Annotated in this window: 55 protein-coding genes (1 of these 55 only partly in view); 27 read left to right on the top strand and 28 right to left on the bottom strand. The window is 73.1% G+C overall.

The window, feature by feature from the left end:
* A protein-coding gene (fabD, locus tag ACFVX6_RS12690; protein WP_389690614.1) for an ACP S-malonyltransferase crosses the window boundary here: on the bottom strand, nt 1–3 show its 5' portion. 969 nt of this gene lie to the left of the window's left edge; 3 of the gene's 972 nt are visible here — the first part of the coding sequence; the start codon lies at nt 1–3; its stop codon lies off the left edge, out of view.
* Nucleotides 4–160: 157 nt separating this feature from the next.
* A complete protein-coding gene (locus tag ACFVX6_RS12685) occupies nt 161–1393 on the bottom strand; it encodes an FAD-dependent monooxygenase (protein ID WP_389690612.1) in 1233 nt (410 codons plus the stop codon).
* Nucleotides 1394–1589: 196 nt separating this feature from the next.
* Here ACFVX6_RS12685 and ACFVX6_RS12680 point away from each other — a divergent pair, with 196 nt between their 5' ends.
* Together ACFVX6_RS12680 and ACFVX6_RS12675 are read left to right on the top strand one after the other, a co-directional pair.
* Nucleotides 1590–2063, top strand: coding sequence for a DUF1772 domain-containing protein (locus ACFVX6_RS12680; protein ID WP_389690610.1), 474 nt, complete (start codon nt 1590–1592; stop codon nt 2061–2063).
* A gap of 265 nt (nt 2064–2328) precedes the next feature.
* Nucleotides 2329–3072: a class I SAM-dependent methyltransferase gene (locus ACFVX6_RS12675; protein ID WP_389690608.1), complete on the top strand. Its 744-nt coding sequence runs from the start codon at nt 2329–2331 to the stop codon at nt 3070–3072.
* A 119-nt stretch (nt 3073–3191) separates the two neighbouring features.
* Here the strand turns inward: ACFVX6_RS12675 and ACFVX6_RS12670 are convergent, their stop codons facing one another.
* Together ACFVX6_RS12670 and ACFVX6_RS12665 are read right to left on the bottom strand one after the other, a co-directional pair.
* On the bottom strand, nt 3192–5468 hold the full coding sequence (locus tag ACFVX6_RS12670) for a DPP IV N-terminal domain-containing protein (protein WP_389690606.1): 2277 nt from the start codon (nt 5466–5468) through the stop codon (nt 3192–3194).
* Nucleotides 5469–5559: 91 nt separating this feature from the next.
* Complete coding sequence (locus ACFVX6_RS12665) at nt 5560–6231, bottom strand: DUF4097 family beta strand repeat-containing protein (RefSeq protein WP_389690604.1); 672 nt, start codon at nt 6229–6231, stop codon at nt 5560–5562.
* Between the two features lie 235 nt (nt 6232–6466).
* Here ACFVX6_RS12665 and ACFVX6_RS12660 point away from each other — a divergent pair, with 235 nt between their 5' ends.
* The 7 genes from ACFVX6_RS12660 to ACFVX6_RS12630 all read left to right on the top strand — a co-directional run bounded on the left by ACFVX6_RS12660 (nt 6467) and on the right by ACFVX6_RS12630 (nt 12291).
* The gene (locus tag ACFVX6_RS12660) at nt 6467–7204 is read left to right on the top strand and encodes a helix-turn-helix domain-containing protein (RefSeq protein ID WP_389690602.1); all 738 of its coding nucleotides are present in this window, start codon (nt 6467–6469) and stop codon (nt 7202–7204) included.
* A gap of 190 nt (nt 7205–7394) precedes the next feature.
* Entirely contained in the window at nt 7395–8447 is a 1053-nt protein-coding gene (locus ACFVX6_RS12655) for an FAD-dependent monooxygenase (RefSeq protein ID WP_389690600.1), read from the top strand.
* A 266-nt stretch (nt 8448–8713) separates the two neighbouring features.
* Entirely contained in the window at nt 8714–9082 is a 369-nt protein-coding gene (locus ACFVX6_RS12650; RefSeq protein WP_389690598.1) for an acyl carrier protein, read from the top strand.
* On the top strand, nt 9079–9891 hold the full coding sequence (locus tag ACFVX6_RS12645; protein WP_389690596.1) for a 4'-phosphopantetheinyl transferase family protein: 813 nt from the start codon (nt 9079–9081) through the stop codon (nt 9889–9891). The genes ACFVX6_RS12650 and ACFVX6_RS12645 overlap by 4 nt, the downstream gene beginning before the upstream one ends.
* Before the next feature lie 36 nt (nt 9892–9927).
* Entirely contained in the window at nt 9928–11508 is a 1581-nt protein-coding gene (locus tag ACFVX6_RS12640; protein WP_389690594.1) for an acyl-CoA carboxylase subunit beta, read from the top strand.
* Between the two features lie 13 nt (nt 11509–11521).
* Complete coding sequence (locus tag ACFVX6_RS12635; protein ID WP_389690592.1) at nt 11522–11773, top strand: acyl-CoA carboxylase subunit epsilon; 252 nt, start codon at nt 11522–11524, stop codon at nt 11771–11773.
* Between the two features lie 35 nt (nt 11774–11808).
* Entirely contained in the window at nt 11809–12291 is a 483-nt protein-coding gene (locus ACFVX6_RS12630; protein WP_389690590.1) for a nuclear transport factor 2 family protein, read from the top strand.
* Here ACFVX6_RS12630 and ACFVX6_RS12625 read toward each other — a convergent pair.
* The 4 genes from ACFVX6_RS12625 to ACFVX6_RS12610 all read right to left on the bottom strand — a co-directional run bounded on the left by ACFVX6_RS12625 (nt 12237) and on the right by ACFVX6_RS12610 (nt 16576).
* On the bottom strand, nt 12237–13007 hold the full coding sequence (locus ACFVX6_RS12625; protein WP_389690588.1) for a sensor histidine kinase: 771 nt from the start codon (nt 13005–13007) through the stop codon (nt 12237–12239). The genes ACFVX6_RS12630 and ACFVX6_RS12625 overlap by 55 nt on opposite strands.
* Nucleotides 13008–13012: 5 nt before the next feature.
* Entirely contained in the window at nt 13013–13846 is an 834-nt protein-coding gene (locus ACFVX6_RS12620) for a response regulator transcription factor (protein ID WP_389690586.1), read from the bottom strand.
* A 160-nt stretch (nt 13847–14006) separates the two neighbouring features.
* On the bottom strand, nt 14007–15392 hold the full coding sequence (locus tag ACFVX6_RS12615; RefSeq protein WP_389690584.1) for a TfuA-like protein: 1386 nt from the start codon (nt 15390–15392) through the stop codon (nt 14007–14009).
* Entirely contained in the window at nt 15389–16576 is a 1188-nt protein-coding gene (locus ACFVX6_RS12610) for a YcaO-like family protein (RefSeq protein ID WP_389690582.1), read from the bottom strand. Before ACFVX6_RS12610 ends, ACFVX6_RS12615 begins: the two co-directional genes overlap by 4 nt.
* Before the next feature lie 269 nt (nt 16577–16845).
* Here ACFVX6_RS12610 and ACFVX6_RS12605 point away from each other — a divergent pair, with 269 nt between their 5' ends.
* On the top strand, nt 16846–17478 hold the full coding sequence (locus ACFVX6_RS12605; RefSeq protein ID WP_389690580.1) for a hypothetical protein: 633 nt from the start codon (nt 16846–16848) through the stop codon (nt 17476–17478).
* 22 nt (nt 17479–17500) lie between these two features.
* Here the strand turns inward: ACFVX6_RS12605 and ACFVX6_RS12600 are convergent, their stop codons facing one another.
* From ACFVX6_RS12600 to ACFVX6_RS12585, 4 genes are all read right to left on the bottom strand, one after another.
* Nucleotides 17501–18109 (bottom strand): DNA-binding response regulator, encoded by a 609-nt coding sequence (locus tag ACFVX6_RS12600; RefSeq protein WP_250745316.1) that lies wholly within the window; start codon nt 18107–18109, stop codon nt 17501–17503.
* A gap of 45 nt (nt 18110–18154) precedes the next feature.
* Nucleotides 18155–19390, bottom strand: coding sequence for a sensor histidine kinase (locus ACFVX6_RS12595; RefSeq protein ID WP_389690578.1), 1236 nt, complete (start codon nt 19388–19390; stop codon nt 18155–18157).
* Nucleotides 19391–19592: 202 nt separating this feature from the next.
* A complete protein-coding gene (locus tag ACFVX6_RS12590) occupies nt 19593–21860 on the bottom strand; it encodes a TOMM precursor leader peptide-binding protein (protein WP_389690576.1) in 2268 nt (755 codons plus the stop codon).
* Nucleotides 21857–22126, bottom strand: coding sequence for a hypothetical protein (locus tag ACFVX6_RS12585; RefSeq protein ID WP_389690574.1), 270 nt, complete (start codon nt 22124–22126; stop codon nt 21857–21859). Before ACFVX6_RS12585 ends, ACFVX6_RS12590 begins: the two co-directional genes overlap by 4 nt.
* Before the next feature lie 238 nt (nt 22127–22364).
* On the opposite strand from ACFVX6_RS12585, the gene ACFVX6_RS12580 reads away from it, so the two are divergent.
* Nucleotides 22365–23192: an AfsR/SARP family transcriptional regulator gene (locus tag ACFVX6_RS12580; RefSeq protein ID WP_250745320.1), complete on the top strand. Its 828-nt coding sequence runs from the start codon at nt 22365–22367 to the stop codon at nt 23190–23192.
* A gap of 212 nt (nt 23193–23404) precedes the next feature.
* On the opposite strand, the gene ACFVX6_RS12575 is transcribed toward ACFVX6_RS12580, so the two are convergent.
* Nucleotides 23405–24322, bottom strand: a complete 918-nt coding sequence (locus tag ACFVX6_RS12575) for an aminotransferase class IV (RefSeq protein ID WP_389690572.1) — start codon at nt 24320–24322, stop codon at nt 23405–23407.
* Complete coding sequence (gene pabB / locus ACFVX6_RS12570; protein WP_389690684.1) at nt 24319–26499, bottom strand: aminodeoxychorismate synthase component I; 2181 nt, start codon at nt 26497–26499, stop codon at nt 24319–24321. Before pabB ends, ACFVX6_RS12575 begins: the two co-directional genes overlap by 4 nt.
* 457 nt (nt 26500–26956) lie before the next feature.
* On the opposite strand from pabB, the gene ACFVX6_RS12565 reads away from it, so the two are divergent.
* Nucleotides 26957–28393, top strand: coding sequence for a class I adenylate-forming enzyme family protein (locus tag ACFVX6_RS12565; protein WP_389690570.1), 1437 nt, complete (start codon nt 26957–26959; stop codon nt 28391–28393).
* Between the two features lie 44 nt (nt 28394–28437).
* Here ACFVX6_RS12565 and ACFVX6_RS12560 read toward each other — a convergent pair whose 3' ends face one another.
* Nucleotides 28438–29085, bottom strand: coding sequence for a 4'-phosphopantetheinyl transferase family protein (locus ACFVX6_RS12560; protein ID WP_389690568.1), 648 nt, complete (start codon nt 29083–29085; stop codon nt 28438–28440).
* Nucleotides 29086–29166: 81 nt separating this feature from the next.
* On the opposite strand from ACFVX6_RS12560, the gene ACFVX6_RS12555 reads away from it, so the two are divergent.
* The 13 genes from ACFVX6_RS12555 (at nt 29167) to ACFVX6_RS12495 (ending at nt 39755) form a co-directional block, all read left to right on the top strand.
* The gene (locus tag ACFVX6_RS12555) at nt 29167–29439 is read left to right on the top strand and encodes an acyl carrier protein (RefSeq protein WP_389690566.1); all 273 of its coding nucleotides are present in this window, start codon (nt 29167–29169) and stop codon (nt 29437–29439) included.
* Nucleotides 29436–29693, top strand: coding sequence for an acyl carrier protein (locus tag ACFVX6_RS12550; protein WP_250745326.1), 258 nt, complete (start codon nt 29436–29438; stop codon nt 29691–29693). The genes ACFVX6_RS12555 and ACFVX6_RS12550 overlap by 4 nt, the downstream gene beginning before the upstream one ends.
* Complete coding sequence (locus ACFVX6_RS12545) at nt 29690–30844, top strand: beta-ketoacyl-[acyl-carrier-protein] synthase family protein (protein ID WP_389690564.1); 1155 nt, start codon at nt 29690–29692, stop codon at nt 30842–30844. The genes ACFVX6_RS12550 and ACFVX6_RS12545 overlap by 4 nt, the downstream gene beginning before the upstream one ends.
* Nucleotides 30841–31470, top strand: coding sequence for a hypothetical protein (locus ACFVX6_RS12540; RefSeq protein WP_389690562.1), 630 nt, complete (start codon nt 30841–30843; stop codon nt 31468–31470). The genes ACFVX6_RS12545 and ACFVX6_RS12540 overlap by 4 nt, the downstream gene beginning before the upstream one ends.
* Nucleotides 31467–32732 carry a beta-ketoacyl-[acyl-carrier-protein] synthase family protein gene (locus ACFVX6_RS12535; protein ID WP_389690560.1) on the top strand — a complete coding sequence of 422 codons (1266 nt, stop codon included), beginning with the start codon at nt 31467–31469 and terminating at the stop codon, nt 32730–32732. Before ACFVX6_RS12540 ends, ACFVX6_RS12535 begins: the two co-directional genes overlap by 4 nt.
* A 90-nt stretch (nt 32733–32822) precedes the next feature.
* Nucleotides 32823–33428, top strand: a complete 606-nt coding sequence (locus tag ACFVX6_RS12530; RefSeq protein ID WP_389690558.1) for an L-2-amino-thiazoline-4-carboxylic acid hydrolase — start codon at nt 32823–32825, stop codon at nt 33426–33428.
* Nucleotides 33425–35032 carry an AMP-binding protein gene (locus ACFVX6_RS12525; protein ID WP_389690556.1) on the top strand — a complete coding sequence of 536 codons (1608 nt, stop codon included), beginning with the start codon at nt 33425–33427 and terminating at the stop codon, nt 35030–35032. Before ACFVX6_RS12530 ends, ACFVX6_RS12525 begins: the two co-directional genes overlap by 4 nt.
* Entirely contained in the window at nt 35029–36120 is a 1092-nt protein-coding gene (locus ACFVX6_RS12520) for a hypothetical protein (RefSeq protein WP_389690554.1), read from the top strand. Before ACFVX6_RS12525 ends, ACFVX6_RS12520 begins: the two co-directional genes overlap by 4 nt.
* A 17-nt stretch (nt 36121–36137) precedes the next feature.
* The gene (locus tag ACFVX6_RS12515) at nt 36138–37028 is read left to right on the top strand and encodes a diiron oxygenase (RefSeq protein ID WP_389690552.1); all 891 of its coding nucleotides are present in this window, start codon (nt 36138–36140) and stop codon (nt 37026–37028) included.
* Complete coding sequence (locus ACFVX6_RS12510) at nt 37025–37270, top strand: acyl carrier protein (RefSeq protein WP_389690550.1); 246 nt, start codon at nt 37025–37027, stop codon at nt 37268–37270. Before ACFVX6_RS12515 ends, ACFVX6_RS12510 begins: the two co-directional genes overlap by 4 nt.
* A gap of 13 nt (nt 37271–37283) precedes the next feature.
* Nucleotides 37284–38147: an aminoacyl--tRNA ligase-related protein gene (locus ACFVX6_RS12505; protein WP_389690548.1), complete on the top strand. Its 864-nt coding sequence runs from the start codon at nt 37284–37286 to the stop codon at nt 38145–38147.
* Nucleotides 38144–38974: a 4'-phosphopantetheinyl transferase family protein gene (locus ACFVX6_RS12500; RefSeq protein ID WP_389690546.1), complete on the top strand. Its 831-nt coding sequence runs from the start codon at nt 38144–38146 to the stop codon at nt 38972–38974. Before ACFVX6_RS12505 ends, ACFVX6_RS12500 begins: the two co-directional genes overlap by 4 nt.
* Nucleotides 38967–39755, top strand: a complete 789-nt coding sequence (locus tag ACFVX6_RS12495) for an MBL fold metallo-hydrolase (RefSeq protein WP_389690544.1) — start codon at nt 38967–38969, stop codon at nt 39753–39755. Before ACFVX6_RS12500 ends, ACFVX6_RS12495 begins: the two co-directional genes overlap by 8 nt.
* Before the next feature lie 81 nt (nt 39756–39836).
* Here ACFVX6_RS12495 and fabI read toward each other — a convergent pair whose 3' ends face one another.
* The 5 genes from fabI to ACFVX6_RS12470 form a co-directional block, all read right to left on the bottom strand.
* On the bottom strand, nt 39837–40652 hold the full coding sequence (fabI, locus tag ACFVX6_RS12490) for an enoyl-ACP reductase FabI (RefSeq protein ID WP_389690542.1): 816 nt from the start codon (nt 40650–40652) through the stop codon (nt 39837–39839).
* A gap of 4 nt (nt 40653–40656) precedes the next feature.
* Nucleotides 40657–41361 carry a 3-oxoacyl-ACP reductase FabG gene (gene fabG / locus ACFVX6_RS12485; RefSeq protein WP_274553570.1) on the bottom strand — a complete coding sequence of 235 codons (705 nt, stop codon included), beginning with the start codon at nt 41359–41361 and terminating at the stop codon, nt 40657–40659.
* Between the two features lie 48 nt (nt 41362–41409).
* On the bottom strand, nt 41410–41832 hold the full coding sequence (locus ACFVX6_RS12480) for an SgcJ/EcaC family oxidoreductase (protein ID WP_389690540.1): 423 nt from the start codon (nt 41830–41832) through the stop codon (nt 41410–41412).
* Nucleotides 41833–42058: 226 nt separating this feature from the next.
* A complete protein-coding gene (locus tag ACFVX6_RS12475; protein WP_389690682.1) occupies nt 42059–44290 on the bottom strand; it encodes a molybdopterin-dependent oxidoreductase in 2232 nt (743 codons plus the stop codon).
* A 120-nt stretch (nt 44291–44410) separates the two neighbouring features.
* The gene (locus ACFVX6_RS12470) at nt 44411–45211 is read right to left on the bottom strand and encodes an alpha/beta fold hydrolase (RefSeq protein WP_389690538.1); all 801 of its coding nucleotides are present in this window, start codon (nt 45209–45211) and stop codon (nt 44411–44413) included.
* Nucleotides 45212–45373: 162 nt separating this feature from the next.
* Between ACFVX6_RS12470 and ACFVX6_RS12465 the strand changes: the two genes are divergently transcribed.
* Nucleotides 45374–46057: a GNAT family N-acetyltransferase gene (locus ACFVX6_RS12465; RefSeq protein ID WP_389690536.1), complete on the top strand. Its 684-nt coding sequence runs from the start codon at nt 45374–45376 to the stop codon at nt 46055–46057.
* A gap of 46 nt (nt 46058–46103) precedes the next feature.
* On the opposite strand, the gene ACFVX6_RS12460 is transcribed toward ACFVX6_RS12465, so the two are convergent.
* Nucleotides 46104–46892, bottom strand: coding sequence for an aminoglycoside N(3)-acetyltransferase (locus ACFVX6_RS12460; protein WP_389690534.1), 789 nt, complete (start codon nt 46890–46892; stop codon nt 46104–46106).
* 208 nt (nt 46893–47100) lie between these two features.
* On the opposite strand from ACFVX6_RS12460, the gene ACFVX6_RS12455 reads away from it, so the two are divergent.
* Nucleotides 47101–48867 (top strand): trypsin-like serine peptidase, encoded by a 1767-nt coding sequence (locus ACFVX6_RS12455; protein ID WP_389690532.1) that lies wholly within the window; start codon nt 47101–47103, stop codon nt 48865–48867.
* A 74-nt stretch (nt 48868–48941) separates the two neighbouring features.
* Here the strand turns inward: ACFVX6_RS12455 and ACFVX6_RS12450 are convergent, their stop codons facing one another.
* The 7 genes from ACFVX6_RS12450 to ACFVX6_RS12420 form a co-directional block, all read right to left on the bottom strand.
* Nucleotides 48942–49190 carry a hypothetical protein gene (locus ACFVX6_RS12450; RefSeq protein WP_389690530.1) on the bottom strand — a complete coding sequence of 83 codons (249 nt, stop codon included), beginning with the start codon at nt 49188–49190 and terminating at the stop codon, nt 48942–48944.
* 30 nt (nt 49191–49220) lie between these two features.
* On the bottom strand, nt 49221–51698 hold the full coding sequence (gene lanKC, locus ACFVX6_RS12445; protein WP_389690528.1) for a class III lanthionine synthetase LanKC: 2478 nt from the start codon (nt 51696–51698) through the stop codon (nt 49221–49223).
* Nucleotides 51699–51730: 32 nt separating this feature from the next.
* Nucleotides 51731–53374 carry a daptide biosynthesis intramembrane metalloprotease gene (mpaP, locus tag ACFVX6_RS12440; RefSeq protein ID WP_389690526.1) on the bottom strand — a complete coding sequence of 548 codons (1644 nt, stop codon included), beginning with the start codon at nt 53372–53374 and terminating at the stop codon, nt 51731–51733.
* A gap of 102 nt (nt 53375–53476) precedes the next feature.
* Nucleotides 53477–54217: an ABC transporter permease gene (locus tag ACFVX6_RS12435; RefSeq protein ID WP_389690524.1), complete on the bottom strand. Its 741-nt coding sequence runs from the start codon at nt 54215–54217 to the stop codon at nt 53477–53479.
* Entirely contained in the window at nt 54210–55007 is a 798-nt protein-coding gene (locus ACFVX6_RS12430) for an ABC transporter ATP-binding protein (RefSeq protein ID WP_389690522.1), read from the bottom strand. The genes ACFVX6_RS12435 and ACFVX6_RS12430 overlap by 8 nt, the downstream gene beginning before the upstream one ends.
* Nucleotides 55008–55199: 192 nt before the next feature.
* Nucleotides 55200–55349, bottom strand: a complete 150-nt coding sequence (locus ACFVX6_RS12425; RefSeq protein ID WP_250744242.1) for a daptide-type RiPP — start codon at nt 55347–55349, stop codon at nt 55200–55202.
* A gap of 65 nt (nt 55350–55414) precedes the next feature.
* Entirely contained in the window at nt 55415–55504 is a 90-nt protein-coding gene (locus ACFVX6_RS12420) for a daptide-type RiPP (protein WP_389690680.1), read from the bottom strand.
* Between the last annotated feature and the right edge of the window lie 24 nt (nt 55505–55528).

The raw sequence follows: 55528 nt of genomic DNA, 5'->3' as shown, positions 1-55528 counted from the left end.
CATCCCCGTTCCTACCTCACTGAGTTGTGGGTGACAGGTCGTCGAGCCATCGGTCCGTTGAGCCACTTGGTCCGTTGAGCCAAAGCGCCGTCGGCGACCGGTCCTCGACCCCGTGAAATCTGGCATCACGTTCTGGCGCATTCCTCGAATGCGCCTCGATTCACTCGGCGGCGGCGCCTGGCGCGGCGGCCGGCTGCGTGACGGCCCGGCCGGGGGCCTTGGCCCAGCGGGTGCCGTAGGCGACCTGGCCCTTCTCGGCCGCGCCGAAGGCCTTGGTGTTCCAGTTCTTGCGCATGAAGGCCTCCCGCGCCTTGATCAGCAGCGGGTTCTCGACCGAGCCCATCTGGCCAATGCGCCAGGCGATGCGCTGCAGGGGCGCCGTGCGCTCGCGGCGCTCGGTCTCGTAGCCGCGCAGGGCCGAGACCGGGTCGCTTCCCGCCTTCTCCAGGTGCTCGGCCAGGACCAGGGCGTCTTCCAGGGCCTGGCAGGCGCCCTGGCCGATGTTGAAGGTGATGGGGTGGGCGGCGTCTCCGAGCAGGGTGACGCGGCCCTTGCCCCAGTGGCGTTCGGGCTTGCGGCCCTCGACGTCGCCGCGCAGGATCCACTCCTCGGGGGTGGCGCGCAGGATGTCCGCGACGGGGCCGCCCCAGCCCTCGTGGCGGCGCAGCAGCATGTCCCGTACGCCGGGCTCGTCGCGCCCGCCGGGCGCTCCGTTGGCCACGCTCATCCAGTGCACCAGGCCGGGTGCGACGTCGTAGTAGGTGAAGCGGGTGCCCGGCCCGAACATCGCGTTGAAGGTGCCCGCCGGGATGTCGGCGTGCTCCATCGGGGCCCGGCCGCGCCAGGCGATGTAGCCGCTGAAACGGTTCTTGGCGGGGCCGAACATGGCGTCGCGCACGGCTCCGTGGATGCCGTCGGCGCCGATCAGCAGGTCGCCGCGCTCGCTGCCGCCGTCGGCGAAGCGGACCGTGACGCCCTCGGCGTCCTGGTCGAAGCCGATCACCTGGGCGCCCGTGCGCACCACGGGGCCCTGGAGGGCGTCGCGCAGGATGCCGTGCAGCACGGAGCGTTCGACGGCGATGGTGGGTTGTCCGTACCGGGTGACGAAGTCGCCCACCGGCCAGGCGCCGAGCACCTCGCCGCGCCAGGTGCTGAAGTGCGCCGTCTGCTGGGCCGGGGCGATCTCCAGGACCTTCTCGGCCAGGCCGAGGTAGTCCAGCGCGAGCACGCCGTTGGTCCAGATGTGCAGTCCCGCGCCGCCGTCGCGCAGCTCCTCGGCGCGCTCGAAGACGACGACCTCGAAGCCCTTGCGCTGGAGTGCGAGGGCTGCGGCGAGACCGCCGATCCCTCCGCCGGCGATGAGTACGCGACGGGGACGTCGTCCTATGGCCATTTCGAGCTCTCCTCAAGGCTGTCCGGGCGGCCGGGCCGCTCCCATCGGGTACGAGATCCCTGACGGACTCCGGTAGTTGTCAACGCTAGCATTACGAGCGCCGATGTTGATAGTGTCGGCAGGACATCTAGCATCGCTATATCCCCCGTGGCACGACGGCCACGCGGCAACCGGCAGAACGACAGAGGTGGTTGTGATGGAAGCGCTCCTGCTCACGCTGGCCGTGGTGGCCACCATGGCCAACGCGGTGGTCTACGGCACCGACGTGTTCTCGGCACTCGTCCAGCGGCCCGCCATGGCCCACGTCGACGACGCGGCCCTGACCAGCGCCATGGGCCAGATCCACCGCTTCGGCGACCGCAGGATGCCCGTACCGGGCGTCTTCGGCCTGGTGGCCACGGTCGGCACCGCCGCCGTGGCCGGCTTCGAGGGCAAGACCACCCCGTCCGTGGCCTCGGGCGTGGCCGCCCTGGCGCTGGTGGTGTGGCTGGCCATCTACAACAAGGTGAGCGCGCCCGTGAACAAGGAGCTGACCGGAGCCGCACTGGACTGCCGCGTCGCACCCGACGCCCGCGGGCTGCAGCGCACCTGGGACAGCGTCATCAACGTCCGGGTCCTGCTGCAGGCGGTGGCGCTCGGCGGGATGTGCGTCGCGCTCGCGGCCTCCTGAGCCGGCAGCTCGCAGCCGCCCGAGCCTTCGAAGGGGACCCACCGGCCGGTGGGTCCCCTTCGGCGTGCGCCCCCGCCGCCGGGTGGCGGCTGTGCGGGAGGCCGGGACGGATGGCCGGGACGGGTGGCCGGTTTTCGTGGTTTTCGCCAAGGCTGATGGCCTGTCGGTTTGGGAGAGACTGCCGGTCAGAGGGCTTGATCCGCCGCGTTCACGGGCGGGGGCAGGCCCTCTTGCACGGTGAAAAACCAACGGGGAGGACGGCACGATGAGTGCACAGGAGCAGTACGACGAGATCGGTGAGGCCTACGAGGGGTTCAAGGCCCTTCCGCTGGAGCAGTGGGCGATCGTGCCCGGATTCCTGGCCCTGGTCGGGGACGTGACGGGCAAGTCGGTGCTCGACCTGGCTTCGGGCACCGGCTTCTACAGCCGGGAGCTCAAGCGGCGCGGCGCGGCCGACGTGCTCGGGATCGACATCTCCGGCGAGATGGTCGCCGTGGCGCAGGCGATCGAGGAGCGCGACGCCCTGGGCGTGCGCTACGAGGTGGGCGACGCGGCCGAGCTGCGGTCCTTCGAGGAGCCCTTCGACATCGGGCTGGCCGTCCAGCTGCTCAACTACGCCTCGGACATCGCCACCACGGAGCGGATGTGCCGCAACATCCACCGGAGCCTGAAGCCGGGCGCCGAGCTCTTCCTGATCAACCAGTCGCCCGACTACCGCTTCGACGGGCCGACCCCGGAGAAGTACGGCTTCCGCACCGAGCTCACCGGTGAAGAGGTCGAGACCGGGTTCAAGGTGCGGACCACGGCGCTGCTCGACCCGCCGGTCTCGTTCGTCGCGAACTTCCCGCGCCGCGAGGTGTACGAGACCTCCCTGAAGGCGGCCGGATTCAGCGAGCTCACCTGGATCCCGGTGACGGTGTCGGAGGCCGGCGTGCAGGAGTTCGGTGCGGAGCACTGGGCGAACCTCGCCGACAACCCCCCGCTGGAGATGCTGCGCTGCCGCGCCTGACGGCGTACATCCTGACGGCGGACGGCTTGACGCCGCGTCCGATGCGATGACGGCCCGGCCCCGGGGGTTTCCCGGGGTCGGGCCGTCGGTGGTTCACCCGGTCCCCCGGTCTCCCCGGCTCAGGCGAACAGGTCCGCCAGGAGCTCGGGGCCCAGGGGGATCGGGGCCGGGCGGTAGGCCGGAGGCCGGGTGTCCTGGAGCTCGCGGACCAGGAAGTCCCAGCAGCGCTTGCGGACGTAGGCCAGGTGGTCGATGAAGGTGTGGTCGGCGCCGGGGACGACGAGCAGTTCGAAGTCCTTGTCGGCGGCGACGAGGCGGTCGGCGAGCCGGAGGGTGTGGGCCGGGTGGACCTGGTCGTCCATCTCTCCGTGGACGAGCAGCAGTTTGCCCGCGAGCCGGTCCGCGAGGTGCAGGTTGGAGGTGCGGGCCCAGGCCTCGGGGTTGTCCGCGCCGTCGTAGGACTCCACGAAGCCGAGGTTGAAGCAGCGGGCGTCGTGCGAGCCGGACAGGGCCACCCCCGCCGTGAACACCCCGGGGTGGTCCAGCATCGCGCGGGCCGCGGCGAATCCGCCTCCGGAATGGCCGAACGCGCCCACCCGGTCCAGGTCCATCCACGGCCGGGTGGCGGCCAGTTGGCGCAGCGCCGCGACGTGGTCGTCCAGGCAGCCGGCGTCGGACAGCCGGCCCTGGGAGGCGTCGTGGAAGGCCTTTCCGCGGCCGGGGGTGCCCCGTCCGTCCACGGCCATCACCACGAATCCGAGCGCCGCGAGGGGCTCGGCGTCCAGGCCCAGGCCGCCGGGGTCGAAGCCCGGGGCGACGCGGTTGACCTGCGGTCCGGGGTAGAGGCTGTCGATCACGGGGTAGCGCCGGGCGGGGTCGAAGTCCCGCGGCCGGTAGAGGACCCCGTAGATGTCGGTCTCGCCGTCGGCCGCCTTGACGCAGAACCGCTCCGGCGCGGTCCAGCCGGTCTCGGTGAGCTTGCCGGTGTCGGCACGCTCCAACTCGGCCAGGACCCGGCCGGTCCAGTCGCGGACCCGGGTGACGGGCGGGGTGTCGACGGTGGACGCGGAGTCGATGAAGTAGTCCTGGGCGGGGGACGTGGTGACGGTGTGGTCCTGGTCGTCCGGGGTGATCCGGGTGAAGGCCGAGCCGTCCAGGGACGCGCTGCACACCGTGCGCCGGTACGGATCCTCCTCCACCAGGCCCGAGGCGGTGAAGTAGACCGTCCGCGCCGCCTCGTCCACGCGCAGGATCTGCCGCACCTCCCACGGGCCGGAGGTGACCTGCCCGAGCAGGGCTCCGGTGTGCAGGTCGTAGCGGTACAGGTGACCGCGGCCGTCGCGCTGCGAGTACCAGAGCACCTCGTCGGCCAGGACCCGGACGATCGGCGGCTCGAACGCCCACGGGTTGGGCTCCACCCGGGTGGGCCCGGTCTCGCCGAGCACCGTGGTGACCTCGCCGGTGGCCGGGTCGAGCCGGTGCAGGGTGAGGGTGCGCAGGTCGCGGGGGCGGTCCAGGTAGTGGACCGCGGAGCCGTCCGGGGCCCACCAGGCCCACTGGGCCGTGATCGGGGACAGCTGCGGCATGAGCAGCGGCTCGGCCTGCGCGCGGACCACGGCGCCCTCGGCGAGGTCCAGTACGACCAACTCGGCGCGCGGCACGTGCGCGTCGCCGGGGTGGGCGTAGCGCTGGGTGCGGGTGAGGGGCGGGCCGCCGTCGGCGGGGGCGGCCTGTACGAGGTGGGTGAGGCGGACCTCGCGCTCGTCGGTGCGGTGCGCCAGCACCTTCGTCGAGTCGGGCGACCAGGCCACGGCGGGCGGCAGGTGCGGGAGGCCGATCTTTCCGAGCAGGGTGGCGTTGGCCGTGCAGTCCGGGCCGGCGCCGTAGGCGTGGCCGGGTGCGCCGTCGGTGGTCAGGGCCCAGGTACGGCCGTCGGACAGCGAGCGCGCCCACAGGTCGTGCCCCTGCCGGAACACGGCGAACTTCCCGTCGGGCGAGGGGACCTCCAGCGGGCTGCCCGGCGGGGTGGACTCGGCCCGCTCGCAGGTGTAGCCGTCCAGGTCGCAGCGCCAGTGCTCGCCGAAGGCATCGAACTCCACGGCGCTGCCCGCCGGTTCGATCACCGCGAACGGCAGCGCCTCGGGGTCGGCCGACTGCCCGGAGGCGGCGGCCAGGGCGGCGGCGAGCCGGGGGTGGTCGAAGGCCGGCTCACGGGTGCCCGCCGCCGGGTCGACCAGGACGAACCGCCGGCCGGCGCCCGTGTGCACCGCGTACCAGAACCGGGCGCCGGCGTCGGTCCACTGCGGCCTGACCTTGTCGCCGGTGACGAGCTCGCCGGGGCGGGCGGGGCGGTGCAGGAGCCGCTCCGCGGCCCGGTACTGCTCGGTGGTGCTCATTGCTCTGCTCCTTCGACGGTGCGGGTGCGGGTGCGGTGCCGGTTCGGGCGGGTGGTGCTGCGGTGCGGTGCTGCGGCTCAGAGGCTGCGGCTCAGAGGCTGCGGGCGGTGATGTCGCCGTACGAGGTGGTCGCGTGGATCTCCAGCCGGTCGGCGGCGCCCCCGGTGTTCTGCAGCGCGTTGTGGATCCGGCCGTAGGAGGTGCCGGCGTCCAGGGAGGCGGCGGCTCCGGCGGCGGCGCCGACCGAGACGTCGCCGGACTCGGTGCGCAGCACGACCGTGCCGCGCACGGCCTCGGCGATGCTGATGTCGCCCTTCAGGGTGCTGATCTCCGCGGGACCGCCCAGGCGGCCGACCGCGATGTCGCCGGCCTGGACGGTGAGGCGGGCGCTCGCGGCCTCGTCGAGCTTGACCGAGGCCTGCGCGCCCTCGAAGGCGACGTCGCCGAGCCGTCCGACGCCCCGGAACTCGGCGGCGGCCGCCTTGGCCTCGATGCGGGAGCCGGCGGGGAGTTGGACGGTGACCTCGATGGACCCGGCGGCGCCGAGGATCCGGTTCTTCGCCTCGGGGACCTCGATGCGCAGGACGCCGTCGGCGTAGGCGATCGTCGTCTGCTCCGCGGTCTTGACGTCGCGGCCCTTCGAGGCGTCCGCGGGCAGGACCTCGACGGTGGTGTCGGCCCGGTCGGCGGCGATGAGGCGGATACGGCCGGCGGGGATGTCGAGGACGGCGGCGATCGGGGCGGTGGTGGCGAACTTCTGCATGGTTCTCTCCTGTGCGCTGCGGTGGTGCCGTTTGTTTCTGACAACGGAAAAGCTACGTTGCATTCCAATACCTGGCAACACACTCGTTGCATACTTCCCAGATAACAGCAGGTCAACTGCCCACTATCGTTGCAATGGCCTTGAATTCAATGCAACGCGAGACCTCTGCACGTTGCAATGAACTGGGAGTGAACGCTATGCTGGGGGCATCGCGGACCTACAGAGGGAGATCACGGTGCCGGGAGGCAGACTCACGCAGCAGGAGCGCCAGCAGATCGCGCTGGGGCTGGCAGACGGGCTCGCCTACGCGGAGATCGCGCGGCGTGTGGACCGGCCGACCTCGACGGTCACCCGCGAGGTGATGCGCAACGGCGGTCCCGCCTCCTACCGCTCCGACCTGGCCCACCGCGCCACCGAACGCCGTGCCCACCGGAGCAGGCAGGCCGCGCCCCGGGGGCCGCAGGCGTCCCCGCAGGCCGACGGGCGCGATGCCGAGGCCGTGCGCGCGTACGAGGAGACGTTCGCCGGCATCTTCATGCAGTCGGGCCTGTCCAAGATGACGGCGCGGGTCCTGGCCGCGCTCTACACCACCGACGCGGGCAGCCTCACCGCGTCCGAACTCGTCCGGCGCCTCCAGGTCAGCCCGGCCTCCGTCTCCAAGGCCATCTCCTTCCTCGAAAACCAGTCCCTCGTCCGCCGGGAGCCGGACGAGGGCCGCCGCGAGCGCTACGTCGTCGACGACGACGTCTGGTACCAGGGGATGATCGCCAGCGCCCGCGCCCACACCCTGCTCGTGGAGACGGCCCGGCAGGGCGTCGGCGTCCTCGGTCCGGGCACGCCGGCCGCCACCCGCCTCGAAAACATCGCCCGCTTCGTCGACTTCGTGAGCGAAGGCATAACTCGCGCCGCGGAGCAGGCCCGCGAGGTCCTCCACACGAAGCCCGCGCCGCAGTCCCCACAGGACTCCGTCTGAGGGCAGACGGGGCCCCTTTGCCTCTCTCCTGAACTTCACGTGCGTCGTTGCTGACATAGGCCGACGACGTCTGCAGAACTCTGGCCAGGCTCTGAAAACGCGGTGTGTTGAACGCGCGCCCCGGCCCGAAGAAGCTGTGAAGCACGATCCGGTCAGCTGTCCGCCGAGATCGAGACCAAGGAGAGTGCGCATGTCCCAGCACGGCTCGGGCGAAGACCGGCTGGACACCGATGTCGTCGTCGTGGGCGCGGGGCCCGTCGGGCTGATGCTCGCCGGTGAACTGCGCCTCGGCGGCGCCGCGGTGACCGTACTGGATCGCGGGCAGGCCCCGGCGCCACGGCCGCGGGCCTCCGCCCTGCACACCCGCACCATGGAGATCCTCGACGGCCGGGGCCTGCTCGACCCCCCGGGAACCCCGCCCCGCGAGATGCGGGGGCACGTCGGCCGGTGGGCGGCCTCCTCGGGCGCCGACGTGCGGCGCCGCTTGGAACTGCGCGGGCTCACCGTCACCGAGGAGCACGTGGAGGCGGAGGCGGTCGGACCCGAGGGCGCCGTACGCCTGCGCGGCCGCTACCTCGTCGGATGCGACGGCGGGCACAGCACCGTACGGCGCCTGACGGGGGCACGGTTCCCCGGCCGGGTGCTGTTCGCGGGCGACGCCGCCCACCGGCGGGTGCCGGCCGGCGGGAGGGCGCTCGACCTCGGCCTGCAGGACGCGGTCAACCTCGGCTGGAAGCTGGCGGCGGCCGTACGGGGCTGGGCGCCGCCCGGCCTGCTCGACAGCTACGACACCGAGCGGCGCGAGGCCGGCCGCCGGGTGCTGGCCACCATCAGGGCCCAGCCGCACCTGCTGCCCGGTGGCGGGCCCGGTACGGATCCTCCGCGCACTCTGCTGGGTGCCCGGATCCCGCACACCCGGCTGGTCACGCCCTGGGGACCCGTCATGACGACGACGGCCATGCTGCGCCCGGGCCGCGGGCTCCTGCTGGACCTCGTCGGCAACCCGGCCCTGCGCTGCGCGGCCCGCCCCTGGGCGGACCGGGTCGCCTTCGTCACCGCCCGGCCCGAGCCGGGCGCCCCGCCGGGCCCCCTGCACGGTACCGACGCGGTCCTCGTACGGCCGGACGGCCACATCGTGTGGACCGCACCGGACGGGTCCTGGACCGGCCTGCCGCGGGCCCTGCTGCGATGGTTCGGCGTCGCCGGGCAGGGACCGCAAGCCCTAACCGGAATCGACGACTGAGCCCGGCGAAACGAGGCCAGAGCTCTGCCCAAGGGCCGTCAAGTGGGGCGCGACCCGCCCTCCGGAACACGTCGGGACGCTCTGGGAAGGGTGAGGCCACAGCCGTGCTGCACCGCTGGATCGGCGCTCCGGCGCTCCGGTGCGGTACCCGGACCGATGATCCGGCCGGCACCGGCGAGACCGGGCGACCCCCACAACCAGGAGGCGACCGGGCCCCTTTCCATCCCCAAAACACCGTCCACCCTTCACAGAAGGCGGCACAAACCATGACACTACAGAACACAAGCACCTGGCTCGAACGGTTGCCCGATCTGCCCGCCCTGCGCGCTGCGGACACCGGGGCGCGCATACGGATCATCGAGCAGTACATCTGCCAGGAGCTCACGGAGACCCTCGACATCCCGCCGGCCTACCGGATCAACGTCCGTCGGCCGCTGCGCAGCCAGGGCGTGGATTCGATCATGGCCATCCAGCTCAAGCGGAAGCTGGAGACGGCGCTCGGCGTCACGGTGAAGGCAGCGGACCTGCTGCGCGACGACAGCGTGGCCGAGGTCGCCGCGCTGCTGTGCGCGCTGATGCCGGACCGCCGGGAGGCCCAGGCCCAGTTCGCCGCGACGGCCGGCGTGGGCCGATGAGTAAGGCCTCCGGGACGGCCCGGATCACCGCACCGGACCAGGACATGCACCTGTGGGTGTGCCATCCGGACCTGACGGAGGAGAACCAGGACGGCCTGGTCACGGACGAGCTCGACGCCAAGGAGCACAAACGGGCCGCCGCGTTCATCAGGCCGAACGACCGGCTGACCTACCTGTCGGCCCACATCGCGCTGCGGCGGCTGCTCTCCGCGTACACCGGCATCGCGCCGGGCCTGCTGAAGTTCGGCCGCGACGCCTGCCCCTGCTGCGACCGTCCTCACGGCCGGCCCGTGCTCCTCGACTCGCCGATCCCGCTGCACTTCTCCCTGTCGCACAGTCACGGGGTGGTCCTCATCGGGATCGCCACCTCGACCGTGGGCATCGACGTACAGCGGGTGCCGTCGCTGGAGACGACCGACCTGTGCTCGCCCGATCTGCACCCGGTGGAGCAGAAGGAGCTGGCCGCCATAGAGAAGGCGACGGACCGGCAACTGGCCTTCGGCCGGCTCTGGACGCGCAAGGAGGCCTACTTCAAGGGCCTGGGCACCGGGCTCGGACGCGAGCTGTCCGCCGACTACCTGGGCACGGACGAGAGCGAGGACGCGCCTGAGCGTCCCGAGGGCTGGATCGTCCAGAACCTGCCGAGCTGCCCCGCCCACGTGGCGGCGTCGGCCCTGCTCACCGACGGACCGCACGAGATCACCGCCCGCTTCGTGACGATGGAGATGCTGACCGCCGCCGACGCCCTGGAGCTGATCGCCGCGGAGCCGCCGATGTGCTCCGACTACGAACCGTCTGCCGACCGGTAGACGCAATGAACCAGACAACGGGGAGGAAGCAGCGCCGTGGTGACGACACAGCAGGCCGATAGGGTCGGCGCACCGCCCGACCGGCTCGGTGAACTGGCCCGCATCAAGGAAGAGACCCGCGAGGGCTCCAATCCGGCGGCCACCGAACGCCAGCACGCCAAGGGCAAGCTGACCGCGCGGGAGCGGATCGACCTCCTCCTCGACAAGGGGAGCTTCTCGGAGGTCGAGGGTCTTCGGAGGCACCGGGCGACCGGCTTCGGCCTGGAGGACAAGCGCCCCTACACCGATGGCGTGGTCACCGGCTGGGGCGAGGTCGACGGCCGCACCGTGTTCGTGTACGCCCACGACTTCCGGATCTTCGGAGGGGCGCTCGGCGAGGCCCATGCGCAGAAGATCCACAAGGTCATGGACATGGCCCTGGCCGCGGGGGCCCCGCTGGTCTCGCTGAACGACGGGGCGGGCGCGCGCATCCAGGAGGGCGTCTCCGCGCTCGCCGGGTACGGCGGCATCTTCCAGCGCAACACCAAGGCCTCGGGCGTGATCCCGCAGATCAGCGTGATGCTCGGGCCGTGCGCCGGCGGCGCCGCGTACTCGCCTGCGCTCACCGACTTCGTCTTCGCCGTCCGCGACATCTCGCAGATGTTCATCACGGGTCCGGACGTGGTGCAGGCGGTCACCGGGGAGGAGGTCACGCAGAACGGCCTGGGCGGCGCCGACGTACACGCCGGGGTCTCGGGCGTGGCCCACTTCGTGTACGACGACGAGGAGACCTGCCTCGCCGAGGTGCGCTACCTGCTCTCCCTGCTCCCCTCCAACAACCGCGAGCTGCCGCCGGACGTGCACAGCGAGGACAGCGAGGACCGGCACTGCGACGCGCTGCTCGACAAGGTTCCGGCCGACGGGAACCGCTCGTACGACATCCGCGAGGTGATCGCGGAGATCACCGACGACGGCGACTACATGGAGGTCCACGCCGGTTGGGCGCCGAACCTGGTCGTGGCGCTGGCCCGGCTCGGCGGCCAGGTGGTGGGGATCGTCGCGAACCAGCCCGCGGCCATGGCCGGGGTCCTCGACATCAAGGCGAGCGAGAAGGGCGCGCGGTTCGTGCAGTTCTGCGACGCCTTCAACATCCCGCTGGTCACCCTCGTCGACGTGCCGGGGTTCCTGCCGGGCGTCGACCAGGAGCACCAGGGCATCATCCGGCGCGGCGCGAAGCTGCTGTACGCGTACTGCAACGCGACGGTGCCGCGGATCTCCGTGGTCCTGCGCAAGGCGTACGGCGGTGCGTACATCGTGATGGACTCCCGCTCGATCGGGGTGGACATCGCGCTGGCCTGGCCGACCAACGAGATAGCCGTGATGGGGGCCGAGGGCGCCGCCAACGTGGTCTTCCGGCGGGAGATCGCCGCCGCCGACGATCCCGAGGCGATGCGCCGGCAGAAGATCGAGGAGTACAAGACCGAGCTGGTGCACCCCTATTACGCGGCCGAGCGCGGTCTCGTCGACGACGTGATCGACCCGCGCGAAACCCGCTCGGCACTGATCCGCTGCCTGTCGATGCTGCGTACCAAGGACGCCGCGCTGCCCCGCCGCAAGCACGGCAACCCGCCCCAGTGAGGAGGACCCGGAGATGACCGAGGTACACGACGCGGTACGCGAGAAGCACCAACCGTTCCTGGTGCGGGTGGAGAAGGGCAGCGCGAGCCCGGAGGAGGTCGCCGCGCTCACGGCCGTCCTGCTGGCCAGGGCCGCGGAACCGGATCCCGGCGCGGACCACGGCCCCCTGCGGCGGCCGGCGGCCCGCTGGCGCCGCCCCGAGCGGGGCGGCGGCTTCGACGGACCCCGTACGTGGCAGGCCCGCACGCACGAGCCGAACGCCTGACGCCCCCGAGACCTGACTCCGAGAAGGGACAGAGCATGTCTTCGACCAACGACGATCTCGTGGCGCACCTCTCCGGCCAACTGCGGGAGCTCACCGACCGCAGCGAGATCTCCCGGCTGTGCGACCGCTACGTGAGCCACATGGACCGGGACCGGGACAGCGACGCGTGGCTCGGCTCGGTCTTCACCGAGGACGTCGTCCTCAGCTTCCCCTTCGGCGAGTACAAGGGCATCGAGGGGCTCGTCGCCTTCCAGGAGATGGGCCGTTCGAGCTTCGCCCAGAGCCATCACGTCAGTGCGAACCACGACATCGACCTCGACGGCGACCGGGCCCGGGTCCGGGCCCACACGCTGGCCGTGCACGTCAAGCGGCGCGAGGACCCGGGGACGCACTTCGACGTCGGCGGCCACTACGAGGCCCTGGTGGTGCGCACCCCGGAGGGCTGGCGCATCCAACGGTTCTCCTACGAGGTCGTGTGGAGCAACGGCGAGGCCCCCGCGGTGGGGGCCGGAGCCTGAGGCGGGCCGGTCGGCGCGGGGGTGTCCGCGGGCAGGACGGCCCTCGCGCGCAGGCCGGAAAGGCCTGTGCGCAGACCGAGTTCGAGGCGGCCTCCCGAGGCGCCGAGCAGGGCGGCGGCGATCGTCAGTCCGAGGCCGCTGCCCCGGCCGCCGCGGCCCGCGCGGCCGCGCCAGAAGGGTTCGCAGGCGTGGGCGATCTCCTCGAGCGACATCCCCGGGCCCTCGTCGCAGACGTCCACGGCCACCTCGCCGGGGGCCTCGCGGCCCACCGACACCCGTACGGTCCCGCCCCGCGGGGAGACCTTGAGGGCGTTGTCCAGCAGGACGTCGAGGGTCTGCTCCAGCGTGCCGGGCTGCTGGACGAGGGACGCCCGCTCTCCGATGATCTCCAGGTGCGTGCCGCCGGCCCGCGCCGCGGCGGACCAAGCCTCCACGCGCAGGCCGGCGACGGCCAGGGCGTCCGCGGTCTCGGCCCGGGCCACGGCGTGCTCGACCGCGCCCCAGGCCAGTACCTGTTCCAGGACCTCGGAGAGCCGCGCCACTTCGCTCAGGATGGCCGCCACCTCCCGGCCCGGGGCGGGATCGGCCGCGTCGAGGTAGCGGTCCTGGAGGAGTTCGAGGCGCAGTCGTACGGAGGACAGCGGGCCGCGCATCTGGTGGGCGGCGGCCACCACGACCGTGGGCGGCTCCGGCTCCCACGCGGGGGGCGCGTTCACGGCGTTCACGACGCCTGCGGCTGCGGCTGCGGCTGCGGCTGCGGCTGCGGGACGGTCAGGCGGTAGCCGACGCCCCGGGCCGCCTCGATCCAGTCGTTGCTGCCGAGCTTGCTGCGCAGGGAGCCCACGTGGACGTCCAGCGTGCGGGTGGAGCCGAACCAGTTCTCGTCCCAGACCCGCGCCATGATGTCTTGGCGTTCCATGACCGTGCCGGGTTCCTCCAGCAGCATGGCCAACAGCTCGAATTCCTTGCGGGTGATGCGTACTTCCGTGCCGTCCAGGTACACCTTGCGGGCACGCCGGTCCAGGCTGAGCGGGCCCGCCCGCAGGATGCCGCCGGCCCGGTCGGCCCCGGCTCCGTGCTCGTCCGCGCGTTCTCCTTCGTCTGTCTGTGCGGGTGCGGGTGCGGGATCGTGGTCGTGTACGGGACCGGGCCCGGGCACCGGTCTGTGCGCGGCGGCGGCGCCGTCGTGCCAGGGGCAGTCGCCGGAGCGCCGGAAGACGGCCTGGATGCGCGCCATCAGTTCGTAGCGGCCGAAGGGCTTGGCCACGAAGTCGTCGGCGCCCATGTGCAGGGCCATCACGCGGTCGAGTTCGTCGGCCCGGCCGCTCAGCGCGATGACGGGGACGCAGGAGCGCTCCCGGATCTGCCGGCAGACCTCGTGACCGGCCAGGTCGGGCAGGCCGAGGTCGAGCAGGACCAGGGCGGCGTCGTCCAGCTGCTCCAGGGCCGCCGCCCCGGTGCCGGCGATGCACGTGGCATAGCCGTGCACGGTCAGCGCCTGCTCCAGAGCCTCGGCGATTCCGTCGTCGTCCTCGACGATCAGTACGTTCCTCATCGGTGCCTCCCGGTCCGGTCCGCTGCCCGCGAGTGGACCCCACTTCGGGACAGTACCGCCGCCGGAAGGCCTCGGACGGGGCGCGAGAGCGGGCCGAGAGCGGGGCGCTAGCGGGCCTCCACCTGGGCTGACGCCCACCGGGCGCCGCGCCCCCGTTCGGTCAGGGACGCGCCTGCGGGACGGGGACCGCCCGGGCCGCGCGCAGGGGCATGAACCGGCGGGCGGTCTCTTCCGCCTCGGCCAGCGAGGCGAATCCCCGGTCGCGGGCCGCCGCTTCCAGGGCAGCCGGGCTGCCGGAACCCCAGATCTCCCGGAGGTGCCCGCGGACCTCGCTCACCGGGATCCGGCGGGCGGCGCCCCCCGGTCCGCTCGCCGCTGCGGACTCGCCCAGCCGGTCGATGGCGGCGACCGCGTTGGTGCTCGCCGCCCACACCGCGTCCGCATGGCGCAGCTCCGCGGGCACCCCGTGGAAGGGGGCGTCTCCCGGTGCGCTGCGGAAGGAGCGGACGAGCAGGGTGAGCAGCCGGTGCCAGGGGGTTCCGGAGCGCCGCTCGCCGGGGGTCAGCCAGTGCTCCCACGCCTGGGCGGGGAGCAGGTCCGCGGTGATGCCCGCGCGTGCGGCGGACTCCAGCGCACAGGTCTCCAGCTCCGATTCCCCCGCCGGCAGGAGGTTCCCGGCGATCCGGTGCAGGGTGAAACCCCGGTAGCGGGCGGGGAAGTCGGGCGCGTAGAGCTGCTGGAAGCGGAGCACGTCGAGCTCCCGGACGGCCGGGTGGCGCGATGCTCCCGGTGTGGGCCGGAACGTGCTGCGCCATTGCGCGCGACGGCTCGTGGGCGTGAGGAACCAGGCGGGTACGAGCAGGGGCTCGGGTGCGGGCGGCGCGGCGGACGCGGGCGCTTCCTGGGCCAGCCAGGACAGGGCCAGCAGGGAGTCCACGCGCTGCAGATCGGTGGTGGAGCGGGTCCGCCGGGCGTACGCGCGCAGGGCCGCCGCGGCCTCGCCGGTCTCTTTCGCGTGCTCGCCGGCCAGCCGGATCAGCGCGGGCCAACAGCGCTCGGCGGAGTGCATCGAGCCGGCGAGATCGAGGAGGGTGTCGCCGGTGGCGGGGTTGAGGATCCGGTCGGTGACGGCGTTGGCGACCGTCCAGCGCACGGTGACCAGCGCGACGGTGGGGTGCCCGTGGGTGTGCGTGGGCCGGTGTGCGGCGACCTCGGCGTCGCCGTCCAGGGTGCCCTGGACGAACATGCCGAAGACGAGGCCGATGCCCCGCATGCCGTACGGCCACAACTCCGCGGCGCGCAGGGCGCCCAACCCGGCGGCGCCGACGACCGCGGTGCCGTCGGCGAGGAGGTCGAGGATCTCCTCGTGGGACACCGGGGTGCCGTGGCACTGGACGCCGTCGAGGAGGACGACGGTGTCCCCGGGGCCGGTGCCGAGGGCGAGCAGATCGCCGTGGCGGGCCGGCGGGTGGAGGACCGATCCGGGGTACGCGGCGCGGACCTCGTCGGCGCCGAGGGCGGCTCCGACGAACACGTGGGTGGTCATCGGCGCTCCCCGGGCAGGTGTACGGGGCCGGCGCCGGTGGCGGGGCTGGTGAGGCCCGCGGCGACGACCTTGACGACACGGAAGTCGGTTTCGGTGCTGAGGTCCACGGCCACCGGCCGGTGGCCGGTCACCGCGGTGACCAGGCCGGCGAGCCAGCGCATCTCGTCGGTGTCCTCGGCGAACTCGGCGGCGTGGGCGGCGGCTTCCCGCCAGTCGAGGAGTCGCCCCGCGGGCGCCCCGGCGGTGCGGGCGGCGCGCGGCGGCGTCGCGCGGGCCCGGGACGCCGTGGCCGGGCCGTCGCCCACCAGGGCGCGCAGCCGGTCGCGGGCGGCGCCGGTCAGCGCGCGGCCGAGGGCGATGCCGGGGTCGCTGTGCACGCCGACGGCGGTGACGGGCACGGGGAAGGACTTCGACCACAGGCCCACCGAGAAGCAGGGCAGCGCCCAGCGGTTGGCGCGGCGGGTGAGGGTGACGCGGACTCCGGCGGCGGCGAGGCGGGCGAGCACCTCGGCGCAGAGCGGGTCGTCCACGCCGGCCGGGTCGACGGGACCGGTGGTGTCGAGGCCGTCCGGGGCGGGGGAGGCCGGGGCCGGGGCGGCGGCCGGGGCGAGGGCGCAGTCCTGCTCGATGACCTTGTAGAGCGCGTGGACCACGGTCTCCTCGTAGCTGTTGCCGCCGGCCAGTCCGTCGGCCGTGGTGCGCAGCAGCGGGGGCAGCCACTCGGTGCCGGTTTCCTCGCCCGCGCGGACGCAGGCCCGGGGGGCGGGTACGGGGGCGCCGGTGACCAGGTCGGCGGCGATGACCCAGTCCAGGGGGGTGTGTTCGCTCAGCAGGCTGCCGGGCGGCAGGGGCAGGGCCCGTACGTCGTAGGGCAGGGCGAGCTCGCGCGCGGGTGTGCGCAGCACTTCGGCGGGCGGGCAGGCGTACTCGGCGTGCCAGAGCTCCACGGACTCCATGACGGCGGAGATCCGGGCGAGCAGGGGGGTGGCTCCGCGGCCGTAGGCGAGCGGCCGGGTCCGGGCGGCGGGCCGGACCGCGGCGACGACCGGGATGCCGAGGGTGTCGAGGCCGGTGACATCGGCGATCCGGGTGATCCCGAAGGAGTCGCGGAGCTCGTCGAGGCGGGCCCAGGTCTCCTCGGGGTGGCGGACCCGGTGTGTCCCGGCGAAGTGCACCTTCTTCACGCGTCGTCCTCCCCTGCCCCGTCCCGGAGGCCGTCGGTCGCCGTGTTCGCGGCTCCTGCTCCACCAGCGTGCGCGAGCGACGGCCAGGCGACCGGCAAGGGAACGGCAGAGGTTCGACACGGCTGATGAAAACCCCTTCCCCCCGGGGCCCACAGCGGGACAAGAGGGGTAGGCGGGGGCCGTACGGGACCGGGTTCCATCGCCGCTCTAGCGGCCTGTGCTGACAATGCACCGGTTATGCCGTGCAGGGAGCAGGAGGGGAGCCGCCGATGTCCCAGCGAGAGCGCGGCCGGCAGGTGACGGTCGTCGAGCGGATGACCACGACCGGGGATCCCTCCTCGTTCGAGCGGGCACTCGTCGGCTACGCGCGCCACCGGGAGTCCGCCAAGGGCTTCGAGGCGCTCGTGACGGCTGCCTGCCCGGAGCACCCCGGCAGCTACGTCCACCTCGACCAGTGGAGCACCCTGGACCGGCTGCTCCAGGCCTCGCACGAGGCCGGTCACGAGGACGGGCCGTCGCCGGTACGGCACCCCGGGCTCGGTCCGGGAACCACCTCCACCAGCGAACTGATGGTCACCGTCGGGCGGATGACGGTCGGAGGCGAGCTCTCGGACGCCGCCCACGTCGTGCTGGTCCGGGCCGTGCTCGACGGCCCGCCGAAGCAGTTCGAGCTCGACTTCGGCGCCCTGGTCGCGCAGTGCGTGTCGGACAGCGGTTTCGGCGGCAGCGATCTGCTCCGCTCGGCCGCCGACCCCCGGGTGTACCTGGGCGTGCTGTGGTGGCTGGACGCCGAGGCCTGTGCCCGGGTGCGCGCCGGCGACGGCTACCGGAACCGGCTGGCGGGGCTGTCCGCCGCGGCGGAGGTCAGCGAGGAGCCGACCCGGGTCCTGCGCGTGGCCTGAGCTCCCCTCCTGTGTCCGGCCGTTACGGGATCCAGCCCGCCTCCTCCGCGATGCGGATGGCGTCGATCCGGTTGCGGGCGTTGAGCTTGTCCACGATGGCCGTCAGGTAGTTCCGTACCGTGCCCTCGCTCAGGAAGAGCTGCTCGGCGATCTCACCGGCGTCGGCGCCCCGGGCGGCCAGCCTGAGCACCTGCGTCTCGCGCGGGGATATCGGATTGTCCAGGGCCTCCCAGGCGCTGAGGGCGAGATCGGGATCGATCACCCGCTGTCCGTTGGCCACGGCCCGTACGGCCTGGGCGAGCCGGGCCGGCGGGGAGTCCTTGAGCAGGAACCCCGAGACGCGGGCGGCCATCGCCCGGCGCAGGGTGCCGGGCCTGCCGAGGCTGGTGAGGATCAGCGTGCGGCAGGCGGGCAGGCGTTCGCGCAGTTCGGCGGCCGCGGTCAGCCCGTCCATTCCGGGCAGGTCGATGTCGATGATCGCCACGTCGGGGCGCGATTCGAGTGCGGAGGCCACGATGAGGTCACCGCGGTCCACGGAGGCGACCACCTGGAAGTCGGGTTCCAGTTCGAGTAGTGCGATGAGTGCGCCGCGGACCATGTGGACGTCCTCGGCAAGAAGCAGCGACAGCATGGTTGTTCCCCCGTATACCCCTCGTGCCGGTCGGCTCGCGCCGGTTCAGCCGGCTCGACGTTCCAGCGCCGCGACGGACGCTCTTCCTGCGCTCCCGTCGTACCCGCGTCCCTGTGGGCCGACGCTGTCCGGGGGGTCGGGGGCGACTGGCCTCATCGGCGCCCTCGCCGTCACCCGGAACCGGCCCTGCGGTTCGATGCCCGCGGTCAGCGTCCCGCCGATCGCAGTGAGCCTCGTGTCCAGGTTGCCCAGCCCGCTGCCCCGGTCCGCGGGGTCCGCGAGCCCGACGGCCACCACCCCGTCGTTCTCCATCACCAGTTCCACCATCTCCCCGTCGACCGCCGCCCTGATGGTGCAGGACTGCACCTTGCTGTGCCTGAGGATGTTGGTCACGCCCTCGCGCAGGGCGGTCGCCAGCACGGTGTCCACCAGCGGGTGGAGCCGCCCGCAGTCGATGTCGACCTCCGCCTCCACGCCGGCCGAGGCCATCACGTCGGCCACCGAGACGGCCTCCGCCGCCAGCGACATGTCGCGGTATCCGCGGGCGACCGCACGTACGTCGACGAGGGCCTGGCGGGACACCCCGAGCACGGAGACGACCTCTTCGCGTGCCCGCTCGGGGTTGTTGACGACGACCCGCTGGATCAGCTCGCACTTCAGCGAGATGGCCGAGAGGCTGTAACCGAGGAGGTCGTGCAGGTCCCGCGCGAACCTCAGTCGTTCCTGGATGACGGCCATCCGCGCCATCTCCGCACGGGCCTCGTGCACTTCGTTGACCAGGTCGGTCAGCCGGGTGAGGCCGTACACCACCAGTCCGGTCAGTGCGGTGGAGATGGTCGAGTACGCGAGGTCCAGCACGGTGCCGCCCTGGCCCACCGCCCACCACAGCACCACGCCCGAGATGGCCGCGAAGGAGGGCCAGGCGATCCTGGGCGGTGCGAGCAGCAGCACCGAGGCGCTCAGGGGGCCCGCCACGCTGCCCCACGCCACGTTCAGCCAGACCAGGGGCAGGAAGGTCAGGAATAACTGCACTCCCAGGGCCGCGCACTTGCGGCCGGTGGACCAGCGCCGGGCCTTCGGCGAGGTGAGGACCAGTTGGAGGCCGTAGAGGACCAGGACCGCCGCCGCGCAGACGAAGAGCTCGCGCCGCTGGTCGCGCAGCGCGTATTCGACGTTGAGCAGGGTGACGATTCCGTACCCGGACAGGACGGTGACCACGATGCCCTGCGCGAGGCGCGGGGCCAGCACGTCGGTGACCCGCCCGCGCTTGTCCGGATTCAAGCTTTCCGCTTGCTCGGTTCCCTGAGCTAGGTCGTTGTCCGCAGTCCGGAAACGGCCCGTCATATGCTCACTCCTCGGTAGGGAAAACGAGAGGGTCCGAGTCCGCACTATATGCCGAGCCCGCCGAAGATCGGAGAGGTAGCAGAGAGCTGATCTCCAAGGGGATCCGGAAGGGCATCCGGAAGGACAACTACTAGGGCATCTACAAGGGCAGCGGAACCCCGTTGAGTTCACGGAATGCGGTGGGGGTATTCCGCTGACCGAGACGCACCGGTACGTCGAAAAGGCGTCCGGGGGCGAACCTGGCGTAAAACGGGCGCAGTCCGGGCACCAGGGTCTTGACCACGGGTATGCCCACGTCGGGCCGGGTCTGGTCGAGGACCAGCAGCTCCATCCCGTGCGACTCCAGCAGGGTCCGCAGGTGCGTGACGTCGTCGAGGAGGTCCGCGTTGCGTCCGGCGTACCGCCAGGACGCGGGGGTCCGCCCGGTCTGCGCCGGGTCCGCGAAGAGCTGCGGCTGTCCGGGCAGGGCCGTACCGGAACCGCCGGGGGCGGGCAGCATCTGCACCATCTCGGTGAGCGCCCTGCGCAGCGCGAGCCGCGGGTCGAGGTGGGCTCCGAACCCGTAGACGAACTCCTCTTCGGGGCCGCCGGTGCGCCGGGAGACGGCCGCCACGACCGGGATTCCGAGGTCGGAGGTGAGGTCGAGGGCCCAGACCTGGTGGCCGGCCCGGTCGAGCGCCGATCTGGTGGCCGCCAGCCAGGGCTCGTCGAAGGAGTCGAGGTCGAGGCCGGGCAGGCTCAGCCGGTTGTACCACCACAGCGCCACGGCGTCCCGCTCGACGAGTTCGAGCACGCCCTGGACCACCGCGTCCTCGAGACTGCCGCCCGCGGCGTTGCCGTTGGAGTCGGCCCACAGGCCGTCCCGGGAGGCGCCCGCGCCCGTGTCGAAGTACAGGGTGGAGGTGGGCAGCAGCCGGTGGGCCCCGGCGGTGAGCGACCAGACGGGGGTCCACTCGGTCTCGGCTGCGGGGTCGAAGGGCCGGCTCACCCGGTGGAAGGGGGCCTGCAGGGCGTTCCAGCGCGCCCGGTCGGCGTACTGCCGCTCGTCGAACAGCTGGTACGCGTTGGGGTGGACGGCCGCGGCGCCCAGCCCGGCCAGCGACTCGCGGATGACCAGCTCGTCGCCCTGGCGGGCGGCGCTGTAACGTTCCGCCGCCTCGCAGAGCGCGCTCGCCCGGGCCTCGGTGGCGGTCGCCCCCTTGCCTCCGCTGCGGGCCCGCAGGACCTGGTGGACCCCGGCCAGCGAGTGCCCGCGCAGGGCGAGGTTGTGACCGGAGTCGTAGGCGTGCAGTCCGTCGGGCAGTCCCGGGACCGGGCGGACGTTCGTCACGATGCCGGTGACCGGGCTGATCAGATGGCGGTTCTCGATGAGGATGCCCTCGGCGCAGACGGCCCGGTCGTTGCTGCCGGTGCCCTCCGCCTTCGGCCGGGAGGCCAGGGCGAGGGGCCGCGCCGTCCGCCGGGCGACCAGCGAGGGGTCCCCGCAGTCGGGGCACTGCGGCCGGCGCAGCACGGTGTGGTGGGCGGTGCTCAGGTTGAGGCTGTCCAGGACGCACACCGACCGCTGCTCCGGGTAGCGCAGTCCCGCGAGCCACTTCGACAGCTCCAGCACGGCGCACTGCAGTCCCAGGGACCGTACGGCCGAGAGGGTCGGGGCGGGTCGCGGCGCCGGCCCGTCCAGGCCCAGGGCGCGCTGTACGGGGAGTTCCCCGGCGCGGTGCTCGGAGAGCCGGTGGGCCAGGCAGGACCAGCAGGGCCCGTCGGGTCCGTCGGTGGCCGGCGAGAAGAACGGGCCGGTCCAGGGATCGGCGCCGAACGGCCTGGCCAGCAGCCAGGACCGGCCCTGGCGGCGCAGCCGCTCGGAGACGGACCTCAGCCCGGGGTCCAGGTAGTCCGCGCACACCACCAGGGCCAGCGGGGTGTCGGCGTCCTCGTCCACGGCGTTGAGCCCGGAGGCGGCGCAGGCGGCCCGGACCTCGGCGGCGTTCACCCCGCCGACCGGGATCACGGCGACCGGCGCCGTGCGGACCTCGGCCGTCGCCTCGTACCCGTCGAGGCCTGCCCGGTCCCAGTAGGCCTGGGCCAGGGCGGTGTCCCCGCCGGCCGGGTCGGCGCCGGCGGTGTCGGCTCCGCCGTGTCGGTACCCGACCAGATTGGCCTGCGCGAGGCTCCGCAGCGCCCGCCCCACCTCGGCGACCGGCATGGTCGCCGAGGCGGCCCTGAGTAACGCGTCCAGGGTGTGGCTGCCGTCGAGCAGCGGGACCAGGCTCTCTATGCCGGCGCCGCGCAGGACGGTCACGCCCTGGTCGGACAGGACGAACGCGGCCTCGCCCGGGACCGCTTCGGCCCGCACGTGGCGCTTGAAGGCCACGAAGGGGCCCGCCTGGGGCTCCCGCGGGGGCGTCACGCCGCGACCTGGAGGTCGGCCTGGTCGGTGAGGTTGCCGCCGATGCAGGTGCCGCAGCGCAGGCAGCTGGACATCGAACCGGTGACGGCGCTCAGATCGTCGATGGAGAGGGTCGCACCGGCCGTCCAGTCCACTCCCTGGGCTTCGAGTCCGAACTCCAGCAGGACCCCGGCCGGGTCGGCGTCGAAGCGCTGTCCGAGCTTCGGTTCCAGAGCGGTACGGGCGGCGAGTTCCGCGAAACGGAAAAGTTCCTGGGCCACGTTCATGACATCCCCCTGAGACGAACGGTGCTGCGCTGGTGTCTGCTTGGGACGAGAGTCTGGAGGGGGACCTCACAGAACCGGCAGTGCCACGTTCACCGGCCGCGTATGACATTTTCATGATTCACCTCGTGCGCACCTCACTGGGCCGCCGGAGGCCTCTGCTGCGACGCTGTTTGCCTGACTCCAAAGGGGTCGTCGCACACTGTCCGGCGTCCGTGGCCCGATGAGGGAGAGCGCACAGATGGAGATCAAAGTACTCGGGTCGCTCACTGCCCAGGAGCGCGGCGTCTCGGTGGTTCCGACCGCTACGAAGCCCCGGCAACTGCTGGCCCTTCTCGCCCTGCACGCCGGCCGGGTCGTCACCGTGCCGACGCTGATGGAGGAGATCTGGGGCGAGGACATCCCCCGCAGCGCCACCACGACGCTGCAGACCTACATCCTCCAGCTGCGCCGGAAGATCGGCACCGCCCTGGAGCGGGACCCGGCGCTCGACGCCAAGGAGGTCCTCGTCACCCGGTTCGGCGGCTACCTGCTCCAGGTGCCTCCGGGCCAGGTCGACGCCCACGAGTTCGAGCGGCTCGCGGGGCAGGGCCGGGCGGCCTACGACATCGGCGACTACCGTGCCGCGTCCGACCTGCTCGGCCGCTCGCTCGCGCTGTGGCAGGGGCCGGCGCTGGTCGACGTACGCGCGGGATCGATCCTCGAGCTCGAGGTGCTCCAGCTCAACGAGGAGCGCACGGCCGCCCTGGAGCGGCGCATCGAGGCCGACATCCGGCTCGGGCGCTGCGCCGAGGTGATCCCCGAACTGCGAGTGCTGGCGGCCCGCCATCCCCTCCACGAGGGCTTCTGCGGGCAGCTGATGCGCGCCCTGCACCGCTCGGGCGGGGGCTGGCGTGCTCTCGAGGCCTACCAGAAGCTGCGGGCCTCGCTCGTACGCGAACTGGGGCTGGAGCCGTCCGCTCCGCTCCAGCAGTTGCACCAGGCCGTGCTCTCCGGCGATCTGGCCCGGACCGATCCGGCCGGCTCGACGATCCCCCGCCGGCTCCAGCCGATCGCGGCGGCCGAATAGCGGCGAAGCCGAAGCCGAAGCCGAATTCCCGGTCGGCTCCGACGGGAAAAGCAATTCGGCGCCCGCACCGATTGGTTCGGTCCTTTCCCCGGAATGGCGTCCGGCATCTGCGCCGGGCATGTGCGCGGCGGGAACCGCCGCCGTGGTCGTGGAGCGGCGGCGGTTCGCCGTGGCGGGATCACGCCGGGAGCGGGATTACGCCGGAAGCGGGCTCACGCCGGGAGCGGGGTCCGCAGCCCGTCCAGCCAGCTCTGCCACGCAGCGGCGTGCAGCGGGGCGCCGGCCGGAAGGGACCCGCCCGTCCAGGCGGTGACGGGGCGCAGGCCGTGGAGGGCGTTGACCACCCAGACCTCGCGTCCGGCCAGCGCGGACAGCCTGCGCCGGACGGGCCGTACGGTCACGCCCGTGCGCGCCGCCCGGTCGAGCAGCAGCGAGGCGGTGACCCCGGGGAGCACGGGGAGCTCGGCGGGCGGATGGCACAGGACGTCCTCCTCCCACCACAGGAGCGAGGAGTTGGCCGCTTCGAGCACCACTCCGTCCGCGGTGACCAGGAGCGCCTCGTCGGCGTCCGCGGCCGTGGCCCTGGAGCGGACGGCCGCCAGGGCGCCCAGGTCCGGCCCCTTGTGACGGGGCGTCCGGCGCGGGTCGCAGACGGCCAGTCCCCAGACCCTGGCCGTCGTGGAGCGCGCGGGCGCGGGGCGCAGCCGGTACAGCAGCCGGTGGCCGCCGGGCAGGGCCGTGTCCGGGGACGCGTCCGGGGACCCGGTTTCCAGCTCCACGCGCGGGAACCAGTGGCCGGCCTCGCGGGGCAGCAGGGCCGCCATCGCGGTCCAGAAGGTGTCCAGGAGTGCGACGGGCACGCCGGCAGTCTCGGTGCAGGTGGCGGTGAAGCGGCTGCGGTGCCGGTCCAGGGCGCGGACCCGGCCGTCGTCGACCAGCCAGGAGTCCGCGGCGAGGAGCGTGCCCGGGGCGTCCGTCGCGGGGACCTCGCGCAGGGCGCCGTACCGGGTGAGCGCGAAGAGGCGGTCGGCGCGGCCCGGCGCGGTGGGCGGGGGCTGCGGGCTCGGCGCCGTCGGTGCGGTGGGCCCCGTCGGTGCGGTGGGCCCCGTCGGGCCGGTTGGCCCGCTCAACGGGACACCGGGGGCGCGGCGGATGCCGCCGCTTCGCGGCCGGGGAAGCCCCTGCCGAGGAGGCGGAGCAGCGGGGTCGTCTTCGTGATGGTCTCCTCGTACTCGTCGGCGGGGTCGGAGAGCGCGACGATGGCGCCGCCGACTCCGTAGCGGATGCCCTCCTCCGTCACGACGGCGGTGCGGATGACGATGCTGAGGTCGGCGCCGCCGCACAGGGAGAAGTAGCCGATCGCTCCGGAGTACACGCCGCGCGGGCCCTCCTCCAGTTCGTCGATGATCTGCATCGTACGGATCTTGGGGGCGCCCGTCATCGAGCCGCCCGGGAACGCGGTGCGCACGCACTCCACGGCGCTCACTCCGGGGCGCAGGGTGGCCCGTACGGTGCTGACGAGCTGGTGGACCGTGGCGAAGGTCTCCACGTCGAACAGCTTGGGCACGTGGACCGAGCCGACCTCCGCGCACCGGCCGAGGTCGTTGCGGACCAGGTCGACGATCATCAGGTTCTCGGATCGGTCCTTCTCGTTGGTCCGCAGATCGGCCCGCAGCGCCTCGTCCTCCTGCGCGGTGGCGCCGCGCGGCCGGGTGCCCTTGATCGGCTTGGACTCGGCCAGCCCCTCGGCGGTGACGCGCAGGAACCGTTCCGGCGAGGTGCTGAGGACGGCGAGGTCCTCGAAGAGGAGCAGCGAGGCGAACGGCGCCGGGCTGGTGCGGCGCAGGAACCGGTACCCCTCCCAGGGGTCCACCTTCGCCTCGCTGTGCAGCTCGTTGGTGAGGCAGACCTCGTAGGTCTCGCCGGCGGCGATGTCCTCCTGGCTGCGCCGGATGCGGTCCAGGTAGGCGTCCCGGTCGTGGCGCAGGCTCAGATCGCCGGCGTCCACCGGCTGCGCGGGCACGTCGGCGTCCGCCGTCCGGCCGGCGTGGGCGCGCAGCCGGCCGGCGGTGGTGTGCAGCCACGCTCGGGCGGAGGCGTCGAGGGCGAGGGCCTCTGCGTCGGCGGCGGCGGCGGCGGATCCGGGGTCGGCGGGGGCCAGGGCGAGCAGGTGCGTGGTGCCGGTCAGGTGGTCGAAGGCCAGGGCGCGGGCCGCGAACACCATCGTGGCGTCGGGCTGCTGCGAGCGGTGGACGACCGGGCCCGCCCCGCACTGCGCCTTCAGTTCGTAGCCGAGGTACCCGACCCAGCCGAGGGCGAAGTTGCAGGGGTTCTCGGCCCGGTCGGGCAGGTCCACCCGCAGGGACTTCAGGTCCTCGTCGATCCAGTCGAAGAAGGGGCGCTGCGCGACCTGCGCGCTGCGGACGCCGTCCCGCTCGGACACGACGGTGACCGTGCCGGCCGCCACGTCGGCCGTGGCCACGCGGGCCAGGTCGCCCGAGGCGTCCCCCATGATCGAGAAGCGGCCCGTGGCGCCGTCGCTGCGGCTGCTGTCGAGCCAGAAGGCGTGGTTCCCGCCGCGCAGCAGCTCGTCGAAGACGATCTCGGGGTCCCATGCGGTGGGCAGCCGCTCGGTGAGGACGCGCAGGTGCCGGCTCGGGGCGGGGCGGGCGGGCGCGGCGGCGGGCGCGGCCGGTGCGAGCGGCCGCGCGCCGGGGTGCTCCTCCTGCCAGCGGGCCGTGAGCTCGCGGAAGTTGCGCATCATCAGCAGTCCGTGCTCGCTGCTGATGGATTCCGGGTGGAACTGCACGCCCCACAGCGGGCGCTCGCGGTGGCGCAGGCCCATGAGGATGCCGCCCGGCGCCCACGCGGTGGCCTCGAAGACGTCCGCGGGCAGGTCGGCCACGGTGAGGGAGTGGTAGCGCACGACGTCGAAGGGCGAGGGGATCCCGGCGAAGAGGTCCGTCCCGGAGTGCTCCACGGGGGAGACCCGTCCGTGCCGGGGTTCGGGGGCCCGCCGGACGGAGCCGCCGCCGAGGTGGGCTATGCCCTGGTGGCCGAGGCACACGCCGAGGACCGGGCGGTCCGCCGCGCGGACGATCTCGGTGCAGATGCCGAAGTCCTCCGGGCGCTCGGGGGTGCCGGGTCCGGGAGACAGGACGACGTTGTCGAACTCCTCCAGATGGCTGATTCTCCACCCCGGCTCATCGTTGCGGATGACGACGGGCTCCTGCCCGTTGGCCTCCGCCAGGAGGTGGAACAGATTGAAGGTGAAGGAGTCGTAATTATCCACCAGGAGAGTGCGCATGCTCACCTCACGAGGTCATGGAGGGACGGATTCGACAGCCGGATCCGATAGAAAGATCTGATGACTGAATTCCGGACGGACTACGCAGCCCGGGAAAGATCGCCTCGATGGCCCCCCGGATAAACCGGCGCCGCGCGCAGGCGCTACAGCCGGTCAATGCATACCGGCCCTGAGCTCCCGATTCCCCGCCAGGGAAATCGGGGAATGAATGATCTCCCCGTTCAACACGGGCAGACCCTACAGGGAGTCCCTGTTCAGTCAAACATTTTCCGCGTCCCGCAACCGCCCCCGCAAGGCAACTCGGCAGTAGGAATTCGCAATTCCGCAAGAATGCTGTCGCGCTTTGCATATGACGCTTGACAGTCCCCGAGGGGTCGTTTCTATTATGCGGAACTGCTGAGCCAGCCAGGGTGAATCAGCAGCACAACGGGGCAGTGCAACGGGGAGATGTTTGTTCGTGATCAGCGATTTCGGGGGCCCCGGGCCCGGGACGACCGATCCGCAGCAGCACGACGGAAGCTGGGTCGACGAGCTGCTCCTGCACGCCGGCCACGACGATGCCGAGCCTGCCGTGCACATCGGCGAACGGCTGGATCGCGCCGGTCTGCGCCGCGAGGTCGGGGCCCGCCACGCCGAGCTGGCGGAGGCCGGACTGCGCCGCGGCGGGTCGGTCGCCCTCCAGCTGCCGCCGTCCCTCGCGCTGCTCACCCACCTGCTGGCCGCCTGGCGGACCGGGGCCCAGGTGATCCTGCTCGACCACCGGCTGACCGCCCACGAGAGCGACCGTGCGCTGCGCCGGACGGCCCCTCAGCTCCTCGTCCGGCCGGCCGGGCCGGTGCGCCTCGGCGTCCTGCGCGGCTTCCACACGGTCGACGCCGTGGCCGAGCCGTACCCCGAGGGGCGCCCGGCCGCGAGCGGGCACGCGCTCGTCCAGCTCAGCTCGGGTTCCACCGGTCCCTCCAAGGTGATCGGGCGCACCGCCGCGGACCTCGGCGCCGAGGTCCACCGCTACACCCTGATCCCCGGCATGCCCCGGCGGGGCGACCGCATCGTGGTCCTCAACTCCCTGATCCACGCGATGGGGTTGATGGCGGGGGTCCTGCACAGCCTGCACGCGGGCGTCGAGATCGTGCTGCCGGAGCGGATGAGCGCCGACGGCATCCTCGCCGCCGTGGCCGCGCGGACGGCGCCGACCGTGATCACGGGCGTGCCGTTCCACGCGCAGCTGTTGGCCTCGGTCTCCGCTCCCCCGCCGCTGCCGCACCTGGTCGGGGCCATATCCGCCGGCGAGTCGGTGCGGCCCGGGGTCGCCGAGGCCTTCGCCGCGCGGTACTCCGTACCGCTGGGCGAGGTGTACGGGATGACGGAGACGGGCGTGATCGCGGCCGACCTGTCCGGGGCCTCCCGGCCGGCCACGGGGCGTACGGCTCCGGGCATCGAGGCGAAGGTCGTGGACGGCGAACTGCTGGTACGCCGGGACGCCAGCCCGTACCTCGGTGCGGCAGGCCCGGACCGCTGGGCGGACGGCTGGCTGCGCACCCGCGACGCCGGGACGCTCGACCCGGAGACCGGGCTGCTCGCCATCGTGGGCCGGCTGGACTCCCAGGTGTCGGTCGGCGGGCTCAAGGTCGACCTCACCGAGGTCGAGTGGACCCTGTCGGAACTGCCCGGCGTCCGCGAGGCGGTGGTGGTCCACGACGGGGCCATCGAGGCGTACGCGGTCCTCGACGAGGAGGTCACGGCGCGGGCCGTGGAGAGCCTGCTCGCCGAGCGGGTGGCCGGCTTCAAGCTGCCGCGCCGCATCCACGTGCTGACCGCCCTGCCCCGGACGACCACCGGGAAGCCGGTACGGGACCCGGCCGCGCTGCGGGCTGCCGCCCTGGAACGGGTGTGATCACCGTGGCGCCTTACGGGAACCCGAGCGCGCCGCTGGGGAGTTCAGCCGTCCACGCGGGTGACCGACACCGGAGCGCCCTCCGTTCCCGGGCCGCCGGCCACGCACAGCACGTAGCCCTCGGGGCCGCCGGGGACGGCGCTGGTCAGGCCCGCGCCCGGGAAGATCTCCCGCAGGGTCACCGGATGCCCGGCGGGCTCCGGCGGCAGGCCGGAGGCGGGCAGCGGAACCGGCCGCAGCCGGCCTCCGCCGGCCAGCCCGGTGCCGACCGCCTTGCCCAGTGCCTCCTTGTGCGTCCAGACCCACAGCAGGGCGCGGGCCCGCAGGGCGGGTGCATGGCCTTCGATCCAGCGGACGTCCTCTTCGGCGAACCAGCGCCGGGCGAGGGCCACCGCCGGGAGCTCGCGGGCCGGCTCCACGTCCACGCCCACGTCTCCGCCGGTGCAGACCGCGACCGCGGTCAGACCGCGGGTGTGGCTCACGCTCACGTTCACCCGTACCGGCGGCCGCGATCCGCGGTCCGTGGCGCCGGGCCGTGACACCACGTACGGCCGTCCGCCCGGTTCGCGGGCCACGGTCAGGCCCTCGGGCCCGACGCCCAGTACCGCCGCCGCGGCCCGCCGCAGCAGCGCGTGCGCGTGCTTGCGCTGGTCACCGACCGGGACCGCGAGCCACACCTCTACACGGGACACCGACACCGACACCCCCACTCGTCCCCGGTGCCCGGCCACGTCCTGAACACCCATACGAACACTGATCCAAGGAGCCAGTTCATGAGCACCCCTGTGCGCGCATTCGTAGTGAACACCCTCGAAACCATGAACCTCGACACCGCCGGGGTCACGGACGCCACCCCCATAGGCGACGACGGCCTGGAGCTGGAGTCGCTCACCACCGCCGAACTCGTCATGCAGGTCGAGGAGGAGTACGGGGTCAAGTTCTCCGACGAGGACGTCGAGGCCCTGCAGACCATGACCATCGGCGAGTTCGTCTCCCAGGTCGAGCAGCGCAGGACCCAGGTCACGGCCCAGGCTGGCTCGGCGTGAGCGGCCGGTCCCCCGCCCCCGGCCGCCCGGAGGTGATCGCCCTGCTGGCCCAGCACGACGAGTGCGCCCCGGGCGACGTGGGCGAGCGGATCGACTCCCTGCAGCTGGCCTGGCTGGTGCACGTGGTCGAGGAGCGGTACGGCATCCGGATCGACCTCGACGAGGAGCTGGAGGCCATGGACACGGTCGACGGCGCCGTCGCGGTGCTGGCCGGCGCCCTGGCCGCTCCCGTGCCGGGCGGGAGCGGTTCGTGACCGGGGCGGACCGGGCCGACCGGGCGGACCGGGCGGTCGTCATCACCGGGCTCGGCGTCACCAGCGCCTTCGGCCGCGGCGAGGAGGCCCTCGGGCGGGGACTGGCCGCCTCCCGGGCGGCGTTCGGACCGGTCGGGCGGTTCGCCACGGACCGGTACCGCACGGGCGTCGCCGCCGTACTGCCGGGCTCGCCCGACCTGGACGAGGAGCTGCGCCGGGTCGTGGAGGAGGCCTGCGAGCAGGCCGGCCTGTCTCCGGCGGAGCGGGCGCAGGCTCCGCTCCTGCTGGGCCGGCACGCCGATCCGGCCGTGGCCCGCGGGCCGCTGGCCGTCCAGGGCAAGTCGGCGATCTCGGACACCGCGGCCGCCCTGGCGCGGGCCTGCGGGCTGCTCGGCGCGGCCCGGACCTACACCAACGCCTGTGTAGCCGCCAGTACGGCGGTCTTCGAGGCGGCCGTACGGATCCGAACCGGCCGGGAGGACCGCGTGGTCGTCTCAGCGGGCTACCTCGTGGACGAGGACAACTTCGCGCTGTTCTCCGCCGGCCGGGCGCTCTCCCCGGACGGCGTCCTGCGCTCCTTCAGCTCCGGCCGGAAGGGCCTGCTGCTCGGCGACGGCGTCGGCGCGGTGGTCCTGGAGTCCGCGGAGGCCGCCGCCGCGCGCGGTGCCCGGCCGCTCGCCGTCCTGTCCGGCTGGGGCCTGGCCGGCGACGCCCACCACGTGTGCCGGCCGCACCCCGAGGGCCTGGGGATGGCGCGGGCCATCGGCGCCGCGCTGGACCGGGCCGGGCTGACGCCCGCGGACATCGGCTACGTCAACGCCCACGGCACCGGCACGCCCGCCAACGACTCCTCGGAGAGCGCCGCCCTGCGCCTCGCCCTCGGGCACGCGGTCGACAGCACCCCGGTGAGCTCCACGAAGTCCCTCCACGGGCACTCCCTGGAGGCGTCCGGAATGCTCGAACTCGCCGTCACCCTGCTGGTCCTGCGCAGTGGGGAACTCCCCGTGAACGCGGGCCACTTGGGGCTCGACGACGACTGCCGCCTGGACCTGGTCCTCGGCTCGCCCCGCCGGGTCTCCCCCCGGCACGTCCTCAGCCTGAACGCCGCTTTCGGCGGGGCCAACACCGCATTGGTGGTGAGCGCGCCATGACCACGTCCCCGACCCTTTCCCCGACCCTCTCCACCCTCCCCGCGGCTGCCGCGGAGGTCCTCGCGGAGGGCGTCTGGCCCGCCCCGGGCGACCCGGCACTGCCGGTGCCGCTGGCCGGTTTCGCCGTCTCCTCCTTCAGCCCGATGGCCTCGGCCGCCGCCGACCGCTGCCTGGAGCAGGTGTACGGGACTCCCGGCGGGGCGGAGCCCGGCGCGGAGGAGTCCGTACGACGGGCCGGGCGTACGGCGATCGTGCTGGCCTCCCGGGGCGGGGACCTGGAGACGCACACGGCGACCGCGGTCGCCGTGGACGCCTGCCGGCCCGCGGCTCCCCTGCTGTTCTTCCAGTCCGTGCCCAACGCGGTGGTCGGTCACATCGCCAAGCGCTGGGGGCTCGCCGGTCCGGTGATCTGCTTCAGCCCCGATGCGGCGACCGCCGATCCGCTGGGCGAAGCCCTGGACGTCACCCGCTCCCTGGTCGACGGGGGCGATGCCGACGAGGCGCTGCTGCTGCTCGTGGAGCAGGTCGGCCCGGACGGCGGGCCCGCGAGCGCCCGCGCCCTGCTCGTACGGCCCGCGCGGGACGTCGCTCCGGATGCCTCGCCGTTCGCCGGGGAGGAGTCGTGAGGAGCGGGCTCCGGGAGCAGTACGACGTCTGGGTCACCGGGATCGGACTGGTCACCCCGCTCGGGATCGGCGTACCGGCCTTCGTGGACGGGCTCGCGGCCCAGCGCTCCGGGCTGCGCCGGCTGGAGGGCGAGGCGTGGGCCGCGACCGGCGCCGACGTGGCCGGGGTGGCCCCCGAGATCTCCGCCCTGGACCTGCTGCCGCGTGCCGAGGCGCGGTCGGTCGACCGGTTCGTGCTCATGGCGCTGGCCGCCGCCGACGAGGCCCTCGGCGACGCCAAGCTGACGGTGGGCCAGGACGTGGCGGCGGACCGGGTGGCGGTGGTGGTCTCCACCGGCGCCGGCGGGCTCGCGACGTACGAGGAGCAGGCCGTGGCCCGCGCCTCCCGGGGCCGGGCCGCGGTCAGCCCGTACCTCCTTCCCGGCATGCTGCCCAACATGGCGGCGGCCCGCATCGCCATCCGCCACGGCGTCCGCGGACTCAGCAGCTCCATCGCCACGGCCTGCGCGGCGGGAGCGATGTCGGTGGCCGAGGGACTGCGGCTGATCCGCGAGGGCACCGCGGACGTGGTGATCTGCGGGGGCACCGACACCGCGCTCGCCCCCTCCGTGGCCACCTCCTTCGGCAACGCCCGCGCGCTGGCCCGCGCCGGGACGGGTGATCCGGCGGCGGCCAGCCGCCCGTTCGACCTGGACCGGAGCGGTTTCGTCCTCGCCGAGGGCGCCGGGGTCCTCGTCCTGGAGCGGGCCGCCCACGCCCGCGCCCGCTCGGCGCACGCCTACGGGCGGGTCCTGGGCTGGGGCGCGACCAGCGACGCCCACCACCCGACCTCGCCCCGGCCCGACGGCGAGGGCGCGGCGGACGCCATGCGCCGCGCGCTGGCGGACGCGGGGCTGGCCCCCCGGGACATCGGCTACGTCAACGCCCACGGGACGGGCACCAAGGTGGGCGACCTGGCCGAAGCACGGGCCGTCCGCTCGGTGTTCGGCGAGGACGGGCCGCCGGTCAGCTCGGTCAAGGGCGCCATCGGCCACCTCCTGGGCGCGGCGGGCGCGGTGGAGGCGGCGGCGACCGTACTCGCCCTGCACCACCGGAGCCTGCCGGCGACGGCCAACCTCGACCGGCCGGACCCGGCCTGCGCGCTCGACCACGTCCGCGGCGCGCCCCGCGCGGCGGCGCCCGAGGCCGCGGTGTCCAACTCCTTCGCCTTCGGCGGCCACAACGTGAGCCTCGTGCTCGGCAGGGCCCCGGGGGCGGTCTGACCCGCCCGGCACCGTTCCCCTCACCGGAACCACCGCACCGGAACCACCGCACCAGCCGAATCCCCCTCCCACCCGAAGGACGAGGACACCGTGACCAGTTCCGCCTCCCAGGCACCCGGACCGGCAGGCCCCGGCGAGCCCTCCGCCGACCTGCTGCGCCAGTTCTGGTGGCTGCACGACGCCCGCTGGTACCAGGGGGTCGCGCGGCGGTTCGGCCAGGACGCGGCGAACGAGGTCAACGCGGAGGCGATGCAGTTCGTCACCCGGCGGATCGCCTCCGCCTACGCGCGGGAAGAGGGGCTGGGCCCGGGGCTCTCCGCCGCCGAGCTGGCCACTGCACTGACCGGCATCTCGGAGCTGATGACCGGGGACGCCGTGGAGGCCTCCAACAAGGTCACCGGCGAGGAGTCCTTCGAGACGGCGGTCACCCGCAACTTCGCCCTGGAGATGCTCGCGCGCGCCGGGACGCTGGAGGGCTACGAGTGCCCGTGCCCGCAGATGCGGGCGGGCTGGTTCGAGGGGCTGAAGACGGAGGTCAGCGATCACCGCGTGGAGTGCCTGCGCACCGGCGGCTCCGCCTGCCGTTTCCGTACGAGCACGGCGTCCGGCGCGGCCGCCGCCTCGAGCGCCCCTGCGTCCGCCACGACCACCGCCGCTGCTGCCACCACCACCGTCCCCGGGAAGGAGACCCCGTGACCACGCCCGACTCCGGCGCCCCCGCCGCGTACGTCACCAGCGCCATCGAGCAGTTCGCCGCCCGCGGCGAGCGCATCGCGCTGATCCACGGCGAGCGGTCCATGACCTTCGCCGGGCTGCTCTCGCTGGCCTACCGGACGGCCCGGGTCCTGCGGGACGCGGGCCTGGGCCGCGGGGACCGGCTCGTCCTGCTGGCCGCCAACCCGATCGAGATGTCGGCGGTGGGCCTGGCCGCGCACCTCCTCGGCATCAGCTACACCCCGGTGTACGCGGCCGGCGGCGAGCAGGTCGCCGAGCACATCCTGCGCGACGCCGCCCCCGCGGCCGTGATCCTCGCCTGCGCCGGGCCGATCCTGCCGGGGCACCGCATGGCCGAACTCGCCCGCGCGGCCGGGGTGAAGCTGCTGTTCGGGCTCGGTCCCGGCCCGGACCCGGAGGTGACCGACCTGCTCGCCGAGGCCGCCCTCCGGTCGGACGCCCCGCTGCCGGTGGCGGCCCGCGAGGACGACGTCGCCCGGGTGCTGTACACCGGCGGCACCACCGGCCTGCCCAAGGGGGTCGTGTACACCTTCGGCGCGCTGACCGCGGCCGCCGGCGCCTGGGCGGGCGCGGCCCCGCCGCCGGGGCTGCGGTTCCTGGCCATGACCCCGATGGCGCACGCCGCGGGTGCGATCGCCTGCGGTCTGCTGCGCCACCACGTGAGCGTCGAGCTGTTCGACGAGTTCGACGCGGAGGTGCTGCTGGTGCGGATCGCCGAGGCCTCCGCCGAGCACCGGCCGGTCACCACGTACCTCTACCCGCCGTACCTGTACCGGCTGCTGGACCACCCCGACCTGGCGGACACCGACCTCTCCGGGCTCGCGGCCGTCAGCTACGGCAGCGCGCCCGTGACCCCGCACCGGCTCGCCCAGGCGGTCCGCAGCCTCGGCCCCCGGCTGCGGCAGAGCTACGCCCTGACCGAGGCCATCGCCATCACCAGCCTGGGTCCCGAGGACCACGCGGCGGCCGCCGCGTCCCGGCCCGAGCTGTTCGGCTCGGTCGGCCGCGCGGTGCCCGGGGTGTCCCTCCGGGTCACGGGCGGGGACGGCAGCGCGCTGGGGCCCCGTACGGAAGGAGCGGTCGAGGTGTCCGGGCCCACCGTGATGGCGGGCTACTGGCAGCGGCCCGACCTGAGCGCAGAGGTGCTGCGGGACGGCTGGCTGAGCACCGGCGACCTCGGGGTGATCGACGAGGACGGCTACCTGTACCTGACCGGGCGGGCGAAGGACCTGGTCATCGTGGACGGGACCAACTGCTATCCGCAGGCCGTCGAGAACGTGCTGACGGCCCATCCGGACATCCGGCGCGCCGCCGTCATCGGGGTGCCCGACCCGCGCACGGGCGAGGCCCTGGTCGCCGTCTGCGTCGCGGGGGAGGACGACCGGCCCGGCCTCGTGGAGGAACTGCGCGCCTCGGTGCGCGGCGCCCTGGGCGCGGCGCACGTGCCCGGACGGTTCGAGTTCGTCACGGGCATCCCCACGGCCTCGTACGGAAAGCCCGACAAGGCGGCGCTGCGGGCCCGCTTCTCGCCCCTGAACCTGACGTCCTCCGGGAGCAACGGATGAACATCGAAGCCAAACCGTGGACCCGCCCCGCCGCGCCGCGGGGCCCGGAGGGCTGGCTCGAGTCCCTCCGCGACCTGCTGGTGATCCCGCCGGAGCTGCGCGACGAGTGGGTGGAGCGGGACGCCGCGCTCGAACTGCTCCAGTGCGGGCCGGAGATCCTCGACGAGCTGCTGCGCGCCGGCCTGCCGCACGGCGGGACACCGGGGGCCGAACGCTTCGACCGCTTCGACCTGGTGAACCTCGCGCTCTACTCCGGGTCCGGGACCTCCGTGCCCGAGAAGACGATGCGCTACGCCCTGCGCTGGATGCACGCCGATCCGCAGTCGCTGTTCCGGCCCCAGCGCTGGAACTACTCCGTCGCGCTGACCCCGCCGGCCGCCCACGGCCATGGCGACCCGGAGCGCACCGACTGGAACCTGGCCACGCCCCACCCGGAACTGAGCGGCGGCTGGACGGAGTCCCTGTCGATCGGGCCCGAGGGGGCCTCGCTCGGGGAGAAGGACATCACCGCGAGCGGCACGTCCGGGCTCACCGCCTCCGGGGTGCTGGTGACCTCCGGGGAGCGGCGCGGGATCGTCTCGGAGCGACTGCGCGAGATCGTGACCTCGTACGGCCCCGACCGGTTCCGCTGGGGCCGGATGCCCGAGGAACTCCAGTGGCGCAAGGACGAGGTGCTGGCCCAGGGCTACGCCCCCTGCATCTCCGTCTGCCTGGAGCTGGCCGAGCGGTGCCGGGAAGCCGGCTTCGAGGCCCGTACCCGGCGCGGCTGGATCATGGGGATGCTCGACCTCGCCCATTCGTGGCTGGAGGTCGTGGACGAGGACGGCCTGGTCAAGAACGTGGACCCGGCCTTCGTCATCCTGGCCGACCACCACGCCGAGGCCCCGCACCCGGACATCGCGGAGGCCTTCACCGGCTCGCTGCTGAACCGGCTGCTGCCCACGGAACACCATGCGGACGAACCGGTGAACGGGTACCGCCGCGGCGGACTGTTCGCCCACCCGCGCCACCAGACCGACATCCAGCTCTCGGCGGAGCAGCCCGCTCCGCGCGAGACGGCCGGGGCCGGCAACGGCTCCGGCAACTGAGAGAGGAAAAGGATCCGATGAGCACGCCCGTGCTGCAGGCCGACGCGCAGTTGCAGTCCATACTCGACCGGCTCGTGTCGATGTCCGAGCGCGACCACTACGACCCGTACACGATGTTCGACTGGCCGGAGACGCTGCCCGAGGACCAGTACTGGATGACTCCGGAGCTGCTGTCCATCCACGGGACCAAGGTGGCCGAGTCGTTCACCGAGGAGCAAAAGTGGGCGATCAGCAAGTGGGAGAGCGTCAACTTCTACAGCCTGAACGTCGACGGCATCCGTGAGCTGATCACCGAGATCATCGCGCGGATCCACACGAAGGACTTCGCCCTCTCCTCCGAGTACTTCCACCACATGATCGGCGAGGAGAACTCGCACATGTGGTTCTTCGCCCGGTTCTGCCTGCTGTACGGCGGCAAGGTCTACCCGGACAAGGGCGTCCAGCTGGAGATGAAGTCCGAGGGCGAGTCCGCCCACTTCCTCGTCTTCGCGCGGCTCCTGCTCTTCGAAGAGGTCGTCGACTTCTTCAACAAGCGGATGGGCGACGACGACCGGCTGCACCCCACGATCCGCAAGATCAACGCGATCCACCACCAGGACGAGTCCCGGCACGTCGCCTTCGGCCGGCAGATCGTCTCGCACCTGCACCGTCAGCTGCGGGAGCAGCTGAGCACGGAGGAGCTGGCCGAGCTGGAGCTGTACCTCAAGCGGTACCTGCGCAAGTCCGTGGACGGCCTGGTGAACCCGGCGGCCTTCAAGGACGCGGGCATCCCGAACCCCTACCAGGTGCGCAACGAGGTGCTGGCCGACCCGGCCTTCCACGAGCTGGAGCGCAAGATGCTCAAGCGCTCGATGAGCTTCCTCGTGAACGAGGGCATCTTCACCGACGACGTTCTGCCGCGCTCATGAGCACCGTCACCGGCTTCGACGCCGTGATCCAGTACCTGCTGACCAAGCGGCCGGACCTGACCTCGATCGATCCGGACCTCGACCTGGTCGAGAACCGGATCCTCGACTCCCTCGGCTTCGTCAACTTCCTCTACGTACTGGAAGAGCAGACGGGTGAAGAGATCTTGATGGAGAACGTGACTCCGTCGGATTTTCGTACGATCAACTCGATTCGAAAGAGGTTCTTCCATGAGTCTGCGTAGTCCAGGGAGTTCCGTGAGCACGGGTTCGGAGGCGGGCCGCACCCCTTCGACGCGCGGCGGTCTCGCGACCCTCGGGCCAGGTGCACTGAGGCTGCGGGCCACCCTCGAAGGCGTGTTCACCGGCTGGGCGGCCGAGGTCGGCGCCGACGCGGTGCAGTACCCGCCCCTGATGCGGGTCGAGGACCTGCACCGGCTGGACTACTTCCAGAACTTCCCGCAGCTGGCGATCCTGGGAGCGGCCCTCACGGAGGAGGCCGCTCCGGAGTACGCGACGGGCGGCCCGCGCGAGCCCTCCTTGCCTGCCGGGCACCTCACCGAGGCCTCGTACGCGCTGCCTTCGGCGGCCTGCTACAACGTCTACCTCGATCTGGCGGGCCGCACGCTGACGGAAGGTCCCCACAAGGTGACCACCGTGGCCACCTGCTTCCGCCGTGAGACGCACTACGACGCGCTGCGCCGGCTGCTGGGCTTCAGCATGCGGGAGATCGTGTGCGTCGGCACCCGGGACGAGGTCCTGGCCCACCTGGAGCTGTTCCGGAAGAAGATCACGGGCTACCTGTCGGAGCTCGGGCTGCCGGTCGAGATCGAGGCCGCCACGGACCCGTTCTTCGACGCGAGCGCGGGACGCGCGCTGATGGCCCAGCTCTTCCCGGTGAAGGAGGAGTTCGTCTTCGACGGGTCGCTGGCCATCGGCTCGCTCAACTTCCACCGCAACTTCTTCGGCGAGCGCTGCGAGATCCGCACGGCGGACGGCGAGCCCGCCTTCACCGGTTGCGTGGCCTTCGGCCTGGAGCGCTGGATCAGCGCGCTCACCTCGCACTTCGGCCTGACCGAGGACGAGCTGGCCGACCGGGTGCTGGCGGCCGGCCGGCCGTGACCCGGATCGGATCGGACGGGACGTCGGCGGCCGTGGCCGCCCCGGCGGAGCGGATCGCCTCGGCGGGCCGGATGCTCCCGGCAGGGCGGATCGCCTCGGCGGGGCGGGTCGCCTCCGCGGGGCGGGTCGCCGTGGGCCCCGGTGTCGTACGCGCCTGGTGGGCCGACGGGCGCGGTCTGCCGGCCGGCACGGTGGCGGAGCTGGCGGCCGCGCTGCCCCCGCAGGAGCGCTCCCGGTACGACGCCGTCTCCGATCCGCTGGGCCGGGCCGAGTTCGTCCTGGCCCGGTACCTGCTGCGCAGCGAGCTGGGGCGGATGCTCGGGCGGCCGCCCGCGCGCGTGGGCCTCGCCCTGGACCGGTCCGGACGGCCGTGGGTGACGGACGCCCCGGGGGTGGACGTGAGCATCGCGCACGCCGCGGGACTGGTCGCCGTCGCCGTGGGCAGCGGGCTCGCGCCCCGGACCCGTATCGGTGTGGACGTCGAGGAGGTCCGTACGGTCCCCCGGGCCGCGGACCTGGCCCGGCGGTTGTTCTCCCCCGCCGAACGCGCCCGCCTGGGCCGGGCCTCCGGCCGGGCCGGGGACCTGCTGTGGCTGGACGTCTGGACCAGGCGGGAGGCGTACGTGAAGGCCGTGGGCACCGGCGTCCGCGCCCTGGCCGGGGCTCCGGAGCAGGACGTCGGTCACCTCTGGCACCCGCTGCGGCTGCCGCGGGGATTCACCGGGGGCCTGGTGGTCGTGGATCCCGGCCGACCGGCCCGCCCCCTCCCTTCTCTTTCCCATCCCACCGTTCGAGTCGCACTTTCCAAGGAGCAGTTCCATGACTGAGAACACCGCCGCACAGCTCGCCGTCACCGCGGTGGGCGGCCCCACCGTGGTCATCGACCTGGGCGGGCTGCGGTTCGTGACGGACCCGACCTTCGACGCTGCCGGTTCCTCCTACGAGATGGGCCCGGTCGCCCTCCACAAGCTGGCCGGCCCGGCGCTCACCACCGACCGGCTGGGCCCGGTCGCGGCCGTCCTGCTGTCGCACGACCAGCACCCCGACAACCTGGACGGGGCCGGGCGCGCCTTCCTCAAGGAGGTCCCGCTGGTGCTCACCACCGAGCAGTCCGCGGAGCGCGTCGGTGGTACCGGGCTGGCGCCGTGGGCCGAGCACGTTCTGGAGCGCCCGGACGGCGGCCGGCTCGTGGTCACCGCCGTCCCGGCGCAGCACGGTCCGGCCGGGACCGAGCCGATGCTCGGCGCCGTCACCGGCTTCCTGCTGAGCGGCGAGGGTCTGCCGACGGTGTACGTCAGCGGCGACAACGTCTCCCTGGAGCCGGTGCAGGCCCTCGCGGAGCGCCTCGGCGGGGCCGGCGTCGACCTGGCGGTGCTGCACGTGGGTGCGGCGCAGCTCGCCCCGTTCGGCCCGACGCTGCTCTCGCTGACCTCCGAGCAGGCGGTGGAGGTGGCCGAACTGCTGGGCGCCCGCAAGGTGCTCGCCGTGCACCAGGACGGCTGGCAGCACTTCACGGAGGGTCAGGACACCGTCAGCGCCGCCTTCGAGAAGGCGGGCTCGGCCCAGCGCCTGGTGGTTCCCGAGGCGGGCAGCAGCTTCGCGCTCTGATCCGCGGGTAGGGGAAGGGGTGGTGCCCCGGGCCGCGCGTGCGGCCCGGGCCACCACCCCTTTCGTGCTGCGGTCCTGCGGTCAGGCGCCCATCGCGTGGTGTCCCCCGTCGACGTGGACGATCTCGCCCGTGGTCGCCGGGAACCAGTCGGAGAGCAGCGCGGCGCAGGCCCGTGCCGTGGGCTCCGTCTCGGTGATGTTCCAACCCAGCGGTGCCTTGGCCGCCCAGTCGTCCTGGGTACGGGCCAGGCCCGGGATGGCCTTCCCGGCGGTGGTCCGCAGGGGACCGGCCGCCACCAGGTTCGACCTGATGCCGAGCGGGCCCGCCTCCCTCGCGAGATAGCGGTTGGCGGACTCCAGGGAGGCCTTGGCCACGCCCATCCAGTCGTAGCCCGACCAGGCCTTCGTGGCGTCGAAGGTGAGTCCGACCACCGAGCCGCCGCTGCCCATGAGCGGCAGCAGCGCCTTGGCGAGGGAGACGTAGGAGTAGGCGGAGGTGTGGACGGCGGTGGCCACGTCCTCCCAGGGTGCGGTGAGGAATCCGCCGAGGCAGCTCGGCGGGGCGAAGGCGATGGAGTGTAGTACTCCGTCGACGCCGCCGAGGTGCTCGCCCACCAGCTCGGGGAGGCGGGCGAGGTGCCCGGGGTCGGTCACGTCCAGTTCCACGACCGGCGGCTTCTCGGGCAGCCGGCGGGAGACCAGTTCGACCAGAGACATCCGGCCGTAGCCGGTGAGGACGATCCGGGCGCCCTGTTCCTGGGCGATCCGGGCGGCCGCGAACGCGATGGACCGCTCGGTGATCACACCGGTGATGACGATCCGCTTGCCGGCGAGCAGGCCGCCGGTGGCGGGAGGCGCGGTGACGGGCAGCTCGGTGACGGGAGGCGTCGTGGTCATGGGATCAGTGCCCCATTCCCAGGCCGCCGTCCACGGGCACGACCGCGCCCGTGACGTAGCCGGCCCGCTCCCCCGTGAGCCAGGCCACCGTGTCGGCCACGTCCTCGGGGCGGCCCGCCCGTCCCGCCGGGATCTCCGCCAGGTGCGTGCTCTTGCGGGTTCCGGACAGGGCGGCGGTCATGTCGGTCTCGATCAGGCCGGGCGCCACCACGTTCACGGTGATGCCGGACGTGGCGACCTCGCGGGCGAGCGAGCGCGCCATGCCGACCATGCCGGCCTTGCTGGCGGCGTAGTTGACCTGCCCCTGGTTCCCGCGCAGTCCGGCGACGGAGGACACGAAGACGATCCGCCCCCACCGGCCGCGCAGCATTTTGGGCAGGGCCCGCCGGGCACAGCGCCAGCCGCCGGTGAGATTGGTGTCGATGACCCGGGAGAATTGCTCTTCCTGCATCCGCAGCATGGGCCGGTCCTCGGTGATACCGGCATTGGATACGAGAATCTCCACCGGGCCGAGTTCGGCCTCGACCGCAGTGAATGCGGCGTCGATCTGTTCCGGGTCGGACACATCACAGCGAACGGCGAGGAACTTGCCGTCCGGTGGTTCGCTGCGGTAGGTGACGGCAACCCGGTCGCCACGTCCGAGGAATTCCTCGGCAATGGCCAACCCGATTCCCCTGTTTCCCCCCGTGACCAGCACCGTGCGTGGCAACGAAACTCTCCGTTCCTCTCGATTTCCTCGCGGCAGCCGGCTCGGTGATCAGCCCTGAATGGTGGTGCTCTGGAATTCCTTCATGTAGTAGGTGTTGCCGACGCGGACCGCCGTCCAGGAGACGATGATGCGCTGGCCGATCGGCACCTGCTCCGGCTCGGTGTAGGTGTCACCGGGCTTGAGCAGCCCGCCGAGCCCGTCGATCACGGCCGTGGAGTTGGACAGGCAGCGCACGGTGAGCGGCTTGCCGATCATCCGGGTGCCCGCGAGGGGACCGGCGAAGGCGCCCTGGTAGAAGGACTGGATCGCGGTCCTGCTGGTGAGGTAGGCGCCATTGCTCGGAATCATGTGCCCGTCCGTCGTGAACTGGGCGGCGACTCCGGCCGCGTCCCCGTTGTTCCAGGCGGCGAAAAGCCGGTGCGGCACATCGGTGATGGCGGTCTGCGTCGGCGAACACGCCAGACTGCTCATGGAATCTGTCGTGGGCTCTTCCACGGCATTCGCCGCGGTGGCCACCCCGGCGAGGAGCATCATGGAAACGGCAGGAATCATGATGCGACGAGCAAGACTCACGGAATCTCCCAATGACTGGCGATCGGACTCACTTGGCCAGTCTAGGGACGCTCGGGATGTCTGAAAAGTTTTCACTCGGGGCGATCAGGAATTCAAATGACGCAGAATGCGAATCGTCCGGAATTCATCTTTCCGTTTCCGGTTCGGCCTTCTCCACGCGTACGGGCACCCCGTTGAAGACGGCCGTCCCGGAGAGCGGGTCGACGACCGAGCTGTCGGTGAGCGCGTTCATGCTCACACCCGGCTGGGTGGCCGCGTGGGCGAGCCGGCTGCCCTTGCGCCCGTGCCCCCAGCCGTACGGGAGGCTCAGCACTCCCTCGCGCAGCCGGTCGGTGGGCTCCACCGGCACCACCACCTCACCGCTCCGGCCCCGGACCCGGACCAGGTCTCCGGCGGTGACGCCCAGGCGCTCGGCGTCCCCCGCGCTGATCTCCAGGGCGCAGCGGTTGGTCCCACCGGAGAGGGTCGCGATGTTGTGTGACCAGCTGTTGACGGACTTCAGCTGGCGGCGGGAGATGAGCACGAACCCGCCGTCGTCCAGTTCCCGCATCCGCGCCTCGAGCCGCGGGAGGTCCCCGGTGATGGCGGGCGGGCACAGTTCCACCAGGCCGGAGGCGGTCATCACGACCTCCTTGCGGCGGGGCCGCAGCGGCCCGAGGTCGATGCCGTTCGGGGTCTCCTTGAGCAGGGCCAGGTTCAGGCCGTCGGGACGCTTGCCGAACAGGTCGCCGGCGGGTCCCAGGCGGAGCATCAGGTCGAGCCGCCGCTCCAGTGCGTTGTCCCCGGTCAGTTCCCGCTTGAGTGCGGCCGGTTCGCGCCCGTGCAGGGGTGCCCCCGGGCGGCCGGAGGCGGCCCTCAGGGTCAGGTCGGTCAGCGCCTCGTCCACGCTGTCCGGGTCCCCGTCCACGCTCTTGCCCGAGGCGATGAGGACCAGGCGGGCGAGGATCTCCGCTTCACTGGGGCGCCCGGGCGGCAGAGCCCGTACGGGCGGGGAGAAGCGGGCGTTGCGGCGGACGGAGCGGCCGGCCAGGACCACGTCGTAGTGGGGTGATTCCAGGGCGCTCGGCGGCGGCAGGATGACGGACGCGTGGCGGGTGGTCTCGTTCAGGTAGGGGTCGACGCAGACCATGAAGTCCAGGCCGGGCAGGGCCCGGTCCAGCCGTTCGCCCTGCGGGGAGGCGAGGACCAGGTTCCCGGCGATGCACAGCAGGGCCCGTACCTGCCCCTCGCCGGAGGTTTCGATCTCGTCCGCGAGGGTCGCGGTGGGAAGCTCGCCGTTGGCCTCGGGCAGTCCGCGGACCCTGCTGTGCCAGCGTCCGGTGCGGAACGGCTCGGCGGGCCGGCGGGTGGCGTGCGGTGCCTCGCCGAAGAGCACGCCGCCGGGGCGGTCGAAGTTCCCGGTGATGATGTTGACCACGTCCACCAGCCAGCTGGTGAGGGTGCCGAACTCCGTGGTGCAGGTGCCCAGTCGTCCGTACACGGCGGCCGTCGGCGCCGCGGCCAGCTCGCGCGCGAGGGTGCGGATGGTCCCCGCGGGGACCCCGCAGGCGTCCGCGACGTCTTCCGCGGCGAACCCCTTCACCTGGACGGCCAGCTCGTCGAAGCCGGCGAAGCCGGAGCCGGGGTCGGTCGCCAGGCCCTCGTCGAACAGCGTGTGCGCGATGCCGAGCAGCAGCAGGGCGTCGGTGCCCGGGCGGATCGGGACGTGTTCGTCCGCGAGGTCCGCGGTGCGGGTGCGGCGCGGGTCGACGACGACGAGGCGCCCGCCCCGCGCCCGCAGCGCCTTGAGGCGGCCCGGCAGGTCGGCGACGGTCCACAGGCTGCCGTTGGACTCCATGGGGTTGGCGCCCAGGACCAGCAGGTGGTCGGTGCGGTCGATGTCCGGCAGCGGGAAGGCGAGCGGGTCTCCGTACATCCATCCGCAGGCCACGCTCTTGGGCATGGTGTCGAGGGTGGTGGAGGAGTAGATGTTCCGCGTGCCGAGCCGTTCGCGCAGGACCAGCATGTAGAGGGGCAGGGCCAGCGTGTGGATGACCGGGTTCCCCATGTAGAGGGCCACGGCGTCCCGGCCGTGGCGCTCCGTCACCCCGCGCAGTCCGCGCTCGACGGCGGCGAAGGCCTCGGCCCAGCCCACCTCGTCGAAACCGCCGTCGGGCCGGCGCACCAGCGGGGCGGTCAGCCGGTCGGGGTCGCTGTCGAACCGGCCCAGGGAGGCGCCCTTGGGGCAGAGGTACCCCTTGCTGAAGACGTCGTCGCGGTTCCCCTTGACGCGGGTGACGACCTCGTCCGACAGGGTGATGTTCAGCCCGCACGTCGCCTCGCACAACGGGCACACCCGTGTCGCCGTTCGCTCCAACACCGGCCGCCCCCACACCACTTGATCAACTGCGCGCAGTGTAGCCACGGGGGTCCGGGCTGTCCCGCGTTCTATCGCCCGTCGAGGCCGACGGCCCGGCTCCGGGAGGGGCGCGGTACGTCAGAGGCCGGCGAGGAACTCCCGGACGGCGGCGGCGAAGCCCTCCGGGTCGCCCAGCTGCACGAAGTGGTCGGTGTCCAGGGCGCGGGACACCGTGCCGGGGCGCCGGGTGGTCATGTCCAGGGCCAGTTCGGCGGACACGACCTGGCTGCGCAGGCCGTGGACCAGCAGCGCGGGGCAGCCGGTCGCGAGCCACTGCTTCCAGTGGTCTCCGTGGACGAGGTTCTCGGAGTCGATGGTGTCCTGGGGGTGGAACGGCAGTCGCCAGCCGGATCCGCCGGGCAGCGGGCGCAGCGCCGGGGCGAGGGCGGGGGCGAGGGGGCCGCAGCCGGCGAGGAGCTCCTCGCGGGTCGCGGCGGTGTAGGGGAAGTTCCGTACGAAGCCCAGGGGGCTGGTGCCGTGGTCGGGGAGCTCGGCGGGGGCGTCGACGTCGACGAGGGCCGCGACCAGCTCGGGGTGTTCGGCGGCCAGGTGGTAGCCGTTGATCCCGCCGAGGGAGTGGCCGAGGACGACGGTGCGGTCGATCCCGAGGTGGGCGAGGAGGGCGACCAGGTCGGCGAGGTAGCCGGCGCGGGTGTACTCCGCGGCGCGGTCGGAGTCCCCGTGGCCGCGCTGGTCGGGCGCGATCACCCGCCACTCGGGTCCGAGGGCGGCGGCCAGGGCCGCGAAGGAGGAGCCCTCGGAAAGGTGGCCGTGCAGGGCGAGGAGGGGGCGGCCGGCGCCGCCGAAGTCCAGGTAGGACAGGGCGCGGCCGTCGATGGTCAGGGTGGCACGGGTGGGCTGGGCGGCGGCGTTCGTCATGGCGGTTCCCCCTGGTTCCGGTGCGGATACGGGTGTCGGTGTGACCCCGTGCCAGGAATATACAACCGTCTAAGACAAATGTTCAAGACGCTTGTATAGATCTCTGCTCCGGTGCGCCGAATTCGCGCGACACGGCGGGTACGGCTCTGGAACGCTGCGATCATGACCTTCGTACTCGATGGACCGGTCCTGGACGGCGCGCTCGTACGCCTGGAGCCGCTGGAGCACCGCCACGCGGCGGACCTGGCCGTGGCGGCCGAAGAGGACCGCAGCCCCTACGGATTCACGTGGGTGCCCACCGCGGACCAGGTCGGGGGGTACATCGACGCCCAGCTCGCCCGTCGCGACGCGGGGAAACTGGCCCCGTACGCGCAGGTGGAGCGGGCGTCGGGGCGGGCGGTCGGGGCCACCGCCTACTGGGACCCCCGGCCGTGGCCGACGACCGGGGAGGGCCTGTGCGCGATCGAGGTCGGCTACACCTGGCTCGCGGCTTCGGCCCAGGGCTCGGGGGTGAACACCGAAGCCAAGTACCTGCTGTTCCGGCACGCCTTCGAGAACTGGGGCGTGGCCCGGCTCGACCTGAAGACGGACGCCCGCAACGCCCGTTCGCGCGCCGCGATCGAGAGGGTCGGCGCACGCTTCGAGGGCGTGCTCCGCAACTGGTCCCGCTCGTGGGCCCCGGGCGAGGACGGCCTGCTCCGCGACTCCGCGATGTACTCGGTCACCGCGGCGGATTGGCCCGACTGCCGGTCGGGGCTGGAGGCGCGGATCGCGGGGTTGCTGCGGCGGGCGGAGTCCTGCTCACCCAGGTCGGACTGTCCACCCCGGATTCGGCGCGCGCCATGAGCGACTTCTGGACCACGCTCTACCAGGCCGTCGACTGACGGCGAGCTCACGGCCGGTGCGCGGCCAGCCAACCCTCGGCGTAGGCGACGGCGTCGGCCAGGTCGAACAGCCGGACCTCCGCGCCGCCCACCGTGCCCCGCACCACCGGGCGGTCCTTCTCGAAGGCCGCGCCCAGCTCCTCGAAGTCGTCCGAGGAGACCGGCGTGTCGCGGACCGTCGTCCAGCAGCGGCCCTGCGCGGTCATGAGGGCGAAGGAGTTGTCGACCAGCGGCCCGGGAACCCGGTACTCGGCCAGGTGGAAGGCCGTGCAGGAGTCGAAGCCCGCACCCAGCAGCAGGATCCGCGCCCCGGCCTCTTCCAGCCGGGCGAGCGGGCTGCGTTCGCCGAGCCGGCAGTCCGGCGCATGGCCGTCCGTGATCGTGGCGGCGCGCGGGCCCAGCGCGGCGAAGGACGTCTGCGGATGGCCGCTGCGGATGGTCTCCGGCCGGCTGCGGACGGCCTCCGGGACGGCGCCCATGCCGCGGGTGGGCGTGGTGCGCGCGTCGAAGGGCGGCATCGAGGCACGGATGTCCGCCCACCACGCTTCGGGCACCGGCGGGTTCGTCCACTCCGCCGGATCGGAGTTGTCGCCGGAGTGCGTCGGCACCACGAGGGTCCCCGCGTCCCCGAGGGCATCGAGCAGCGCCGTGACCACCGTGGCGGCGCCGCCGCAGACCCAGCCGAGCGAGCCGAGGGAGGAGTGCACGAGGAGGGTTTCACCGGGGCGCAGACCGAGCCCGCGCAGCTCGGCGGCGAGCGAATCGCGCGTGCACAGGGGACCGGCATGAGGGTTCATGGACACAAGGTGTCAGTGTCGAGGCTCCGCTCCCCCCACACCACCGAATTGCGGGGCGCCAACCGGAGCAGCGCCAGCGCGGCGAACGCACCCGTCCACGTCCTCGGCGTGCTCCTGTGATCTCTTCTTGTCCGTCGACGGTCTTGCCGGCCGACGCGGCGCTCGGCGCTCGGACGGGGTCACCTCACGCAGAAGGCGGGCAGGTTCTTTGGGATCCGGATGGTTCACCGTCTCCGTCGTCTCCGTCGTCTCCGCCGCCTGCATGCTGGCGGCCGCCCCGCCCGAGCCCGCCGGCGGCCTGCGCTCCGCGGAGGCGTACTGGACGGCCGCGCGCATGGCCGCGGCCGTGCCCGTCGACGCCGTCCGAAGCCGGGCCGCGGCCGGCGCCGGCGCACCCTCCGGCATTCCGACCGGCGTCCACTTCGACGGCATGCCGATGGTGGGAACCTTCTTCTACCGGCAGGCCGGGATCGGCACGGCTGACACCTCCTGCACCGGCAGCGTCGTGCGCAGCGCGGGCAAGAGCATGGTGCTCACGGCGGGGCACTGCGCCGTCGGCATGCGGCAGCCGGCGAACCGCGCCGTCTTCGTGCCGCGCTACCGCCACGGAAAGACCGCCGCCGGCCAGCCGTTCGGCATCTTCCCGGTCAGGGCCGGGGGCGTCTACACGGACCCCCGCTACCGGGTGCACGGCAGGGCCGCCCTGTCCGACCTGGACCTCGCCTTCGTCCTGGTCGAGCCGAACGCGAAGGGACGCGTCGAGAAGGTCACCGGGGCGCTGGCCTTCACGCCGGTCGGCACGTACGAGCACGAGGTGACCGTCGTCGGCTATCCGTCCGCCTCCCGCGTGAACAAGGGCCACGAGGCCGTCCGGTGCGATGTGCCCACCACGCGGCTGCGGGGCTTCCGGCAGCTGCGGATGGTGTGCAAGGGCTTCTACGGCGGGGTGTCCGGCGGCCCCTGGATCAAGGACTACGACGCCGCGCGCCGCACCGGCAAGGTCATCGGCAACACCGGCGGCTACCACGGCGGCGGCAACGACTCCTGGGTGACGTACGCGCCGGTGTACGGCAAGGAGGCCCGGGAGCTGTACGAGGACGCCGACTCCGGCCGCGACCCCGACTCCCTCTCCCGGCCTCCCTACCCGGGATCCGCGGACGGCCTCCCGCTGCCCGGCTCGGGAGAGTTGTGGACCCATGCCAAGGCCATGGCCTCCGGCGACTTCACCGGCAGCGGCCGCAGCAGTCTGCTCGTGGTGTGGACGGACGGGGAGGTCACCCTCTTCCCGGGGGACGGCCGGGGCGGCTTCCTCCCGGAGCGCCGGCTCATGGCACCGAACGCCGGCTGGAAGGAGGTGGCCGCCGTCACCGCGGGCGACTTCACCGGGTCGGACCGGTTCGACCTGATGGTCCGCCGGAAGGACGGCCGGATGACCCTGCACGGCGACGTCGGCTCCCACGGCCTGGGCCGCGTCACCGAGATGGCCCCCGCCGGATCCGTCTGGAAGCACGCCGCCCAGATCACCGCCGGGCGCTTCGACGCCTCCACCTACGTCACCGACCTCGTGGTCCGCTGGTCCGACGGCGAACTCACCCTCCACACCGCCGTGGGCGCCGGCACCTTCGGCCGGGAGCACCGGCTCAAGGGCCCCGGCCCCGCCTGGAAGGGCGCCGCCCTGCTCGCCGCCGGGCAGTTCTCCGGCACCCGGAAGTGGGACCTGTTGGTCCGCTGGTCCAACGGCGCGCTCGCCGGCCACCCGGGCATCGGCACCCGCGGGCTCGGCGGCGCACGGCGCCTCCACGGTCCGGACGACACCTGGACCCACAGCGTCCTCATGACCACCGGTCAGTACACCGGTGACGGCCTCACCAATGACCTCATCGTCCGGTGGAGCGACGGCGAGACCACCCTGTACGAGGACACCCGCACCAACGGTCTCGGCGCCGAGCGCATGCTCGTACCGCCGCGGGCCTGACCGGGCCCGGACGGGGACGTGCACCCGCAGGCCGCTTGTGGGGGAAGAGCGGCCTGCGGGTGGTCGGGGGCGGGTCAGCCGCGGATCCAGCCGGTGAAGGCGGGGGCCGACAGCGCGGTGTCCAGGGTTTCCAGGACCGCCGGGGCGCGGGTGTCGTCCGGGGCGGTCAGGGACAGGGTCGCCGAGCGGGTGGTCATCGAGAGGGGGACCACCGTCCACGACGGGGGAAGGCAGGACACGAGGCGTACGGCCGTGGTCTCGGGGGCCGCCGAGGACGGGGCCTCCTCCGTCATGCTGATGCTGACCGTCAGGTGGGTGGGCATGCGGGGCTCCGTACGTGGGTGGGGTCGGGTTCAGCGGGCGGCCGGTACCGGCGCCGGGGCCAGGGCGGGCAGGTAGGGCAGGACGGCCGTGCGGGCCGCGGTCAGCGCCGCCAGGACGCCGGCGGAGCCGGTGGCCAGGTCCGTGGACAGGCGCAGCAGGTGGTCGCCGAGGAAGCCGGTGGCGTACGGGTCGTTCTCGTGGGCCACCGCGAACGGTTCCAGGCCGGAGCGGAGTTCGGCCAGAGCCCGGGCGGTGGCCGCCGAGCCGTCGTCCGTGCAGGTCAGGGCGGCGAGCGCGCCGGCCCGGCCGGTGAACAGGCCGCAGGCCGGGTGGAACTGAGACGTGAGGTCGGTCAGCAGGGCGTCGTGGACGGCCGTCAGGTACGGGTCCCGGTGCGCGGCGAGGTAGTGGTGGACGGCGATGGCCTGCCCGGCTCCGCCGTGGGCGAGCTGGACCCGGTGCCAGGGGGTGGGTAGCGGCTGCCGGGACAGTTCGAGGTCGTGTACGAGGGCCACGCGGGCGGCGTCGTCACGGCCGGCGGCCAGCAGGAAGAGTGCCTCGCCGCTGGCTCCGCGGAGCAGGCCGGGGCGTTCCTCCAGGGTGGGGCTGTTGACGAGGGCGGCGGCGAGTTCGCGGGCGGCCGTGTCCTCGCCGAGGTGCAGCAGGGCCAGGCCGAGGCCCGCGATGCCGCCGGAGAGGCTGCGGTCGGGGCTGCCGTCGCGCAGGGTGGCGGTGGGCAGCAGGCCGTGGGCGCGGTCGAGGAGGGCGGCGGCCTCGTCCGTGCGCCCGAAGTCGTGCAGGACGCAGGCGATGCCGGCCAGTCCGTCGTAGAGGCCCGGTCGCGGTCCGGTGACGGCGCGGGCGGCGTCCGCCAGCCAGTCGAGGTGGGCCTCGGGGACGGTGATCCCGGCGCCGCGCAGGGCCCACAGGACCCCGGCGGCTCCGTTGGCGATGTTGAGGCCGCCGTCGCCGTGCAGGAACTGGTCGGCGTCGCCGGGGAAGAGGCGGTCCGTGCGCTCGGGGGTGGCGCAGGTCAGGATCCCGGTGGCGATGCGCTCGGGGGTGGCCAGCGGGCCGCCGGCGGGCGCCGGGGCGTGTCCGAGGTCGGCGCGGACCTGGTCGGCGTACCCCTCGGGCACCGGGAAGAAGGCGGCGATCTGCGCGAGGAGGTCCTCGGAGCGGTGGCGGGTGAAGGACATCACCGGGGTCAGCGGCAGGAACAGGCTCAGCCGCAGGCAGCCCAGGGCGTAGCGGTCGACGGCGGTGCCGGTGGTCCCGGCGGGGGCGCAGAATCCGGGGGCTCCGATGGCCTGGCCGGTGTGTCCCTCGATGGGGAGGGTGGTCTCGAGGTCGATGAAGGCGACGGTGCCGTCGGGGCGGATCAGGACGTTGTTGGGGTGCAGGTCGCCGAAGACCAGGCCGCGTTCGTGCATGGCGGTGACGGCGGCCTCGATGCGCCTCAGGACGTCCAGGGCCCAGGCGGTGTACTCGGCCACGGGCATGGCGGTGTCGCGGGCGGTGACCGGGTGGAGCATCGGGTTGCGTTCGGCGGTCTCCTTGGTCAGGGCGTTGCCGTCGACGAACTCCCTTGTCAGGAACCAGTGTTCGGCGCCCCGGCGCCAGTCCAGGACCCGCGGGAACCAGGGCAGTCCGTCGAGGGCGGCCAGCGCGTCGTGCTCGCGGCGCAGCCGCTCCACGGCGTCGGCTCCGGCGTCGTCGAGGCCTGCGTGCGGGCGGCCCTCCTTGACCAGGACCTCGTGTCCGTCGCGGATGTCGGTGGCGCGGTAGACGCCGCCGCCGTTGGAGAAGTGCAGGGCTTGGGTGATCTTGAAGGGGAAGTCCCCGAGGGAGCCCCCGCGGTTGCGTTCGGCCAGCGCCTGCACCACGCACGGCGGCAGCTCCAGCCAGGCCGGCGGGCGGAAGGAGGGGCCGCGCACGTCGGGGACGAGGTTGCCGTCGGGGTCCTCGATGCAGGGCACGGGGGCGCCGTTCGGGCCGGGGCCCAGCTTCAGCTTGAAGCCTCCGTAGCGGAGGTAGAGGGGGCCCGCGCCCCAGCGCAGGTCGCTGAGGACGGCCGGTCCCGGGCGGCCTTCGAGGAGGGCGTCGAGCTCGGTCAGTACGGTCTCCAGCTCCGCCTCGTCGCGGGGGTAGAGGGTGATGAACTTGCCGCTGCTGCCCCGGTCTCCGTACTTGCTGTTGCGCAGCATCAGCATCGAGGGGCTGGTGAGGAACTTGAAGAGCAGGGAGCGGGAGGTGCAGTACGCGCTCACGATGTCGAGGACCTCGGGGGCCGTCCGCTCGGTCGCCGACACGTGGATCTTCCAGCCCTGGCCGGGGAGTTCGAGTCCCGGCGGGGTCAGGACGGTCCACTCCCCCATCGGCTCACGGGTCCACCCGGCGGGGGCGTCGGCGGTGGCCGCCGGGAAGGCGTCGGCGCCGGTGATCGCGGCCGGACGGTCGTAGAAGGGGGTGCCGGGCGGGCAGTGGGCAACGTGTCGCAGGGACATGGCGGGCCTCCGTGGGCGGCGTACGGGAGAAGTCAGGGGAGCAGCGGGCCGAGGTAGGAGACGGCGAACCACTTCCAGAGCGGGTGGTGGCCCGCCTGGACCTCGGCGACGCCGGTGCGGTCCGTGCCGTTCGGCGCGGGGGTGGCGGTGACGCGGTGCAGCGGGTACGCCTTCATCTCCAGCCAGGGGCGGTCACTGGCGACGGGGAGCATGGCGGTGACCGGGGCGAGGACGTCGTGGCCGGTGGGTTCGCCGAGGGTGGCGGTGCCCGTCTGCGGCCGGGAGAAGAGCCCGGAACGGCGCAGGGTGACGGTGGTGCCCTCGGTGAGGTCGAAGCCGCCGCCGCCCCGGGGGACGAGGAGGCTGAGGCTGCCGCCCGGTTCGGTGGTGTAGCCGGCCGAGACGGTGGCGGGGATCTGTACGAGGGTGGCGGCCAGGGCCAGTCCGGCGGTGGCGAGCACCCCCGCGGCGGCGATGCGGGCGGGACGGGCGCCGGCCTGCACGGCTTCGCGGACCAGGGTGGCGGCGCCCTTGCCGAGGCGCCACAGCAGGTAGCCGAGGGCGCAGACCATCATGCAGGAGCCGGCGATGCCGAGGCGCTGCAGGATCCCGGACCAGAGGGTCAGGGCGCTGGAGACCAGGTACAGCGGGAAGACCAGGCAGGCGATGCCGTACGGGACGGACCAGCCGCGGCCGGGCAGTTCGCGCCGGTAGCCGCGGCCCCCGAAGACGACCCGGGCGAGGGCCCGGCGGGCGTCGGTCATGGCCTTCTCCCGCAGGTGGGAGATGTCCAGGTGGCTCATGAGGGCGAGGTAGCCGTCGAGCTTGACCAGCGGGAGCAGGTTCACCACGCAGACCATGTAGTTGACGAGGGCCACCAGCAACAGGGTCTCGCGGGCCGGTCCGGCGGGGACGGCGAGGGCCGTGAGGGCGGCGGTCCCGGCGGCGACGGCCTGGATGGCGATGCCGGCGAGGGCGACCTGGACGCGCTGGCGGGCGCTGGGCAGGCGCCAGCCGTCGGAGACGTCGCAGAAGAACGCCGGCGACATGTAGAAGAGCATGAAGCCCATCCGGCTGGGTGTGCCGCCGTGATGGGTGAGGACCGCGCCGTGGGCCATCTCGTGGACGGCTGTGGTGGCGACCACGCCGAGCATCACGCAGGCGTACGCCCACAGGGGCATCGGGCGGGAGAGCGCCTCGCCGAGGGTGGCGCCGCAGGCGGCGAGGGCCAGGACGCCCAGGAGGACGACGGCCGCGGCCGCGCCGAGGACGAGGCGGTGGCCGAGCGGGCGGACCAGCGGGGCGAGGCGGCGCAGCATCCGCTCGGGCTTGACCAGGGTGAACTGGATGGTCAGCGGGCCCGCGAAGCGGACCCTGGCCGGCTTCTTGACGGGCCGGCCGTCCTCCAGGAGGTCGGAGTCGGCGAGGCTGCGGACCGCGCGGCCGATGTGGCCGGGGGTCCAGGGGGAGCCGAGTTCGGCGGCGAGCTGGTCGTGGTCGCGGCTTCCGTCGAGGAGGCGGACCAGGCGGGCGAGGTCCTCGCCGGTACGGAAGTGCTTGTGCTCCCCGCGCTGGATCACCCAGGGGGCGTCTTCGGTGAGCGGTTCGCGCACGGCCACGTCGTCGGCGGTGCGGGGCCGCTCCAGATCGGGTGCGAAGGCGGTTTTGGCGGACATGGTGGAAGCACCTCGGATCAAGGGGGCGGTGAGGACGTGTCCGGTGGGTCGGGGCCGGACGGACCGGTTCGGCCTGGTGCGCTGGAGACGCTGGACACGCCCTTAGGCGATGTCGCGGGTGCGGACGAGGTGGCGGCCGGCGACGAAGGCGGCGGCGAGCCAGGCGGCGATGACCGCGTACGCCCAGGGCAGCGAGAGCAGGTCGGGCTTCACGTCCCGGTACACGGAGCTCATCGCGATGGTCAGGAGGTACTTGGAGACCTCGGGGACCAGCCGTTGCAGCCCGGGGTCCACCAGGAGCGTGAGGCCGATCAGGGTGGCCACGGCGCCGGTCTGGTTCCGGACGATCCAGCCGATCAGGGCGCCCCAGGGGGCGGCCAGGGTGCAGCAGGCGAACACGCCGACCAAGATGAGGGCGGTCTCGCCGTCGGCGGCGGCCTCCAGGCCGAAGGGCAGCGGTCCGAGGTAGACGCTGACGGCGCCGAGGGCGGCGGCGATCAGGCCGAAGACGGCTCCGGCGGCGGTGCTGACGGCGAGCTTCGCACCGAAGAGGCGGGAGCGGGAGCCGGCCAGGAGCGCGGAGCGGACCATGGTGCCGGAGGCGTAGTCCCGGGTGACGTGGACGGCGCCGAAGACGGCCGCCAGCAGGAACATCATCATCCAGGAACGGGCCACGTCCTGGCCGACGGCCAGGGACGTGGACCCCTCCGCGATGGCCTTCTCGCCTCCGGAGACGTATCCGAAGGTGGTGATCAGGCACAGCCAGGCTCCCGCGAGCGGCAGGGCCCACCAGGCGCGGCCGGTGAGGGCCTTCCGGGTTTCGCCGGCGATGAGGTTACGCACGGGAGTAGTTCCTTTCCGGGGTACGGATGCCCGCGGTGTCCGCGGCGGGAGCGGCGGCGGGAACGGCGGTGGCGGCCGGGTCGACCAGCTCGAAGAAGCGGTCCTCCAGGCGGACGGCGCCGTCGCCGGTGAGGTCCTCGAGGGTGCCCGCGTAGCGCAGGGAGTGCTGCATGATCACGACGTCGTCGACGGTCTGCTCCAGCTCGGCGAGCTGGTGGCTGGAGACGATGACGGTGCGGCCGCCCAGGGCCAGGGTGCGCAGGGTGGCGCGCAGCCAGCGGATGCCGTCCGGGTCGAGGCCGTTGGCCGGCTCGTCGAGGATGAGGATCTCCGGGTCGGCGAGCAGCGCGGTGGCCAGGGCGAGTCGCTGGCGCATACCGGTGGAGCAGCCCTTGACCGGGCGGTCGGCGGCGTAGTCGAGGCCGGTGTACTCCATGACCTGGTCGGCGCGGCCGGCGGGCAGGCCCAGCACGGTGCACCAGATGCGCAGTTCGCCGCGGACGGTGGCGCCGGTGACGCCGCCCATGCCGTCCATGCTGACTCCGATGCGGTGGGCCGCGTCGGGGAGTTCGGCGTAGGGCTTGCCGAGGATGGTGGCGGTGCCGGCGGTCGGGGTGGCGAGGCCGAGCAGCATCCGCAGGGTGGTGGTCTTGCCGGCGCCGTTGCGGCCCAGGAGGCCGGTGACACGGCCCGCGCGGATGTCCACGGTCAGCGCGTCGACGGCGCGAACGCCCTTGTAGATCTTGGTGAGACCGTTCAGCGAGACGGCCGGGTCGCTGCTGCTGCTCATCGCTGCCGCGTCCTTTCCGGGGTGTGCCGGGTGTGTGGGTGGTTCGGTGGTGCGGTGGTTCGGTTGTGCTGTCGTTCGGTGGTTCGGTGGTGCCGAGGGCCGGGCCCCGGCCGGGGGTTTCCCGGCCGGGCCCGGTCCGCATCGATCCGTTTCAGGCGCCGCTCACTTGCGTGCGGGGTCGCCGGGGCGGGATCAGGTGGCGATGGTCACCGTGGAGATGGCGATGCCGATGGACACGCCCTCCCAGAAACCGGGGGCCTCGAGGACCTCGAGCTCCTGCAGGCCCAGCTCCAGGCCGTCCTGCGCGACGACCGCCGCGTTGTCGAGAATCTGCTCGCTCATGGCTGTTCTCCTTCGTGTGTCGAGTGGTGGTGTGGTGCGGAGTACTGCGGGGTGCTGCGGGTGGATCAGGTGGCGATGGTGACCGTGGAGATGGCGATGCCGATGGACACGCCCTCCCAGAAACCGGGGGCCTCGAGGACCTCGAGCTCCTGCAGGCCCAGCTCCAGGCCGTCCTGCGC

Origin of the sequence: Streptomyces sp. NPDC058289, from assembly GCF_042880975.1 — a bacterium.
Taxonomy (GTDB): domain Bacteria; phylum Actinomycetota; class Actinomycetes; order Streptomycetales; family Streptomycetaceae; genus Streptomyces; species Streptomyces stoeckheimensis.
Note: the sequence above shows the minus strand (reverse complement) of the source record. Positions and strands in the feature narration are given on the sequence as shown.

Coding starts and splice junctions, on each gene's coding strand:
- ACFVX6_RS12685 (WP_389690612.1), bottom strand. CDS start 1,393: ATGGCCATAGGACGACGTCCCCGTCGCGTACTCATCGCCGGCGGAGGG.
- ACFVX6_RS12680 (WP_389690610.1), top strand. CDS start 1,590: ATGGAAGCGCTCCTGCTCACGCTGGCCGTGGTGGCCACCATGGCCAAC.
- ACFVX6_RS12675 (WP_389690608.1), top strand. CDS start 2,329: ATGAGTGCACAGGAGCAGTACGACGAGATCGGTGAGGCCTACGAGGGG.
- ACFVX6_RS12670 (WP_389690606.1), bottom strand. CDS start 5,468: ATGAGCACCACCGAGCAGTACCGGGCCGCGGAGCGGCTCCTGCACCGC.
- ACFVX6_RS12665 (WP_389690604.1), bottom strand. CDS start 6,231: ATGCAGAAGTTCGCCACCACCGCCCCGATCGCCGCCGTCCTCGACATC.
- ACFVX6_RS12655 (WP_389690600.1), top strand. CDS start 7,395: ATGTCCCAGCACGGCTCGGGCGAAGACCGGCTGGACACCGATGTCGTC.
- ACFVX6_RS12650 (WP_389690598.1), top strand. CDS start 8,714: ATGACACTACAGAACACAAGCACCTGGCTCGAACGGTTGCCCGATCTG.
- ACFVX6_RS12645 (WP_389690596.1), top strand. CDS start 9,079: ATGAGTAAGGCCTCCGGGACGGCCCGGATCACCGCACCGGACCAGGAC.
- ACFVX6_RS12635 (WP_389690592.1), top strand. CDS start 11,522: ATGACCGAGGTACACGACGCGGTACGCGAGAAGCACCAACCGTTCCTG.
- ACFVX6_RS12630 (WP_389690590.1), top strand. CDS start 11,809: ATGTCTTCGACCAACGACGATCTCGTGGCGCACCTCTCCGGCCAACTG.
- ACFVX6_RS12620 (WP_389690586.1), bottom strand. CDS start 13,846: ATGAGGAACGTACTGATCGTCGAGGACGACGACGGAATCGCCGAGGCT.
- ACFVX6_RS12615 (WP_389690584.1), bottom strand. CDS start 15,392: ATGACCACCCACGTGTTCGTCGGAGCCGCCCTCGGCGCCGACGAGGTC.
- ACFVX6_RS12605 (WP_389690580.1), top strand. CDS start 16,846: ATGTCCCAGCGAGAGCGCGGCCGGCAGGTGACGGTCGTCGAGCGGATG.
- ACFVX6_RS12600 (WP_250745316.1), bottom strand. CDS start 18,109: ATGCTGTCGCTGCTTCTTGCCGAGGACGTCCACATGGTCCGCGGCGCA.
- ACFVX6_RS12585 (WP_389690574.1), bottom strand. CDS start 22,126: ATGAACGTGGCCCAGGAACTTTTCCGTTTCGCGGAACTCGCCGCCCGT.
- ACFVX6_RS12580 (WP_250745320.1), top strand. CDS start 22,365: ATGGAGATCAAAGTACTCGGGTCGCTCACTGCCCAGGAGCGCGGCGTC.
- pabB (WP_389690684.1), bottom strand. CDS start 26,499: ATGCGCACTCTCCTGGTGGATAATTACGACTCCTTCACCTTCAATCTG.
- ACFVX6_RS12555 (WP_389690566.1), top strand. CDS start 29,167: ATGAGCACCCCTGTGCGCGCATTCGTAGTGAACACCCTCGAAACCATG.
- ACFVX6_RS12540 (WP_389690562.1), top strand. CDS start 30,841: ATGACCACGTCCCCGACCCTTTCCCCGACCCTCTCCACCCTCCCCGCG.
- ACFVX6_RS12520 (WP_389690554.1), top strand. CDS start 35,029: ATGAACATCGAAGCCAAACCGTGGACCCGCCCCGCCGCGCCGCGGGGC.
- ACFVX6_RS12515 (WP_389690552.1), top strand. CDS start 36,138: ATGAGCACGCCCGTGCTGCAGGCCGACGCGCAGTTGCAGTCCATACTC.
- ACFVX6_RS12510 (WP_389690550.1), top strand. CDS start 37,025: ATGAGCACCGTCACCGGCTTCGACGCCGTGATCCAGTACCTGCTGACC.
- ACFVX6_RS12495 (WP_389690544.1), top strand. CDS start 38,967: ATGACTGAGAACACCGCCGCACAGCTCGCCGTCACCGCGGTGGGCGGC.
- fabI (WP_389690542.1), bottom strand. CDS start 40,652: ATGACCACGACGCCTCCCGTCACCGAGCTGCCCGTCACCGCGCCTCCC.
- ACFVX6_RS12480 (WP_389690540.1), bottom strand. CDS start 41,832: ATGAGCAGTCTGGCGTGTTCGCCGACGCAGACCGCCATCACCGATGTG.
- ACFVX6_RS12470 (WP_389690538.1), bottom strand. CDS start 45,211: ATGACGAACGCCGCCGCCCAGCCCACCCGTGCCACCCTGACCATCGAC.
- ACFVX6_RS12465 (WP_389690536.1), top strand. CDS start 45,374: ATGACCTTCGTACTCGATGGACCGGTCCTGGACGGCGCGCTCGTACGC.
- ACFVX6_RS12460 (WP_389690534.1), bottom strand. CDS start 46,892: ATGAACCCTCATGCCGGTCCCCTGTGCACGCGCGATTCGCTCGCCGCC.
- ACFVX6_RS12450 (WP_389690530.1), bottom strand. CDS start 49,190: ATGCCCACCCACCTGACGGTCAGCATCAGCATGACGGAGGAGGCCCCG.
- lanKC (WP_389690528.1), bottom strand. CDS start 51,698: ATGTCCCTGCGACACGTTGCCCACTGCCCGCCCGGCACCCCCTTCTAC.
- mpaP (WP_389690526.1), bottom strand. CDS start 53,374: ATGTCCGCCAAAACCGCCTTCGCACCCGATCTGGAGCGGCCCCGCACC.
- ACFVX6_RS12430 (WP_389690522.1), bottom strand. CDS start 55,007: ATGAGCAGCAGCAGCGACCCGGCCGTCTCGCTGAACGGTCTCACCAAG.
- ACFVX6_RS12425 (WP_250744242.1), bottom strand. CDS start 55,349: ATGAGCGAGCAGATTCTCGACAACGCGGCGGTCGTCGCGCAGGACGGC.